Source organism: Klebsiella sp. SYXHC3 (assembly GCF_057196925.1).
Map to the genome: position 1 here is coordinate 115,344 of NZ_JBXUNG010000001.1, position 56,663 is coordinate 172,006.

The following is a 56,663-nucleotide window of genomic DNA, read 5'->3' on the forward strand; positions in this document are numbered from 1 at the left end:
CGCCAGCAGCCTGGTTAAGATGTTGGCGAAAACGATATATTATAATGGCAGTGATAAATAACACGGCCATCAGAATATTGCGGAACGAATAAAAGATCAGCGCGTCATTTTGTTTAACAATATATTCGCTGTTGCACAGTAGCCAGCCGGGATAGCTGCTCAGAGTGCCTAGCATCAACAGGGCAGAGCTGGCAAAAGCGAAGGCGATGGGCATCAGATACAGGCGGTTTTTATCACACCAATACTTCATGCTCATAAAACAGGAAATAGTAATGTGAAAAATCATTAATATTATTGTCAGTAAAGGGAAAAGTGGTGAAGAAGTCGTAGGGATACGATTAACAACTGAATTAGATAATAAATCGATCGTAATAATTGCCAGGCTGCAGGCAATAATATAAGCAAATAAGCGGTGTGATAACCGGTTTAGTTTCAGAGGCACAGGCAAACTCCCGCGATAAAAGGGCGGATAAAAACGACGTGCAGGTCGCTAAATGAGAAAGACCACTTCAGGCTAACGAATTAATCAACGGAAAATATTGCGCAAACGCAAGTTGTCGCGGAGAAATATCAATAAAATTGATATATGTATGATAAATTATTTGGAGCTAAATAATAATTATGAGGGATTAATGCGGCCAATAAAGGCCGCATTAGAGAGGCTTAACGCGGGGAAACCGTCACTTGACTGCCGCTGCCGGCAATGGCTACGCGCTGGCCGACGAAGAATGGGGTGTTACCCTGTTTCTGAACCACCATGATGGTGTTACCGTCATCTTTACGGATTTCCAGCTCAACGCCCTGCGTTTTGTTCATCGCGCCCTGTACGCCCTGACCGGCTACGCCACCGGCAACCGCGCCTGCAGCGGTTGCAAGAGAACGACCAGTACCGCCGCCGATGGTATTACCAAGGAAGCCACCGAGTACCGCGCCGCCAATCGCGCCGATGGCATTGCTGTCATCGCCGCTTTGGATCTGGACCGCACGGGTATGTACGATGGTACCGTAGGTCACGCTTTGCACCTGCTTGGCTTCTGAGGCTGTGTAAACATCGCCGGATAGGCCACTGCTGCTGACGCAACCCGCCAGGGTTAAGCCAATCATCGAGACAGCCAAAACACGTAAAATCATCTATGAATCTCCTGTGTACCAAAATGTTCCAGTGAACTTCCATGTGGTCAATTATATGGCATTTAAGCGTTCGCTGGCATAGCTTCCTTATGGACCGTTTAAAAATAATAAGGTTCGCTTTAACGACGGATAAACGTAAGTACTTTACCTAACAAATTCTTGCGGCAGAACTATTGTTAAAAAGTATTAGTGCGCCATAGCATTGAACGCTGCTTTATGATGCACTGATGGTACTGCAAAAGTCATGGAATGAGGGTAGGCGTATGAAATCAGGTCGTTTTATTGGCGTAATGTCTGGCACCAGCCTTGATGGCGTTGATGTTGTTCTGGCGGCAATAAATGAAAACATAGTGGCGCAGCAGGCGAGCCTCTCGTACCCCATCCCGGTCAATCTGAAAGAAGATATTTTAGCGATTTGCCAGGGGCAGCAGCTGACCTTGTCGCAACTGGGGCGACTCGATACCCGTTTGGGCCGGCTATTTTCTGACGCAGTATTAGCGCTGATGCGCCAACAGAACCTTCAACCTGAGGATATCGTCGCTATCGGTTGCCATGGCCAGACGGTGTGGCATGAGCCGACCGGCGATGCGCCGCACACGATGCAAATAGGCGATAACAATCAGATCGCAGCGCATACCGGCGTGACCGTGGTGGGGGATTTCCGCCGCCGCGATATGGCGCTTGGCGGCCAGGGCGCGCCGCTAGTCCCTGCCTTCCATCAGGCTCTGTTGGCGCACCCGGTTGAAAGGCGCATGGTGCTTAACATCGGCGGCATAGCCAATCTTTCCTTGCTGGTTCCGGGGCAGCCGGTACGCGGTTACGATACCGGGCCGGGGAATATGCTGATGGACGCCTGGATCTGGCGCCAATGTGGTAAACCCTACGATAAAGACGCGCAATGGGCCAGTGAAGGCAAAGTCTTGCTACCGCTGCTGCAGGATATGCTTAGCGATCCGTGGTTCGCGTTACCCGCGCCGAAGAGCACCGGTCGCGAGTATTTCAATTATGGTTGGCTGGAAAAACATCTGGTGCGCTACGCCAATCTGCGAGGGCAGGATGTTCAGGCTACGCTGACAGAACTGACCGCAGTGACCATCAGTGAGCAGGTTTTGTTAAGCGGCGGCTGCGAGCGTTTGTTAGTTTGCGGCGGCGGGGCGCGAAGTCCGCTGTTGATGGCGCGTCTGGCGGCGCTGCTGCCAGGTACTGAAGTCACGACCACCGATGACGCCGGCATCAGCGGCGACGATATGGAAGCGTTGGCCTTTGCGTGGCTGGCATGGCGTACGCTTGCCGGCCTGCCGGGTAATCTTCCTTCCGTTACCGGCGCCAGCGAAGCGACCATTCTTGGTGCCATCTATCCCGCGAATCGAGCGCAGAATCAGAGTTAACTGAAGTCGCTATTTTTTATTTACCGGTAAACTGGACGAAATTCCGGGAGGGCGGTTTGCTCTCCTGACCGGGAAAGTCGAAGGCATACTCATGAAAAAAATTCTTATTGCGGTAGTCCCTTTCATGCTGGCAGGGTGTAGCTATTACAACCAATTCGTTGAACGGATGCAGACCGACACCCTTGAATATCAGTGCGATCAAAAACCGTTGACCGTCCATCTGAACAACGCGCGTCAGCAGGTAAGCTTTATCTATGATAATCAGCAATTAAACCTGACCCAGGGGCTGTCGGCTTCCGGGGCTCGTTATACTGATGGCGTTTATGTCTTCTGGTCGAAGGGCGACAGCGCCACTGTTTATAAGCGCGACCGCGTCGTACTGGACAACTGCCAGTTGCAGACCGCGAAACGTTGAGATTTCCGTAGCGGGGGCGCACAATAACGCCACCCTATGACAACGATCTCAATGGTTATGTCTGATAACGACGAATTGCAGCAAATCGCGCATCTGCGCCGTGAATACACCCGTGGCGGCCTTCGTCGCCACGATCTTCCCGCTGAACCCCTGACGTTATTTGAACGTTGGTTGCGTCAGGCCTGCGACGCTAAGCTTGCCGACCCTACGGCAATGGTGGTCGCGACCGTTGATGAAAACGGCCAGCCCTATCAACGCATTGTATTGTTAAAGCACTATGACGAAAAAGGGCTGGTGTTTTATACCAACCTGGGTAGTCGCAAAGCACATCAAATCGAAAAAAATCCCCATATCAGCCTGCTGTTTCCCTGGCATATGCTGGAGCGGCAGGTGATGGTAATCGGTCAGGCAGAGCGTCTGTCGACGCTGGAAGTGGTTAAGTATTTCCACAGCCGGCCGCGCGATAGCCAGATCGGCGCCTGGGTCTCCCAACAGTCCAGCCGTATCTCCGCGCGTGGGATCCTGGAAAGTAAATTCCTTGAGCTGAAACAGAAATTCCAGCAAGGCGAAGTGCCGTTGCCGAGTTTCTGGGGTGGCTTCCGCGTCAGCATCGAACAGATGGAGTTCTGGCAGGGCGGCGAACATCGTCTACACGACCGCTTTTTATACCAGCGGCAAAATGATGGCTGGCAAATCGACCGTCTGGCGCCATAAAGGACGCAAAATGTTGTTTTAAGCGCTGGTGCTACGTGCTCCGGCGCTTTATTCTATGTACCTTTCGCGTCTGGCGAAAAGTCGTGTACCGGCAAAGGTGCAGTCGTTTATACATGGAGAATTTGATGGCAAGCAGTAACTTGATTAAACAATTGCAAGAGCGGGGGCTGGTAGCCCAGGTGACGGACGAAGAAGCGTTAGCAGAGCGACTGGCGCAAGGCCCGATCGCGCTCTATTGCGGCTTCGATCCTACCGCTGACAGCTTGCACTTGGGGCATCTTGTTCCATTGTTATGCCTGAAACGCTTCCAGCAGGCAGGCCACAAGCCTGTGGCGCTGGTGGGCGGCGCGACCGGTCTGATTGGCGACCCGAGCTTCAAAGCCGCTGAGCGTAAACTCAATACCGAAGATACCGTGCAGCAGTGGGTGGACAAAATCCGTAAACAGGTTGCGCCATTCCTCGATTTCAACTGCGGCGACAACTCGGCGATTGCCGCGAATAACTACGACTGGTTCGGCGGCATGAACGTGCTGACCTTCCTGCGTGACATCGGTAAGCACTTCTCTGTGAACCAGATGATCAACAAAGAAGCGGTGAAGCAGCGTCTGAACCGTGACGATCAGGGTATCTCTTTCACCGAGTTTTCCTATAACCTGCTGCAGGGTTATGACTTTGCCTGCCTGAATAAACTGCACGGCGTGGCGCTACAAATCGGCGGCTCCGACCAGTGGGGCAACATCACATCTGGTATCGACCTTACTCGTCGTTTGCACCAGAATCAGGTCTTCGGTTTGACCGTTCCGCTGATCACCAAGGCCGATGGCACCAAGTTCGGTAAAACCGAAGGCGGCGCGGTATGGCTGGATCCGAAGAAAACCAGCCCGTACAAATTCTACCAGTTCTGGATCAACACCGCGGATGCGGACGTTTATCGCTTCCTGAAGTTCTTCACCTTCATGGACATTGCAGAGATCAATGCGCTGGAAGAAGAAGATAAGAACAGCGGTAAGGCGCCGCGTGCGCAGTACGTGCTGGCAGAGCAGGTGACGCGTCTGGTCCACGGCGAAGAAGGCCTGGAAGCAGCGAAACGTATTACTGAAAGCCTGTTCAATGGCAATCTGAGCGACCTGAGCGAAGCGGATTTTGAACAGCTGGCGCAAGACGGCGTGCCGATGATCGAAATGGAAAAGGGCGCCGATCTTCTGCAAGCGCTGGTAGATTCCGAGCTGCAGCCGTCCCGCGGCCAGGCGCGTAAAACCGTAGCCTCCAACGCGGTGACCATTAACGGTGAAAAACAGTCCGATCCGGAATATGTATTCAGCGATAGCGACCGCCTGTTCGGCCGCTATACCTTACTGCGTCGCGGTAAGAAGAATTACTGCCTGATCTGCTGGAAATAAAAAATAAAACCAGGGCGTGGGAAACCACGCCCTTTTTCTTTTTAGGGTTGTGGTAAGAAAATGAAGAACATCCTCGCCATTCAGTCTCACGTTGTGTTTGGCCATGCGGGCAACAGCGCCGCTGAATTTCCGATGCGCCGTCTCGGCGCCAACGTCTGGCCCCTCAATACCGTACAGTTCTCCAACCATACGCAATACGGCAAATGGACCGGCTGCGTCATGCCGCCTTCGCATTTGACCGAAATCGTGCAGGGGATTGCCGACATCGATAAGCTGCAGAGCTGTGATGCGGTACTGAGCGGTTACCTTGGCTCCGCCGAGCAGGGCGAACATATTCTCGGCATCGTGCGTCAGGTTAAAGCGGCGAATCCGGCAGCGAAATATTTTTGCGATCCGGTGATGGGCCACCCGGAAAAAGGCTGTATCGTCGCCCCTGGGGTGGCTGAATTCCACGTACGCTATGCGCTGCCGGCCAGCGATATTATCGCGCCGAATCTTGTCGAGCTGGAGATCCTGTGCGGCCATCCGGTTGCTAACGTTGATGAAGCCGTTAGCGCAGCGCGTGAGCTGATAGCGCAAGGGCCGCAGGTCGTGCTGGTGAAGCATCTGGCGCGGGCGGGGATGAGTATGGATCGCTTTGAGATGTTGCTGGTGACAGCGGATGAAGCCTGGCATATCAGTCGCCCGCTGGTCGATTTTGGCAGCCGTCAGCCGGTCGGCGTGGGCGATGTGACCAGCGGCCTGCTGCTGGTTAAGCTACTGCAGGGCGCCAGCCTGCGCGATGCCCTTGAGCACGTCACTGCGGCAGTGTATGAAATCATGTTGGCAACCAAAAATATGCAGGAGTATGAACTGCAGGTGGTGGCGGCACAGGACCGCATCGCCAAACCGGAGCATTACTTCAGCGCTACGCAACTGTAAGCGCGATGGCATGCCCGCTTGCGGGCATGCCCATGGTTTACTTCAGACCTTCCGCCGACAGCGCCGCCGCAACGGACGGACGCGCCGCGACATGCGCCATCCAGGCGCCAATATTTGCGTAGGCTTCCATATTCAGTTTCACCGCATAGCCCCAGCGCAGTACCGTGAACAGATAGCCATCAGCTATGGTAAAGCGATGCCCATTCAGCCACTGTTTATCTTTCAGCGCATCATCGACATACTGCAGCTTTTTCTCCAGCAGGGCACGCACCGTTGGCTTGTAGTCATCCGGCGTATCCGGGCGGAACAGCGGGGTGAAGCCTTTATGTAATTCGGTGGCGATGTAATTCAGCCATTCCAGCGTCTGGTAGCGGGCAATGGTGCCCACTGGCGCCAGCAGCTGACGGTCAGGTACGCGGTCGGCAATGTACTGCATGATGGCCACGCCCTCGGTCAGCAGCACTTCGTCGTCAAGCAGCAGCGCGGGAACCTGACCCTTAGGGTTAATCAGCAGGTAGTCGTCGCCATTTTCGAGGCGTTTCTTCGCCAGGTCGACGCTATCGATGGTAAAGTCGAGGCCGCTTTCGCGCAGGGCGATATGAGAGGCAAGGGAACAGGCGCCGGGCTTGTAGAACAGTTTCATCAGTAACTCCTCGTGGCTGCAGTTTTCTGTATGTTAGTCCGCCCAGGGACAAAAAAAAAGCCGCTAACAAACGTTAGCGGCCTAAATTTATTGGTTTTCCCGGAGCATTTAAGCGGTTGCGGTTTCGCGCGCTTTGGCGACAGCGTCGTCGTCCAGCGTCATGCGGTTCAGCTTCGGCGCGGTCAGCAGCATCAGGAAGGCGATGACTGCGGTCGCGATACCAATCTGCAGGAACACGTGGCCGTAAACATCCAGAGAAACCAGCGGGTCGGTCACGTTTTCCGGTACTGCCATCAGGTTAGCGATTTTACCTGCAATGATGGCGGCGCCTGCGGTGGTCAGGAACCAGCTACCCATGATGAAGCCCATCAGACGTTGCGGTACCAGTTGAGCCACCATCGCCAGGCCGAGGCCGGAAATCATCAGTTCGCCGATACTCTGCAGCGCGTAGCTGAGGATCAACCAGTTGACGGAGACGATACCAGCATCGCTGGCGAATTTGGTACCCAGCGGCAGCACCAGGAAAGCGCCGGAGCACAGTACCATACCGATGGCGAATTTATGCGGCATCGGCAGGCGGTCACCCATCTTGTTATAAATCGCCGCCAGAATCGGGCTACCAATCATAATCCAGAACGGGTTCAACGCCTGATACTGCTCCGGTTCGAACGCGATACCCAGAATCGAGTGCTCAACGTTACGGATCGCGAAGAAGTTCAGCGAGGTTGGCATCTGGCTGTACAGTACGAAGAAGACAATCGCTTCAACCATCAGCAGGAAAGCAACGATCATTTTACGACGCGCCGCGCCCTGCAGCGCCATGGCTTCTTTAGCGAAGATGATAACAATACCCAGTGCGATGACGCCCAGCGCCATACGTGCGATGCCCTGGTTGTGCAGCAGCCAGGTGGCAATCGCGACCAGCACGACTACGCCGACGATAGTTGCCAGCAGTTTGCCGACATGCACCGGTGCGAAGTCAGGTTTGGAACCGTACTGTTTAACCCACTTCTGGCAGAAGGCAAAGTTAACCACGGTAATCAGCATGCCCACGACGCTCAGCGCGAACGCCACGCTCCAGCCGAACTTCGCTGCCAGCCACGGTGTAGCCAGCATAGAGAAGAAGGAACCGATATTGACGGACATGTAGTACATGGTGAATGCACCGTCCAGACGCGGGTCGTTCTTGTCGTAGCAGGTAGAGAGCAGGGAGGACGGGTTAGCTTTGAACAGGCCGTTACCGACGGCGATAGTCGCCATACCCATATAGACGATGGCGGCATCGTGACCGGACCAGGCAACCAGCGCATAGCCGATAGCCAGGACAATCGCGCCAAGCATGATGACGCGTTTGGTGCCAAGTACCTTGTCGCCGAGCCATCCGCCGATAGCGACCAGGCCATAAACCAGTGCACTAAAGGAAGAGAACAGGGTGATAGAATCCGCTTCCGACATACCCAGCTGTTTTACCAGGTAAACGGCCATGATCCCTTGCAGGCCGTAATAACCAAAACGCTCCCATAACTCAATGGAGAAGATGAGATAAAACGCTCTTGGTTGTTTGAAAGCGTTCAGACTCACGCTTTCTGCTGGTTTATTGTTTGCAGTTGACACATATACCTCTTTTTTTACATCCCATATTAACGGGGGCTGTTTGGGGCGCAATCGCGAAGGACCGCCGCCTTTATAGTTATTCTTGGAGGGAAAACGGCAAGTAATGTTCACTATCCTGCCCCATCAGGCAATAGCTTTGTAATACTCTGTTACACATAACTAAGCCACTATAATTAGCCAGTCATGCAAATGTTATACAGAGTTAAATTTCACCTATTCGTTAAACCTGATATTTTAATCTGTGGCGGGCGGCTACTGAGGGGATAAAGGCGATATATTCTGCTTTTTGACCTTGAAGGTAGTGGGATGACCTATATTCCGAAAAATAAGCAGGCTATTGTCCTGTTGTCTAAGGCTCTGATATTGAAATTGCTGGCTTTTTGCATCATTTTCGCAACAGTTATTTAACGATGAGTTGCATGGATGATCTTGATCACAAATACATAGAAAATTTTCGACGGTAAAAAACGAATGCGCTGATCGTTCGTTATATAACCGCATAATTATCCATCTAAATGGCAAAACTATGGAGTGATTATCGGTGTGGCTGGTAAAACATAGAGCCATAACCACAGGTTAGGTTATGGCTCCAGGCTGGCGACGATGAAAAAGGCGACTACGGGGGGGGAGCGGTCATATTCACAAGATATGCAGAAATCAGGACTCTACCTTCTCTTTATACTCGCACAAATCTTCAATCAGGCAGGAACCACAGCGCGGTTTTCGCGCGATGCAAGTGTAACGGCCGTGAAGAATAAGCCAGTGGTGGCAGTCAACTTTAAACTCCGCCGGCACCACCTTTAACAACTTTTCTTCGACTTGTTCAACGTTCTTGCCGGGAGCAAATTGTGTCCGATTGCAAACGCGGAAGATATGGGTGTCGACGGCGATAGTCGGCCAGCCAAAGGCGGTATTCAGCACGACATTAGCGGTTTTACGTCCGACTCCTGGTAGCGCTTCCAGCGCCGCCCGGTCCTCTGGCACCTCACCGTTATGTTTCTCCAGTAAGATGCGGCAGGTTTTGATGACGTTTTCGGCTTTACTGTTAAACAGACCAATGGTCTTGATATAGGACTTCACGCCGTCAACGCCAAGCTCCAGCATCGCCGCCGGCGTATTGGCGACCGGATAGAGCTTCGCCGTCGCTTTGTTGACGCTCACATCGGTGGCCTGCGCCGACAGCAGCACCGCTATAAGTAGCTCGAACGGTGAGGTGAAATTGAGTTCGGTCGTTGGGTGCGGGTCGTTGTCCCGCAGCCTGGTCAGGATCTCCAGGCGTTTGGCTTTATTCATCTTACGCTTTCCCTGTCACATCAGTTGGGGCGACGGAGACGGCCTGCGCCGCTTTCGCCTTACGCTGCTTAGTACGCTCATCAATGAGGTATTTTATCGCCAGCATCATACCGAGGCCAATGAAAGCGCCCGGCGGTAGCATCGCCAGCAGGAACGGCGTATCGGTATGGAAAACTTCGATGCGCAGGACTTTTGCCCAACTGCCTAATAAGCTATCGGCGCCATCAAACAGTGTGCCATTGCCGATTATTTCGCGCAGCGACCCCAGCACAAACATGGCGCAGGTCGCGCCCATACCAATGGAAAAACCATCGAGCGCCGACAGCGCCGGCCCTTTTTTGGCGGCGAAGGCTTCGGCGCGCCCCACCACGATACAGTTGGTGACGATAAGCGGAATGAAGATACCCAGCGATTGATACAGGCCGAAAGCGTAGGCATTGATAAGCATTTGTACCACGCTGACTACCGAGGCGATGATCATCACGTAGATCGGAATACGGATCTCCGCCGGCGTCCAGCGGCGCAGGCTGGAGATGGTGAGGTTGGTTAGCGTCAGTACCAGCGTGGTCGCCAGGCCGAGGCCCAGGGCATTGGTAGCCGTTGAGGTAACCGCAAGCAGGGGACACATACCCAACAGCTGAACCAGCGCCGAGTTATTCTTCCACAACCCTTGAACAATGACGTCTTTTACTTCGCTCATGGCTTAGTCTCCGCAGGCGGTGAATTCAGGGATCTGCGCGGGCAGCGTTTGCGCATACAGACCCGCGCGTTTAACGGCATTTACCACCGCGCGTGGGGTAATGGTCGCGCCGGTGAATTGGTCGAAATCGCCACCGTCTTTTTTCACCGCCCAGTGGCTATCATTTTGACCATGGATAACCTTGCCGCTGAAGTGGGTAATCCAGTCAGAAATACGCAGTTCGATCTTATCACCGAGCCCGGGTGTCTCATGATGCTCGGTGACACGTGAACCGAGAACGGTGCCTTTAAAGTCGGCTGCTACCAGCAGCTGAATCGCCCCGGAATAACCATCTGGTGCCGTGGCTTCCATCACCGCGCCGACCGGCGCATTGTTATTCTTTGCAATCCATACTTTATGCTGACCTTTGCCTAACTGCGGCGCGGTCACCAGATAACAGCTTTGCAGCAGGTCGTTATTATAACTCTCCGCTGGCAGGACCTGATCGAACAGGGCCTTTTGCTGCAGCGCGGCCTGCTGCTCGATGGTGTTTTTGGTTAACTCATTGATGGCGGCCGTTAGTCCGGTAGAGCCAGCGGCAAAGAGCGCCAGCGTGATGCCGTGTTTACGCATGCTTTTTAACATGACGACTCCTTAACGGTGGCCATACACGCGCGGACGCGTGTAGTAGTCAATCAATGGGACGGTTATATTCGCCAGCAGCACGGCAAAGGCGACGCCGTCCGGATAACCGCCGAAGCTGCGGATCAGCCACACCAGTAAACCTGCCAGCGCGCCGAAAATCAGGCGTCCGCGGTTGGTGGTGGATGCCGTCACCGGATCGGTAAGGATAAAGAACGCCCCGAGCATGGTGGCGCCGGAAAGCAGATGCATTTGCGGCGATGCCAGGCTTTCCGGCGAGAAAATCCACCCGAGAGTGGCGCAGACGGCAAGGCTTAGCAGGAAGCTCACCGGGATATGCCAGCGAATGGTTTTTTGCCAAAGCAGGAACAGACCGCCAGCCAGCCAGGCGAGGTTAACCCATTGCCAGCCAAGGCCAGCCAGTTGGCCGCCGTAAATTGGATACTGCAGGATCTCTTTTGCGCTGTACCCGGCATGAAGCGAAGTCTTAAATGTATCCAGCGGCGTGGCCTGGCTGATACCGTCGATTCCCATGCGCAGGCTGTTCATATCGCCGCCGCTAGCGGTATGGCCGCTGAAAATGACCTGCAGCGCATCCATAAAGCCAGGAATCTGAGCGGCAATTTCGTGCGGCGGTAACCAGGAGGTCATCTGCACCGGGAAAGAGATTAGCAGAACGACATAGCCGATCATTGCCGGGTTAAAGGGGTTATGTCCTAATCCGCCGTACAGTTGCTTGGCAATCACCACCGCAAAGGCGGTGCCCAACACCACCATCCACCACGGCGCCAGCGGCGGGATACTGACGGCCAACAACAGCCCGGTCAGCAGGGCAGAGTTATCCGCAAGGGTTGCCGCGATATTCTGTTTGCGCAACTTGAGAATAGCCGCTTCGGTTCCCCATGCGGTGAAGGCCGCGAGGATAATCTGCAACAGGGTACCCCAGCCGAAAAACCAGCTCTGGACGACAATACCAGGGATCGCCGCCAGCAGCACCAGGAGCATAATTCGCGAGGTCTGGCGCTGGTTGTGGGTATAAGGGGAGCTTGCGATTCTGAAAACCATTTATTCCTCGTTAACTGCCTGCTGTGTTGCTTTACGTGCCTGAACGCGAGCGATAGCTGCCGCGACGGCCGCTTTACGCGGGTCGTCATTGGCGGCGTCCGGCGCGGTTTGTTGTTCTGCTTGTTGGGCGGCTTTACGCGCCTTGGCGCGGGCGATAGCGGCCTCAACGGCGGCTTTACGCGGATCGACCGCGGGCGCTGTCTCAACCGTGGTTTCACTTTCGGCAGAGGGAGCGGCGTTTTCAACCTGCTGCGCGGCTTTACGCGCTTTGGCACGGGCGATAGCGGCCTCAACGGCGGCTTTACGCGGATCGACCGCTGGCGCAGCTTCAGCCGTGGTTTCACTTTCGGCAGAGGGAGCGGCGTTTTCACCCTGGTGCGCGGCTTTGCGCGCTTTGGCGCGAGCGATAGCGGCTTCAACGGCGGCTTTGCGCGGATCGACCGTGGGCGCAGCTTCAGCGTTAGTTTCACTTTCGGCAGAGGGAGCGGCGTTTTCAACCTGCTGCGCGGCTTTGCGCGCTTTGGCACGGGCGATAGCGGCCTCAACGGCGGCTTTACGCGGATCGGTCGCCTCGGTTGTCGATTCAACAGCGGCTTGCTGTTCAGCTTTGCGCGCCCGGGCCTCGGCTTTACGCGCTTCGCGGGCGGCAATCGCTTCGCTGTTATCTGGTTTGCTGCCGGATTGAATAACAATCGGCTGCGCCGCATCACGCTGCTTTTCACGCACGCGGGCCAATGCGGCGTTAATGGCATCCTGATCTTTCGCCGCCGGTTGTACGGCTGCTTTTTTGTGCCGCTCCTGGCGCGCGGCTTTTTCACGTTCAAGACGCGCCTGTCGCGCTTCAAACCGAGCTTTCGCCTCGGCGGCGCGCTGTTCTTCCTGACGGATGGCGGCAATTTCCGCTTTTTCCTGGCGGAAATATTGCACCAGCGGAATATTACTCGGACAGACCCAGGCGCAGGCGCCGCATTCGATGCAGTCGGCTAAGTTATGGGTAGTGGCTTTGTCGTGCTGCTGGCCTTTACTGAACCAATACAGCTGCTGGGGGAGGAGATCTGCCGGGCAGGCATCAGCGCAGGCGCTACAGCGGATACAGCCTTGCTCTTCCTGTGTTTCGCCCATCTCAGTTACCGACGGAGCCAGCAGACAGTTAGTGATTTTCACGACCGGAACGTCGAGCCAGGGCAGAGTGAAGCCCATCAACGGGCCGCCCATGATGACCATCGGCTCGGCGCTGGCGCAGAAACCGGCATCGCTCAGAAGATGGCGCACCGGCGTCCCCAGGCGCGCCCAAACGTTGCCCGGCCGGCTAATCGCTTCGCCAGTCAACGTGACGACGCGCTCGGTTAACGGCTCGCCGTCGATCACCGCGCGTTTAACAGCATAAGCGGTGCCAACGTTCTGCATCAGGACGCCAATATCGGAGGAGCGGCCGCCATGCGGCACCTGCTTACCGGTGAGAATTTGCGTAAGTTGCTTCGCGCCGCCGGAGGGATATTTGGTTGGAATCACCCGCAGCGCTATGCCGTGGGCGTCGGATAACACCGCGCGCAGCATGGAAATGGCCTGCGGTTTGTTATCTTCGATACCAATCAGCACCTGTTTGGGTTGCAGAATATGCGCAAGGATGCGGATCCCTTCAACAACCTGCGCCGCGCAATCCTGCATCAGGCGATCGTCTGCGGTGATATAGGGTTCGCATTCTGCAGCATTGATAATCAGGGTATCGATTTTATCGCCGCCGCCGCGCAGTTTTGTTCCCGTGGGGAAGCCGGCGCCGCCGAGTCCGGCGACGCCAAACTGGTGAATACGCTCGATCAGCTCTTCACGCGACTTGTTGTGGTAGTCGCTCCAGCCGTCGCGCTCGATCCAGCAGTCTTCGCCATCGGCGTCGATAATAACGCTGAGTTCCGCCAGCGCGGAAGGGTGGGCGGTGGAATGGGGGGCAATAGCCGTCACCGTTCCGGAAGTCGGGGCATGAACCGGCAGCATCCTGCCAAAGCCGCGGGTTAACGGCTGACCGCGCAAAACTTTGTCACCCGGTTTTACGCACAGTTCGCCTTCAGCACCGATATGCTGCTTCAGCGGAATGACAAAACGCTGCGGCAGAGGAACCTGACGCAGCGGCGTGCTGTTGGACTGAGTTTTCATTTCCGGCGGATGAATACCGCCGTTGAAGTCCCAGATCTTGTCTTTTCGGAAAGCGGAAAATAACTTAAACATGTTGTTCCACAGGAATATTGCGTACCGGGATGGCCTGCAGGTCCCATTTCCAGGTTTCGGTGGTCTGAGCGACTGGACGCAGGTCAATACACTGAGTCGGGCAGGGGGCAACGCAGAGATTACAGCCGGTGCACAGGTCGCTCATCACCGTATGCATGGCGCGGGTCGCGCCAACGATGGCATCAACCGGACAGGCCTGAATACATTTGGTGCAGCCAATGCAGTTGGCTTCATCAATCACCGCCAACATGCGAACCGGCTCTTGCTGCTGCTCATCGCCGTCAATAGGCTGCGGGTCGACGTTCAATAATGCGGCGATTTTTAACATGACCGCTTCACCGCCGGGGGCGCAGCGGTTGATTTTTTCACCCTGAGTGCCCACGGCTTCCGCGTAGGGACGGCAGCCAGGAAAGCCGCACTGGCCGCATTGACTTTGCGGCAGCAACTCATCAATTTTTTCTACCACCGGGTCGTCTTCCACCGCAAAACGGCGCGACGCGTACCCCAGTATTAAGCCGAAAATCAGCCCGAGCAGGCTGATGGCGATCACGGCTATCCAGACAGCGCTCATTACAACTTCACCAAACCACTAAAGCCCATAAATGCCAGCGACATTAATCCAGCGGTCACCAACGCAATCGCGTTACCGCGAAACGGCGCGGGAACATCGGCAACCACCAGACGTTCGCGAATCGCGGCGAATAACACCATTACCAGCGAGAAACCAACGGCGGCGGCGAAACCGTACAGCGCGGACTGCAGGAAATTATGCCCGAGGTTAATATTCAGCAATGCCACGCCCAGCACCGCGCAGTTGGTGGTGATTAACGGCAGGAAGATCCCCAGCAGGCGATACAGCGCCGGACTGGTTTTACGTACCACCATCTCGGTAAATTGCACCACCACCGCGATGACCAGGATAAAGGCCAGGGTGCGCAGATAAACAAGGTTCAGCGGGATAAGGATCCAGGTATCAATCAACCAGGCGCAAATTGAGGCCAGCGTCATCACAAAGGTGGTGGCCAGTCCCATCCCCATAGCGGTTTCCAGCTTTTTGGAAACCCCCATAAACGGGCACAATCCAAGAAACTTCACCAGCACGAAGTTATTAACAAGGACAGTACCGACAAAGAGCAGTAAATAATCAGCCATTATTGGACCTGAAACGAAAAAAAGCCGCCTATTATCGAATAAATCGATACCGGCGACAACAGGTGAACTGTGTGGTTATTACGGATTGACGAAGGTCCGCTTAACCCGCGCAGAGCGTCGAAAATAGGGCGCAAACAGTGCCGCAGCGAGCAACGGAAACAGCAGCTGGCGCATGGCCAGAAGATCCGAAATCGGCGAAAAAGCGAACGCCTTAATCGCCAGCAGCAGAGAAATAAGCAGCCAGATAATGTAGTGTTTGGGTACCACCGCGCGGCGTTTGAAAAACGCTATCGTCAGCCACAGGGTATAATACCACATCGCGACGGCGAACAGCAGCGAAGCCAGCCAGAGCGCCAGATGGCCAAAGCTCATGGCTTTCAGCAATGCCCAGGTCTGAGGCGCCATCAGCGCATTCGCGTACAGTATTAATGATAGGGAGGTGCTGAGCAACGCGAGCAGTAACCACGCCAGCGGCGCCAGTAGCCATCCGCCGATACGTTCTGCAGATTGAGAGGACATCCTAACCCCCGGATTCAACGCCAGTTAGTTAATTTCAGGGCGGGAAGTATAAGCAACTGGCGTGAATGATAACAGTCTTTATTGCACGTAACGCCACACCGACTTCGGCACCTGGCCTACATCGAACAGTTTTCCGCCAGAGACTAACTCGGCGCGGCGGTGATCGGCGGCGCGATACATGTTGACGATTTCATTGGTGTCAGAGAGAGAATAGTTAAGATGATCAAAAAGTTTTTCCAGGCTTTCCAGCGAACTAATTTTGCGGAATTTTAATAAATAATCCTGTACGGTCATTTGTGTATCCATTTAATAATCGGAATTAAGTCGAATATTACCAATTTTCTGTAAACCGTGTTTCAACTAACAGCGCCTTCTTGATGGGCCGGCGGAATTATTTCGGTTGCCAATACTAAAAACAAGAACTGATTAGGATCCTGGCATCGTAAAAAGAAATTTAAGAATATTCTACAACCAGATCAGGCGCCGGACGGCGCCTGGGAGGGAAGATTAACGCTGTTCGCCTCGGCTGGCAATAACGTTTTGATACCAGAAATAACTCTTTTTTCGTTTGCGAGCGCGGTTCTGCTGGTGATCGACGTAGACAAAGCCATACTGCTTCTGATAGCCGTTGAGCCAGCTTAGCAGGTCAATAAAGGACCATGGGTAAAAACCGCGGACATCCGCACCTAATGCTATTGCCTTTTCCAGCGCATTAATGTGGCTACTCAGATAGTCAATTCGCGGATCGTCGACTATTTCACCGTCAATAATCGGATCTTTCGCCCCCAAACCATTTTCGGTGATATAGATTGGGATATCGCCGTAACGCTCTTTTATCATCATGATGCCGTCGGTTAATCCCTGCGGCCAAATTTCCCAACCCCATTCGGTATAAGTACTTTGCGGATTGCGGACAAAATAAAATAATCCATCCACGCCGGACTCGCCAACGCCTGGACCATCCTGCGGCGTGGCGGAGACCGTCTCCCGACGATAATAATTCAGGCCGATAAAATCGCAGCGGTTTTCCCTGAGCAGCGCGTCGTCGCCCGGTGCGAAGCGTGGTACGTTCCACAGCGCCTGAGCCTGTTGAAGTAAAGCGTCTGGATAGGCGCCTTTGAGTACCGGATCGTATAGCCAGTGGGTATGGATAGCATCGGCCAACGCGGTGGCCTCAATGTCCTCGGCGCTTTGCGTCAACGGCGTATGGGGCTGCAGTACGTTAACGAAACCAATCTGGCCGTTAATGTTCATGTCACGGAAGGTCTTAACGGCCAGCGCGTGGGCGATAAAGACATGGTGACAAGCCTGGATGGCGCGAGCCGGGTCGCGTACCGCCGGCGGGTGGCAGCCATTAATATAACCGTGGCCAATAAATACAATGGTTTCGTTAAAGGTTGCCCACAGCTTGACCCTGGAACCGAAGCGCTGATAGCACAGTCGCGCGTATTCGGCGAAGGCTTCCGCTGTGCTCCGAGCCTCCCAACCCCCTTCGTCCTGCAATGCCTGGGGCAAATCCCAGTGATAAAGGGTGATCATCGGTTCAATATTGTGCGCCAGCAGTTCGTCGATCAGATCGCTGTAAAACTTCACGCCTGGTTCATTGACTTCACCACGGCCACGAGGCAATAACCGAGGCCAGGAGATAGAAAAGCGGTAGCTTTGTAGCCCCATTTCAGCCATCAGGGCGACATCTTCACGAAAGCGGTGATAGTGATCGACGGCGATATCGCCATTGGTGCCCTGAAAGGTGGTTCCCGGCTGGTGCGAGTAGATATCCCAAATAGAAGGGCCTTTGCCATCGGCATCGTGCCCGCCTTCAACCTGGTAGGCGGCCGTTGCGGCCCCCCAGAGAAAATCTTGCGGAAATGCGGCCATCAAAAAAACTCCTTATCAAGTGATAAAGAGAGTGTATTGAATGGCGCGACAAATCTGCAACCGGTTTCTGAAACCGGTTGCAGATTTGCGGCGAGTATCACTCTTTGCCGTTATTTCGCCTGTACGGTGTTGGCCGGAGGCGGGGACTGATAATCATCGATTTGATGCGCAACCACCAACAGCACAGCCGAAACGCCAAAAACAACCCAGCCAATAAGTTCTACAATGCGGGTAAAAACAGTCGTCATAATTCTAAAGCGGAAAGTTAAAATGGATTGAAATGTTACTAAACCGCGGAAACAACGCAAGTATTACTGCCCACGCATTGCGCAACTGGCGCAAAGATGAACAGCGTGCACGGATAATCGAAAGATTGCGGTTTATAGTTGAAGTCATGGTTGCGCACGAGGATGAGGTCATGAGTGATGCTATACGGGTAGGGCTGATAGGTTATGGTTATGCAAGCAAGACATTTCACGCGCCATTGATTTCCGGTACGCCGGGCATGGCCCTGTCGGCCGTGGTCAGTAGCGATGCGCAGAAAGTGCTGGCGGACTGGCCGGCGACCCAGGTGGTGGCTTCAGCGAATTCGCTAAATGCGGACCCTGATATCGATCTGATTGTTATTCCAACTCCCAACGATACTCATTTCCCGCTGGCGCGAGCGGCGCTGGAGGCGGGCAAACATGTCATTGTTGACAAACCTTTTACCGTGACACTGTCACAGGCGCGTGAGTTGGATGCTATCGCCAGAAGCCGCGGGCGGCTGTTATCGGTGTTCCATAATCGCCGTTGGGATAGCGATTTTCTCACGCTGAAGGCCTTGATTGCCGCAGGGGATTTGGGGGAGGTCAGTTATTTTGAATCACATTTCGATCGTTTTCGCCCGCAGGTTCGTGACCGCTGGCGTGAGCAGGGCGGCCCTGGCAGCGGTATCTGGTATGACTTAGGCCCCCATCTGCTGGATCAGGCGGTCAACCTGTTTGGCCTACCGGTAAGTATTGCCGTCGATCTGGCGCAGCAGCGCCCCGGTGCGCAGGCGACGGATTATTTCCACGCGGTGTTAGTTTATCCGCAACGGAGAGTGATTTTGCACAGTACGCTGCTGGCGGCGGCGGAAACGGCGCGTTATATCGTCCATGGTTCACGAGGAAGCTATGTAAAATATGGTCTCGATCCGCAGGAAGAGCGTTTGAAAAGCGGCGAGCGACTGCCGCAGGAGGATTGGGGCTACGATATGCGCGACGGCATATTGACCCGCGTTGAAGGCCAAGAGCGCGTCGAGGAAACCTGGCTGACGCTGCCCGGGAACTATCCCGCTTATTATGCGGCGATTCGCGATGCGCTCAACGGCAGCGGAGAAAACCCGGTACCCGCAAGCCAGGCGATTCAGATTATGGAGCTGATTGAACTGGGGATTGAATCGGCACGGCACCGGACGGCGCTGTGCCTGATTTAACAGCATGCTCCGCCTGCGCGGCGGAGCTTTGGCTTAATTAGCCTTTAGAACGCGTTGGATCAGCGCCTCTTTTTCCTGACGGCTGAGGAACGCCAGTTCCAGACCGTTAATTTGCGCCTGACGGATCTGCTCACGGCTGAGGCCCGCCGCCGGCGCGGCGACATTGTACTCGTGAATAATATCCACCCCCTGTACCGCCGGATCATCGGTGTTAATGCACGCCAAAACGCCGTGATCGAGGAAAGTCTTCAGCGGGTGCTGCGCCAGTGAAGCGACGGTGCTGGTCTGGATGTTTGACGTCAGGCAGGATTCAATGCCAATACGTTCAGCGGCGAGGAAGTCCATTAACTTCGGATCCTGCACGGCTTTCACCCCGTGACCGATGCGTTCGGCGCCCAGTTCACGAATGGCCTGCCAGATACTTTCCGGCCCGGCGGCTTCACCAGCGTGGACGGTGATACGCCAACCCGCGTCACGCGCGCGACGGAAATGATCCATAAACAGCGCGCCGGGGAATCCCAGCTCGTCGCCAGCCAGATCCAGCGCGGTGATCCCATCGCGATGGGCCAGCAGGGCGTCGAGTTCCTCTTCACAGGCCGCCTCGCCGAAGGTGCGGCTCATGATGCCAATCAGACGCGCTTCGACGCCGAAATCACGGCAGCCCTCGCGTACCCCGGCAATCACCGCTTCGACGACGCCAGCGACCGGTAATTGATGGGTCATCGCCATATAACGCGGAGAAAAACGCAGCTCAACGTAGTGCAGGCCGTTGCGCGCGGCGTCTTCAACGTTTTCCCAGGCAACACGGCGGCAGGCTTCCAGAGAAGCCAGCACCTTCACGCCCCAATCGAGTTTCGCCAGGAAGCTGACCAGATCGGGTTCATGGCTGGTGACCTGCACATGCGGACGCAGCGTTTCAAGGGTGTCTGCCGGGAGAGTAATATTGAACTGGCGGCCAAGATCGAGAATGGTTTGGGCACGGATGTTGCCGTCAAGATGGCGGTGAATGTCTGTTAAAGGCAAAGTTGAATCAATCATGGTCGCACTCATTTTTTAGTTGAAGTGCACGATATTATACATCAGCAGCGTAACCGTTTAAAAGTACGGAAAAAATCCTGTGGATACAGAGAGTTGACCAGTGAAAAGTTTGTACTTGCGCAATAAAAGAGCCAATTTTTCATTTTGTTGCGCAATTGCAGGCGATGAGCAGCCCGAAACAAAACCAACGGCGGGCCGCCTGAATATCTTGAACCGCGTGTAATAATTTCTGCAATCAAACGGGCAGAATCATATTTTCCATATGCAATAACGTATTGTCTTTTGACCAGTAGTGTCGCGTTTTTTCATTGAGATCAACCACCCACTTGAATACCCCGGCATTTGCCAGTTCGGCGCAATAGTTATCAAAAGTGGTAATACCGCTAAAGTGGCGCCGGGCGGCATCTCGGGTGAGCGCTCTGCAGGACTGGGAATTAACCCGCAACAACTTTCTGTTGCTTTTCAGGGAAACGAAAGTATCTGATGACATAACAAAATTTACATTCCCTGTAGCGACAAAATAGATGTAATAAGAGACATTGTTCTCCAGAAGTACTTCAGTAAATGAAATAAAATCCGCATCAGTGCGTACTCGCTCAAAAATGGTTCTGAGCAAATCCAGAAGCTCCATGGTTTTCCTTGTGGGTTGTGTGTGCGTGCGAAACGGCTTCCTATACAGCTGATGTATACGAAACGTTCACTTATCTATTTATTATAATGCTAATAATATAATCTTAATTTTAATGTGTGTAATGGTATTGGAACAGTGTTTCAAGTGTTACAAAGTATTGCTTTAGCGCAAGAAATCAGCAGTTCCACTGGCGGGTGAGTATAAGCAGCGTGGCGACTTATCAATAGCGTTTCGCTATTAGTCATAGTGAATCAGTATTTAATCTTAGAAAGATGCTTTTATATAGTGTCCCGGACTGACATTCCTGCCATCGTTAGCAGGCTATATTAAAAGGACGCCGGGAAAATGGCTTTTTCACTTAAAGGTTTAACTCATTCATTGGCCCTCGTTAGCGCGTTGCTGCTAGCGGGCTGTGGGCCAAAAGATCAGGATCCTAATCATATTAAGGTGGGGATTAGCGCGGGTATCGATCAGCAAGTCTGGGCGGTGGTGCAAAAAGTCGCTAAACAGAAATATAACCTTGATGTTGAAGTGGTGACTTTTAATGATTTCGTTCTGCCCAATGAGGCGCTGAATAATGGCGATCTCGATATCAATGCTTTCCAGCATAAACCCTATCTTGATAAACAGATCCAGGAGCGCGGCTATAAGCTGGTGGATGTTGGTACTACTTTTGTCTATCCGATTGCCGCTTATTCAAAGAAAATCACCGCCATTTCACAGCTTCCGGACGGCGCCCAGGTAGCGGTGCCTAATGACCCAACCAACCTTGGGCGTTCTCTGTTATTGCTGGAGCAGCAGGGGCTGATCACTCTGAAAGAGGGGGTTGGCCTGCTGCCAACCGTGCTGGATATCGTGAATAACCCGAAGAAGCTGAAAATCGTCGAGATTGAAGCACCGCAGCTGACCCGTGCACTGGATGATAAACAAGTGACCATGGCTATTATAAATACCACGTTCTCCAGCCAGATTGGCCTGTCGCCGACGCGCAATGGTCTGTTCATTGAGGATAAAAATTCGCCGTACGTCAATATTTTCGCCAGCCGCGAAGATAATAAAGACAGCGAAAAAGTGAAGAATTTGGTGAAAGCATACCAGACCGACGAAGTCGCCAACGCCGCCGCCGAATTGTATAAAGGCGATGCGGTGAAAGGCTGGTAGTTATTCTTCCTTCCCCGTCTGGTGCTGTACATCCAGCACCTCAGTTAATACGCGCCGCGCATTCGCGGCGCAGTCAATGTCATCCGGCTTCTGTTGTATCTCATGGATAACGTTGACCAGTTGCGCTTTACTGTGCGCGAGTTTCTGTTCCAGCTTTTCGATATCCGCCACTTTTTGTTGCAGGGTGGTGAGTAGCGTTTGTCGATCCCAGTGATTGAGGTCTGACGGCAATAGGGATGATATCTCTTCGAGGCTGAAACCCGCTGCCTGAGCGGTGGTAATTAGCCCCAGCACCACCAGCGTTTCTTCCGGATAGCTGCGATAGCCATTGGCTTTACGCTGCACGGTTTTGAGGATCCCCGCGCGCTCGTAATAACGGATCCGCGAAGGCGCCAGGCCGCTGCGTTTTGCCAGAGTTCCGATGTTCATTTTTATTCCTCATAAGCTGCTTGACCTTAAACTTAACTTTAAGGTTATGGTTTGTCCAGTTCACTGACTGGAGCCCTGACATGACCCTCTTTACCCCTCTGCGACTGGCCTCTGGCGTCGTCATTAACAACCGCATCGTTAAAGCGGCGATGGAAGAAAATATGGCCGATGCCGATCATGCGCCGTCAACGGAATTACTCACCCTTTATCAGGCCTGGGCGCAGGGCGGCGCCGGGGTGATTATTACCGGTAATGTGATGGTGGACGCCCGGGCGATGACCGGCCCGGCAGGCGTGGTGCTGGAAGATGAACGGCATCTGGATAAGTTCCGCGCCTGGTCGCAGGCGGCGCGCTCGAAGGGTGCACAGGTGTGGATGCAGATAAACCATCCTGGGCGGCAGATGCCCGGTGGCCTTGGGCAGGAGACGCTGGCCCCTTCGGCGCTGGCGCTGGATCTTGGCTCGCAGTCTTCACGCTTTCGCCTGCCGCGGGCGATGAATGATAAGGATATCGCCGACGTGACACGACGGTTCATCACCACCTCCCGGTTAGCGGAGCGCGCCGGATTTCACGGCGTCGAAATCCATGCCGCCCACGGCTATTTGCTGAGCCAGTTCCTCTCGCCGCTCAGTAACCAGCGCACCGATCGGTATGGCGGGAGCATTGAAAATCGCGCCCGTTTACTGCTGGATATTGTGCGCGGCGTTCGCGAGACGGTGGCGGCGGGTTTTACCGTGGTGGTTAAACTCAATTCAGCAGATTTCCAGCGCGGCGGCTTTTCGATTAACGATGCGAAGACGGTGGTGCAACTGCTGGCGGAAAGCGGCGTCGATCTGGTCGAACTTTCCGGCGGCAGCTACGAAGCGCCGGCGATGATGGGCGCCATGCGCGATGAACGGACGCTGGCGCGGGAAGCCTATTTCCTGCAGTTTGCCGAGCAAATTGCCGACGTCGCGACGATTCCTTTAATGGTTACCGGCGGCGTGCGGCGGCGTGAAGTGGCGGAGAGGGTAGTGAATAGCGGGATTGCGTTGGTGGGCATCGCTACGGCAATGGCGATAGTCCCCGGCTTGCCGCAGTACTGGCGTGAGGGGGAGTACGATGCGCCACTGCTGCGTCAGGGTAACTGGAAGAACAAGGCCATTGCCGCCACCGCGCATATGGCGGCGGTGAAATATCAGCTGCAGCGGCTAAGCCGCCACCGCGCGGTGCGGCCGCAGGTCTCACCGCTGTGGGCGCTGCTGACGGCGCAACTGACAGCAAAACGGCAGGCTAAACGTTATCGGCGCTGGATGGCGGGCAAGTAATGACAGCCGGTAGCGCGCTACCGGCCCTTCTCGTCACTTTTGAATCAGATAGCGGATCGTCGGCCCATCCTGCTGAATATCCAGCACGGTATAGCCGTGATTTTTAGCATCGTGCGGGATGTTGTTGATTGACTGCGGACAGTCGCTCACCACTTCAAGTATTTCCCCTTTTTTTAGTGCCGGCATCGCTTCAAGCGTGGCCACGGCCGGGTAGGGGCAAGGTTCACCAACCATATCGAGGCGGTAATCAGGAACGATCTCTTTCATGCGGTTTCCTTAATACGGGTCGCCGAAGTGTTTTTCTGGCGAAAGAAGTGTTTTTCCCAGGCGATGACCAACATCAGCGCGATAAATAGCAGCAGGTAGGTGATAAGCAGGCCGCCGAACGGACCAAAAGTCGTCAGCAGGTTAATCTTATCCCAGTGGGTGGCAAGCGCCGGCGATAAATCATCCCAGAAGTAAGCCAACAGGGTGGATCCGATAACGTTGCCTAACCCGACCCACCAATAATGAACCTGACCTTCAACGGCGCGATACATCCAGCCGGTTTCACAGCCACCGGCCAGCACGATGCCGAAACCGAACAGCAGGCCGCCAATTACCGCGTTCGGCCCGGCCCACATGATTTTGGGCTCCATGCCGAGCTGCACATAGCTAAAGATACCGATGGCGCTGGCCGCCATCCCGAAGATGATCGCTTTCGCCATATAGGTACGCCCGGTCACCCACATATCGCGAAAGGCGGAGGTGAAACAGATTTGTGCCCGTTCGATGAGCAGGCCAAAAGCAACGCCGAACAGCAGGGCCAGACCCAATTTAGGCTGATTGGCGGCGGTCAGTAGCCCCCAACCGATCATAGCGATAAATACCAGCATTCCCAGCCGAAAGCGGCGACGCGCCTGCGCGGGTTTTTGGGTTAACGGTGAGGCTGCGGAGACTTTCTCAATTTTAACCGGGATACGAAAAACAGGCAGCAGCGTGAAGCGCGCGCCAAACCAGGTCCCGATGGCGGTGGCGATGGCGAAGAACCATGCGTGCAGGGAAAACTGCGGGATCCCGGTAAAGAAGGCCGCCAGATTACAGCCCATTGCCAGCCGGGCGCCGAAGCCGGCAATAATCCCGCCGGCCAGGGCCTGGAAAATGCGGATGCGGCTACGCGGCATCCGCAGCTTGACGTTATTCGCCCACAGCGCGGCGGCCAGGCAGCCGCCAAACATGCCAAGGATCATCATACCGTCAATACGCGTTAACGGCGTGCCTTCGAGATGGATTAATTGATAGTAACCCCAGTTTTCGGCCGGGATGCCCATCAACTGCAGTAGTTGGCCGCCCCAGCGGGTAAATTCGCCGGTGACTGCCCAGAAAGTACCGGTAATGCCAAAATAGTAAGTAGAAAGAATACCGGCGGCGATCACCGCGGGCGCCGGTGCCCAAAATTTGATTAACCAGGCTTGTTTGAATTGTTGCCATGTCATAGAAATGCCTCTGAACTCAGAAGGTAATTCGCCCCGAAAGGGCGTGAAGAGCCGCGATAATACGCCGCTTAGCTTTCAGAATCACTCGACGAGATCAAAAGCGGGAAGAATGCCTCATGAAAAAGGCCGCCAGTCAGGGCGGCCTTAAATCAACAACGCCGGAATTAATTAAAGCCCAGGCGAATAAGATTCAATGGGCAATACAATTCATGGCTACCGTCTAATTCTACACAGTCACTGCGGCGCAGCTGTTCGCTGTTTTTATTGGCGCCATGAATAGCCTTAATCACTCCCGTCGCGCCGCTGTCGGCCACCATGACCCGGCTGCCGGCATCAATAGCATTACGGTTACGATCGTAGGTTTTCATCATTTCCTCCTCTGCATTGTCATTCGGACGTGATTGTTCAGCGTTGTTTTAATACTCCTCCGTGGTTAAAAAAGTTTTGAGATGTATCAAAATTATTTTAATTCCGGGCGCAATGACGACAGCGCGGCAATCAATCCTTGAATCCCTTTCTCAAGCTTCTCCCGCGGACAGCCGGCATTTAGCCTGATGAAACCATTACCCTCTTCGCCATAGGTATAACCCGGCATAATCGCGACTTTTTGCTCTTCAATTAGCGCGCGTTGCAGCGCACGGTCGTCGATTTCGAGCGGGCGCAGATCGATCCACGCCAGATAGGTGGCCTGCGGCGGCTGCCAGTTTAGCTGCGGGAAGGCCTGATTCAGCTGCTCGGCGATATAGCGCATGTTTTCCTGCAGGTAATCACGTAGCGCATCCAGCCAGGGCGCCCCCTGACGATATGCGGCGATATGCGCGACCAGCGCCGGAACCGACGGAGAAGAGAGACCATCGCGACCTTTCAGCGCTTGCAGATAGCCATTGCGCGAAGCAGTATCGGCGATGAGCCCATAGGCGCCGGTAAATGCCGGGATATTGAAGCTTTTTGAGCCCGACGTGAACAGCGCCCAGGGGCCCTGCGCAACGGCGCACCAGGGGGTATGACGGTGTTCGCCCCAGGTCATATCCATATGAATTTCATCGCTAATAACCCGGACGTTATGCTTCGCGCACAGCTGCGCCATGGTGGTCAGTTCGTCGCGGCTCCAGACTTTGCCCGTCGGGTTATGCGGGCTGCATAGCAGCAAAATGCGGTTGTCGGGACGGGCGAGCGCGGCTTCCAGTTCGTTCATGTCGCAGCGCCACTCACCCTCATCAAGCTTGAGCGCCACCGGGGCAATGCGGCGCTGGTTGCCGTCGATAGTTTTGTAAAACGCGTCGTAAGCCGGGGTATGGACCACGATACCGTCGCCCGGATTGGACCATTGCCTAATCATTTCGGCCACCATATAGATAACCGACGGGCCGTAAACGATGGCCTCGTGGTCAATGGGGCTATGAAAACGGCTGGCGAACCAGTGGCTGATGGCGCCGAGAAACTCGTCATTTTTCCAGCGGCTATAGCCAAAAACGCCGTGCGCCAGTCGCTGGCTGACGGCGTCGATAATGCAAGGGGCGGTAGCGAAATCCATATCGGAGATAGTGAACGGCAGCAGGTCAGCGGCGCCGAAACGGTCGGCAACATAATCCCATTGGGTGCACCAGGTCCCGTGGCGGTCAACTGGTGTGGCAAAATCAAACATCTGAACGTCCTTCGCGAGAGCCCCCTCCGGGTGAGAGGGGGCGTATGTTTAGGCCTGAACGGTATTCATCAGGGTGGCCATTTCATCTTTTACCGACTGAACCTGTGGGCCGATGACCACCTGCAGGTTGTGATCGTTAAGCTGGACCACGCCGATTGCGCGGTTGGCTTTTAACGCGGCGGTATCGACTTTGCTCATGTCGTTCACCGACAGGCGCAGGCGGGTAATACAGTTATCGAGCGTGACAATATTATCAGCACCGCCGAGCGCGGCCAGAATCGCCGGCACGTTATAACCTGATTTGCCAATCGTTCCGGCAACCGCTTTTTCGATGTTGGCCGCCGTTTCGATATCGCGGCCCGGCGTTTTCAGATTGAAGCGGGTGATGGCGAAACGGAAGATACCGTAGTACACCGCGAACCAGATGGCGGCGACAACCGGCACCATATACCACTTGGTCGCCAGACCGTGCAGGATGCCAAACACCACGAAGTCGATAATGTTGCCGTCGGTGTTGCCGATGGTGACGCCAAGTACCGCCATGATTGTGAAACCAAGGCCGGTCAGCAGGGCGTGGATGACGTACAGTACCGGCGCGACGAACAAGAACAGGAATTCCAATGGCTCAGTGGTACCGCCGACCACGCAGGCAATGACGCCGGAAATGAGCAGCCCTTTAATTTTATGACGGTTTTCCGGACGAGCGCAGTGGTACATCGCCAGCGCCGCGCCGGGCAGGCCGCCGAGGAAGGCGGGCATTTTACCCTGCGACAGGAAGCGGGTCGCACTTTCAGAGAAGCCGTGCGTCGTCGGGCAACTCAGCTGCGCCTGGAAGATGGTCAGCGCGCCGCTAACGCTGTGGCCGCAAACGTCCATGGTGCCGCCCGCTTCGGTAAAGCGGATCAGCGCCACCAGAATATGGTGTAGACCGAACGGCAGCAGCAGGCGTTCTCCGGTACCGAAGATCATCGGGCCAAAATCGCCGGCGCTATTGATAACGTGGCCCAGTCCGTTGATACCCATGGCGAACACCGGCCATACCAGCGGAATGACCAGCCCGACCAGGCCTAACACCACGGTGGTAACGATCGGCACAAAGCGCGTGCCGCCAAAGAAGGCCAGCGCATCCGGCAGACGGATGTTGTGGAAGCGTTCGTGCAGCATCCAGACGATAATCCCGGCGATCACCGCCCCGAGGATCCCGGTGTCGATCGACTGAATACCGATAATATTCTGGATGTTGTTGGCCTTGAGGATCGCCGCGTCGGTAGTCGGCAGGATGCCTTTCGCCGTCAGCCAGAAGTTGACCGCGAGGTTCATTACCGCGTAGCCGACAAAACCCGCGAAAGCGGCGACGCCTTTGTTTTCACGCGCCAGGCCGAGCGGAATTGCGATACAGAACATGACCGGCAGGAAGCTAAAAGCGAAGGAGCCGACTTTACTCATCCAGACAAAAATCGCCTGCAGCAGCGGCACGTTCAGCCACGGCAGCAGCGTAATCACATCGTGGCTGCTTAACGAGCTGCCGATCCCCAGCATGATCCCGCAAAACGAGAGCAACGCCACGGGCAACATAAAGGTTTTTCCTAACTGCTGGAAAAACTCCCATAAGGTAATTTTTGGTGCTGTTTTCGCCGTCATACACGAATCCTGGTTCTGAAAAGGGTCGATAGGATGTAACGTAGCGGCAAGATAAAACGTTTTACCATTTTTTAGTGCGATAAAAATCACATAATCAAGCGATAATAAGGTTTATAAAGATAACATACTGATAAAACGTTTTATCGAAAGGCAAAGGGAGTCAGCCAGTCGTTATGGCTATCGCAAAAAAGACAACCATCAATGATGTGGCGCTGGCGGCTGGCGTCTCGGTTAGTACGGTATCGCTGGTGCTCAGCGGTAAAGGGCGCATCTCTTCGGCCACCGGCGAGCGCGTCAATCAGGCCATTGAGCAGCTCGGGTTTGTGCGTAATCGCCAGGCGGCGTCGCTACGCGGCGGGCAAAGCGGGGTAATTGGCCTTATCGTTAGCGATCTGTCGAAGCCGTTTTATGCCGAGCTAACCGCCGGGTTGACCGATGCGCTGGAATCACAGGGTAAAATGGTATTTCTCACCCAGGGCGGGCATCGCGGCGAGAAAATGCTCCAGCGCTTCGAAACGCTGGTCTCACAGGGCGTGGACGGGGTGATTATCGCTGGCGCTATCGACAAGGGCGGCGAACTGCGCGATCGTGCCGCCGAAGTGGGGATGCCGCTGGTTTTTGCCTCCCGCGCCAGCTATCTGGACGATATCGACCTGATCCGCCCGGATAACATGCAGGCGGCGCAAATGGTAACGGAACATCTGATTCGCCGCGGTCATCAGCGCATCGCCTGGCTTGGCGGGCAAAGCGCGTCCCTGACCCGCGCCGAACGGGTGGGCGGCTATTGCGCCACATTATTGAAGTACGGCCTGCCGTTTCATAGCGAATGGGTTGTCGAGTGTGGCTCCAGTCAGCAGCAGGCGGCGGAAGCCATGATCGCGCTGCTGCGGCAAAACCCGACCATCAGCGCGGTGCTTTGCTATAACAGCGTCATCGCCACCGGGGCGTGGTTCGGTCTGCTGCGCGCCGGGCGGCAGAGCGGCGAGGGTAGCGTGGAAAGTTATTTTGAGCAACGCATCGCGCTGGCGGCCTTTGCCGAAGTGCCGGAAGCGGCGCTCGATGATGTCCCCTTGACCTGGGTGACCACCCCCGCGCGTGAGATGGGGAACAGCCTGGCGGAGTGTATTTTACGCCGCCTCGAGGAGGGGCAAGGCAGCGCGCGTAATCAGATTATGCCGCCGCGGCTGGTTATCAGAAAGTAGGGGCCGCCATCGATTAAGGTGATTCCCGGGCTACCTGACCGCAGCCCGGGACGTTTTTTACTGCTGCGGTTCGGCGGTGGGGAGCGTCAGGCCGAACATGGCGGCGAAATCAGCCAGCGGCATTTTCTGCCCGTTTAGTGTTACCTGGCCGTCGGCGTACTGCAGGCTGGAGGTAATCGCGTTATCTTCCATCGTGGTCAGACGGAACATTTGGCCCATCGCCGCCAGCCCTTTGACCTGCTGATCGGCAAGTTTCGCCGCATCTTCCGGCTGATAGCCTTCCAGCCCGGCAATCTGCGTCATCAGGGCGGTGGCCATATCCACCGGGATCACCAGCTTACCGTCCAGCGATTTAACGCTGCGGTCCAGTTCATCGGCGACGGTCTGCGGCGCGGCGGTCGTTTGCGCCGGGTCCTGCATCAGCACCGACAGATTCAGGGTGCTTTCGCCTTTAGCGTTTTGCCAGCTCAGCGGGGAAATCGTCAGCGACGGATTACCTTTCAACAGAATCGGCAGCGAGCTAAAGAAGATCTCGGTTAATGCTTGCTGATAGAGCTCCGGATTCTGCGCCAGCTCGGGCTTCGCCATCAGCGCCTGCGCCTGGGCGTTATACTGCTGACTGAATTGATGCCACGCCTGACCGTCGAGATTATCCAGCTTAACGGTGAGTTTGCCGCGGCCCATATCCTGGTTTTGCAGTTTCAGGCTGTTAAGGTTGTAATCAAGCTGGCTATTGATACGTTTGCCGTCATCGGAGAGCGTCGAGCGGCCGTCGATATTCATGCCTTCCAGCAGCGCCAGCTCTTTTCCTTCAACGCCGATAGCCAGTTTATCAAGGGCGATCTTCTGCTTGCCGATACGTTCTTCGAAGGCGGTCATTTCGGTGGCGCCGTCAGCCTTCAGGTTGCTGAAACTGAGCTGGACTTTCTGGTTGTATTCGTTGACCGCGTTGATCTGCCCGCTGGCCGCTTCGCCGCTCAGGCTAATAGTTTTGCCATCGCGATCGGCATTGAGCTGGAACTGACCGCCGCTAAAGATAACTTTTTCATTGTCTTTAGCGTAATCCAGCGGGTTAAGGAAGATGGCCGACTGGGTATCGCCGCTGTAGGCAATACGGGTGTCGATGTTAAACGGCGACTGCCCTTTGGCGATATCAAACAACGCTTTGCTGGCATCGTTATTCACCAGAGTGGTGTTGACCGAGGCCATTGCCGGTACCAGATTAAAAGATTTTAACGAGGCAAGCGGGAAGGGACCATGATCGACCTTTTCGTCAAAAATCAGGCTCTGACCGGCGGCCAACAAGCTGTGCTCTTTACCGGCCTGCGGCTTCACCACCAATTGCAGGTGGCTGCTGAATAACCCGCGCTGGTAGTCCTGATAGCTCAGCTCTACGCCAGCTTCCGGCGCGTTGCTCTGTAGTTGGGCATTCGCCTGCTGCACCATTTCGGCAATACGGTTTTCCAGTTGCTTACCGGTAAACCAGGCCCCGCCTGTCCAGACGACGCCGAGCGCGACGATAACTCCCGCAGCGACCAATGTTTTTTTCATAGCATTTGTCCATAAATGAAACCAGGCGGAACATGCCGCCTGGTGGTGTTGTCATGATGGGGGAAGTCTAGCAACTGCGGATTAAAAGTTCAGTAACTTACTTAAGCTTATTGAACACGCGCGCCAGACGACCCTGGCCACTGACCTGTACCGGTGATTCGTTGCAGGCGATAAACGCCGATTCACCCGGCTGCAGGGTCAGACGCTGTTCGCCTTTACGCAGCGTTGCTTCGCCTTCCACGCAGAACAGAATCGCGGCGCTCTCTTGCGCCAGAGAGGCTTCATTGCTGGTCAGATCGTGCAACGAGAAGGCGAAATCGTCGACCGGGATTGGGAAATCCAGCTCGCTGCCGTGTTGTTCCGGCTGGGTCAGCAGCTCAGAGGCCGGTTTGGCGACAAACTTCACGTTTGCCACCAGTTCCGGAATATCGATGTACTTCGGCGTCAGACCGGCGCGCAGTACGTTATCTGAGTTGGCCATCACTTCCAGCGCGACGCCCTGCAGGTAGGCGTGCGGGGTTTCGGCAAACAGGAACATCGCTTCGCCAGGATTCAGTTTCACCACGTTGAGCAGCAGCGGAGAGAAGAGGCCGCTGTCATCCGGGTAGAATTCAGCGATCAGACGAATGGTCTGCCACGGCTCGCCCTGTTCGCGGTCGAGGGCGCTTTGCAGCACGCTGAGCGCATGCGCTTTTTCTTCGCCTTTCATATTCAGCAGGCTGGCGAACAGCTGGCTTAAACGCCCGGCGTCCGGCTGTTGAATGAATTCGCCGATGGCAGGATGCGCCCCGGCAACCGGCTGCAGCAGCGCGACAATTTCATTAAATTCGCGGAACGCGTTCATGGCGAGGAACGGCGTCAGGGCGAAGACCAGCTCCGGCTTGTGATTGGGATCTTTATAGTTGCGCTCTGCGGCATCCAGCGGAATACCCGCGGCGTTCTCTTTGGCAAAGCCAATTTCCGACGCGCGTTTATTCGGGTGAACCTGGATGGAGAGCGGCTGGGTGGCACACAGGACTTTGAACAAGAACGGCAGCTCGCCGAAACGCTCGGCGACATTAGTGCCGAGAAGGGCGTTTTTATCGGCCTCAATCACGTCGCGCAGCGACTGCGGCTGGCCGTCGGCGTTAAGGATCCGCGAACTGCTTTTCGGGTGTGCGCCCATCCACAGTTCCGCCATCGGCAGATTGTCCGGATTGGCGATACCGTAAAGGTCGGTTAACGCGGTGTGACTTCCCCATGCATAGTTTTGCACTGAGTTAATGAGCTTCTGCATTCTCAATCCCTGTTTCCACATAAAAATGTTGGCTCTATTAAACCAACAAATCGTCGAGAAGCAACTGTTGAAAGAAAAAGTCGTCCTTGTCTCAGTTTTTGTTAAAAAATTGTGTAAAATTGATCGACTCGCTTTTCTACAGGCAAATGGAGTGTCTGCCTGAAACATAATCAGCCAAGCAGTAAGTGAGAGTACAATGTCGAACAAACCGTTTGTTTATCAGGATCCTTTTCCGCTTAAAAAGGATGACACCGAGTATTATCTCCTCAGCAGTGATTACGTCTCCGTCGCCGAATTCGCCGGCCAGGAGGTTCTGAAGGTTGAACCCCAGGCGCTAACCTTACTGGCCCAACACGCGTTCCACGACGCCTCCTTTATGCTCCGCCCGGCACATCAGCAGCAGGTTGCGGATATCCTCAACGACCCGGAAGCCAGCGAAAACGACAAATACGTCGCGCTGCAATTCCTGCGTAACTCCGATATCGCCGCTAAAGGCATTCTGCCGACCTGTCAGGATACCGGCACCGCGATCATCATGGGCAAAAAGGGACAGCGCGTATGGACCGGCGGCGGCGATGAAGCCGCGCTGGCGCAGGGCGTGTACAACACCTATATCCAGGACAATCTGCGTTACTCGCAGAACGCGCCGCTGGATATGTATAAAGAGGTTAACACCGGTACCAACCTGCCGGCGCAGATCGATCTTTATGCTACCGATGGCGATGAGTATAAATTCCTCTGTATCGCCAAGGGCGGCGGCTCCGCTAACAAAACGTATCTCTACCAGGAAACGAAAGCGTTAATCACCCCGGCGAAGCTGAAAAACTACCTCGTCGAGAAGATGCGCACCCTCGGCACCGCGGCCTGTCCGCCGTACCATATCGCCTTTGTGATTGGCGGCACCTCTGCGGAAGCGACGCTGAAGACGGTGAAACTGGCCTCGACCAAATACTACGATGGTCTGCCGACCGAAGGTAACGAACATGGCCAGGCGTTCCGCGATGTGCAGCTGGAGCAAGAGCTGCTGCTGGAAGCGCAGAACCTCGGCCTCGGCGCGCAGTTCGGCGGCAAGTACTTCGCCCACGATATCCGCGTAGTCCGCCTGCCGCGTCACGGCGCTTCCTGTCCGGTGGGGATGGGGGTCTCCTGTTCCGCCGACCGTAACATTAAAGCCAAAATTAACCGTCAGGGGATCTGGCTGGAAAAACTGGAGAGCAACCCAGGCAAATATATCCCTGAGCACCTGCGTCAGGCCGGTGAAGGCGAAGCGGTAAAGGTGAACCTCAATCAGCCGATGAGCGAGATTCTGGCGCTGCTGTCGCAGTATCCGGTGTCGACTCGTCTGTCGCTGAGCGGCACGATCATCGTGGCCCGCGATATTGCCCATGCCAAGCTGAAAGAGCTTATCGATAACGGCGAAGCGCTGCCGCAGTATGTCAAAGATCATCCGATTTACTACGCCGGCCCGGCGAAGACGCCGGATGGTTACGCCTCCGGTTCTCTGGGGCCGACGACCGCTGGCCGCATGGACTCGTATGTCGATCTGCTGCAATCGCACGGGGCGAGTAAAATCATGCTGGCTAAGGGTAACCGTAGCCAGCAGGTGACCGATGCCTGCCATAAACACGGCGGTTTCTATCTCGGTAGTATCGGCGGCCCGGCGGCGGTTCTCGCGCAACAGAGTATCCGCAGCCTTGAGTGCGTGGCTTATCCGGAGCTGGGAATGGAAGCTATCTGGAAAATCGAAGTGGAAGATTTCCCGGCCTTTATCCTCGTTGATGATAAAGGTAACGACTTCTTCCAGCAGATCCAGACGTCGCAGTGCTCGCGCTGCGTGAAGTAAACGAGACCGCCCTTCGGGGCGGTTTTTGTTTGGGCCGCTTAGCGGCACGAACGACCAAAACAACTAATAAATCTGGTTAATACTTAATCCTTTAAGCAGGTGAGCTTTGTCGCTATGACGCACTTTGAATCCAAGGAGAAAGTAATGACAACGCATCGCAGTGAAAAAGACTCGATGGGCGCAATCGACGTCCCGGCCGATAAACTTTGGGGCGCGCAGACCCAGCGCTCGCTTGAGCATTTCCGTATCTCAACGGAGAAAATGCCTGATGAATTGATCTATGCGCTGGCGCTGACCAAGCGAGCGGCGGCGAAGGTTAACCAGGACCTGGGCTTGCTGGCGGCGGACAAAGCGGACGCCATCATCGCTGCCGCAGATGAAGTCCTCGCCGGCAAGCATGCGCAGGAGTTTCCGTTAGCTATCTGGCAAACCGGCTCCGGTACCCAAAGCAACATGAATATGAACGAAGTGCTGGCAAACCGTGCGAGCGAGTTGCTTGGCGGCGAGCGCGGCATGGCGCGCAAAATTCATCCCAATGATGACGTCAATAAAAGCCAGAGCTCGAATGATGTTTTTCCAACAGCCATGCACGTCGCGGCGCTAATCGCGCTGCGCGAAAAGCTGATCCCGCAGCTACAGGCGCTGCGCGCCACGCTACAGGAAAAGTCGCTGGCCTTCGGTGACATCGTTAAAATTGGCCGCACGCACCTACAGGACGCTACGCCGCTGACGTTAGGGCAGGAGATCTCCGGTTGGGTCGCGATGCTGGAACATAATCTCCGCCATATTGAACACAGCCAGCCGCATCTCGCTGAGCTGGCGCTGGGCGGTACGGCGGTTGGCACCGGCTTGAATACGCACCCGGAATATGCGGTGCGGGTGGCGGCGGAACTGGCGTCGCTTAGCGGGCTGCCGTTCGTCACCGCGCCAAACAAATTTGAAGCGCTGGCCACCGTGGATGCGCTGGTTCATGCCCACGGCGCGCTGAAGGGGCTGGTGGCTTCGCTAATGAAAATCGCCAATGATGTGCGCTGGCTGGCCTCCGGGCCGCGCTGCGGCATCGGTGAGATCGCCATTCCGGAGAACGAACCAGGATCCTCCATTATGCCCGGCAAGGTCAACCCGACGCAGTGCGAAGCGTTGACCATGCTATGCTGCCAGGTGATGGGTAACGACGTGGCGGTGAATATCGGCGGTGCGTCAGGGAACTTTGAGCTCAACGTCTATCGGCCAATGGTCATCCACAACTTCCTGCAGTCGGTACGCCTGCTGGCGGATGGCATGGAGAGCTTTAATGAGCACTGCGCGGTGGGCATTGAGCCGAACCGCGAGCGGATCGGCCAGTTGCTTAATGAGTCGCTGATGCTGGTGACCGCGCTCAATACCCATATCGGCTACGATAAAGCGGCGGAGATCGCCAAAAAAGCGCACCATGAAGGGTTAACGCTGAAAGCCGCGGCGTTGTCGCTTGGTTACCTGACGGAAGCGGAATTCGATAGCTGGGTTCGCCCGCAGGATATGGTTGGCAGCCTCGCTACTCGCTAGCCAGCCATAAATGCAGACGCGGGATCAGTAATCGTAACGACTGCGCCTGCGGTTTGTGGCGATACTGCACGTTATCAGCATCGTAATTCAAGAGTTCGCCAAGATCCGGCACGCTTACCCCACGCGTGCCGGAGATAAGCGCAATCAGCGGGCCGGGACAGGCGTACTGCACCTGCTTCTGCTCGCCGGCATACCACACTCTGGCAATCGGCTGTACCTTGACCGGGCGTTTGATTTTCAATTTTGCCCGCTGCGGCAGGGCGGCGATATCCTGAAATTCCCGTTCCAGCTTGCTTTGCCACTGTTCGCGGGTCCAGGGCGGCACCGCGCGCGGCGATTGCAGGCTCTTCTCTAGCTGCATTAATACTTCATCGCGGGTCAGATTTTTAATCACATGCTTATTGGCCCAGCCGAAGCGGATGGTGCTGGGGTCGCACAGCGGCGTCAGCGTACGATAGGCGCTGAGGGTAATCAGGCCGGGCAGGTGGCGGTGAACCCATTCGAAACGCGCGGCGGCCGGCAATCCGGAATCGACGGTGACGATTCTCTCAAACGCCGCTTTCAGCGCGTTAATGGCGCTGATTTTCTCCAGCAGCTCTGCCTGCTGTTGCGTATCAACCGCCAGGCAAATCGCCCCGGGGAGGCGTACCGCCGCCTTGCTGCTGCGGTTTTCCGATTGCTGCTGAATAAACAGATGGCTGTAGTGCCTGAGCGCCATCTCCAGCGCGCTTTGGCCGACGTGCTGCGTGACCTGAATGGTATCCAGCGGCGCGTGCTCCGCCTCTTTGCTCACCGCCGGCAATTCGAAAACCCGCGCCGCCAGCAGGCGGCAGCGGCTCAGCGATGCTTTGAAGGTTTGTAGCTCGCGCTCAAGCTCACGAAAGGTGTCATTTAAGCGCGCAACGAGGTCGTAGCTTGCCATGTTTACCGCCTTAGTTACAACATACTATTTGAGTATAAACTATACGCAGGCCGTAACGCCTGCGCAAGTTCGGCTAAGCAGAAGTAAAAGCGGGAAGCTGGTGGTAAATAGGCCAGCTGAAAATGAACGCCGCGCCGCCGAGCGAGCTTTCGTCGCAGCGGACTTCACCGGCCATTGCCTGGGCAATACTGTGTACGATAGCCAGCCCCAGGCCGCAGCCGCCGGTGGCGCGATCGCGGCTGGGATCGAGACGGACAAACGGCTCGAATACCCGTTCGCGTTCCTCAAGGGCGATACCCGGGCCATCATCTTCCACGCGCAGCGTCGCCCGTGAACCGGCCAGCGACAGGCTGATATGAATATGTTGATGGCTGTAGCGCAGAGCATTATTGACCAGATTATCCAGCACGCGCTCCATTAAACGCATATCCAGCGCACCGTAGTCGCCCGCCGTAAGCTGGCGCAACGCGACTTCACGCTGCGGATTTACCAGCTGAATATCTTCGACGTGCGCGCGGATCCAGGCCGGGAAATCCGGGGTGGTCAGGTTGAGTTCGTTCTGCGGGCGATCGAGGCGCGCGTAGGTGAGCAGTTCTTCAATCAGCGCTTCCAGTTGCCCGATATCGCGATTGAGAGCCTGCGACTCCGCCTCGGTCAGATTTTCGCTCATCTCCAGGCGATAGCGCAGGCGCACCAGCGGCGTGCGCAATTCATGGGCGATACCGTCAATAAGCTGTTTTTTACTGGCTATCAGGGCGTTGATATTATCGGCCATCTGGTTAAAGGCTACGCCGAGTCGCTCGAAGCTCGACATGCTATCGAAATGAATGCGCTCGCTAAAATGGCCTTCGCCGAAGCGCTGTGCGGCGGTTTCGATTCGCAACATATCCTGCCAGTGCGGACGCATCCAGATAAACACCGGGAACGCCAGTGAAATAGCGATAAACGCCATCAGTGCGACGTCCAGCAGGCGCATCTCATGCAAAAAATAGAGATAGGGCACCGGGCCGACTGACAATACGTAATGGCTGCGCGGGATGCGTTGAATAAAGGTGTACTGATCGTCCAGCGCCACGATATCGCCCGCGCGCAGGTGCTGCATCGAGCTTTCCGAGAGCTTGAATTTGCTTAACGGTTCAATGTGCAGATCGAAAGAGAGGTTGAGGTCCAGCTCTTTCAGCGTGTTGCTCCAGTCGCGCGGGGGGATCTCGCGCAGTTCGCTGCGCATCAGATACAGCGAGCTTTTCATCAGATCGTCCAGCGACTGGCGTCCGGCGCGCTCGGCGGTGAATTTATACACCAGGCCGACCAGCATGGTCATGACGAGGAAGCAGACGAACAGCAAAAGGTAAAACTGCACAAACAGTTTTTTCATTAATCATCACCGGTCATTAACTGGGTTATCTCGCAACAAAAGATTCTACAGGAGAAGGATCCCGCTCGGCAAAGTTCTCACCGACGCGCCAGGCCGAATGACCGAGAGCCATTTTAAGCCGGCTGCCCGTCCTGTCACGTGCCAGCCTCTCTGTTAATTTAAGCGCCCCTTAAATGATGGAGAGCGCCAGATGACTAAGCCCGTGTATTTGCATACTGATAATGATGTTGAGATTTTAAAAACCTTCGATATGGTCCTTAGCCATATGCAGGCGATCGCCGACCCTTATCAGTGGAAGTGGGTGATTACCGGCTGGCACAGCATCCTGCAGAACGCGATGGTTTTGGCCTTGTGTCAGGGCAATGACTTTCTGGTCTATCTGTTCGACGGTAAAGCGTCGACTCGCGCGATCTACGAGCAAATTTATAACGACGATTTTTCCAACATCGACAAGCTGCAGCTACCGTCCTTTATGACGCTATACCGTGCGACAAGGGAGAACAGCGGATTCGCACCCAGCGAAGACTGTGCGGTGGCGGTGGACAAGCTTCACCAGCTGCGCAATGATTTCATTCACTATCATCCGCGAGGTTGGAGTCTACAGGTCGATGGTTTACCGCAATGGATTCTGGCGAGCGGCGAACTGCTGGATCATTTCCTCGCCAGCGGTGAGGTCGTACGCTGGTATGGCGAAAACGATGAAAAGGCATTCAGAGAGAAATACGCTGAATTTCAAGACCGACTACACGGCGTGATATCGGTCTATTCCTGACGCCGATTAATTATCCCAGGCGTGCGGGGCGAACAGATAACCTTTGTTGCGCACCGTCTTGATACGGTAGGGCTCGTTGGCGTTGTCGAGCAGCTTTTTACGCAGGCGTGAAATCGCGACATCGACGCTGCGATCCATGCCGTCGTAGCTGACGCCGCGGAGATTTTTCAACAGCGCATCGCGATCCATAATCTGCCCGGCATGGGTCGCCAGCTCCCACAGCAGGTCAAAATCGGCGGTGGACAAAGCAACGTTGTCGCCGCCGAGCAATACCTGACGGTTAACCGGGTCGATCGACAGCGAACCGAAAACAATGGCTTTATGCGGCGTCAGGGTTGCGGGAGCGGGCATCGACGGCGAAGCCACGTGTTGGCGCAGATGCAAACGTAAGCGGGCCAGCAGCACCGCAGGCGGGGTGGTTTTGAGGATATAATCACTGGCGCCCATCTCCAGCGACAGAATATGGTTCATATCGCTATCGAGCGAGGTCAGCAACACGATCGGACCCTGCCACTGGCTGCGCAGGTCGCGGCACAGCGTCATCCCGTCTTTGCCAGGCAGCATGATATCCAGCAGTACCAGATCGGGTTGTTCACGAGCAATAACCTCTTCGGCCCGGTCGCCGCGCGGCTCAACAACCACGTCCATATCATGCTTTCCCAGATAGGCGGCGATAAGCGCGCCAACTTCGGGCTCATCCTCAACAAAAACGATCTTATTCATATCTTACGCGTATAAATTAAAAAGCTAACATACACCGCCCGCAAATTGCCTGCCATTAATCTTTCATAAACAAATGTTCTTCCGTTATGCTGGTGGAAATTGTTGTTCAAATGTTAAGGCATAAAATGGGGCTGTTGATTAAAGCGCTGCTGGGAGCGCTGGTGGTGGTACTGATAGGCGTACTGTCAAAAACCAAAAATTACTATATTGCCGGTTTAATTCCGTTATTTCCGACCTTCGCGCTGATTGCCCATTATATCGTCGCCAGCGAGCGCGGCATTGAAGCGCTGCGCACGACTATTGTCTTCGGCATGTGGTCAATCATCCCGTATTTTATCTACTTACTTTCATTATGGTACTTCACTGGGGTAATGCGCCTGCCTTACGCGCTGGCAGGCGCGGTGATCTGCTGGAGTCTGGCGGCCTGGCTGCTCATCCTCGGCTGGAGCCGTTTCCACTAGCGCAGCGGTCGGCCGCCGTCGACAGCGAAAGAGCGGCCGGTCACGTAGCAACTGGTGAACAGATAATCGATGAGGTCGATAATCTCTTTCTCACCCGGCGCGATTTTCATCAGCGATTTATCCAACGCCTGTTTACGATATTCAGCGTCATCATGCTCGTTAAACATAATTAGCGATGGCGCGATGGCGTTGACCTTCACTTCCGGGGCCAGCTTACGGGCGAAAGAGCGGGTCATATTATCAAGCGCCGCTTTACTGGCGGCATAGGCGATATGCTTATCGCTGCCGCGTTCCACCACGTAGTCGGTAATGTGAATAATATCGCTGGCGGCGTGACCAAAACCGCGCAGCAGGCTCTCCAGCGCATGGTTAAGCAGATAGGGCGCGTGGACGTGAATCTGCATCATCCGCGATATCACCGTGGATAACGGCACACCGGGTTTTTCCGCCATCCAATCACTGGCGTTATGAATAATCGCACGCAGCCCGCTGGTCTGCGCCTTCACCGCTTCCGCGAAGGTAAGAATACCGTCGTCGCTGCTGAAATCGGCCTGCAGACACACCGCGCCGGCTTCGCGCAGGGTGTCAATCGAAGGATAATGCTGGCGATAGCTTACGATCACCGGTTGCTGCTGGTTTAAAAAATGGTGTGCCAGAGCGAGGCCGATACGGCGGCCTGCTCCTGTGATCAGGACCGGACGAGGCTGTGGTTCAGCCATGGGTATCTCCTTTCAAGTTCAGCGGTAGGGCAACCGCTTACCCCACCAGCATCCACGTTGCCGGAACGGCGGCAACCAGCAAAAAACCAATTAATGCCATTTCACGCCGTTTGAGCATGCGATCGTGCTGGTGCGTACGGCGGGCGTACAGGAAAACCAGAAGACCCGGAGCGTAAAGTACCACCGACAATAACAAATGCACAGGACCGGACGCATACAATAACCATAAGCCATAAACGCACGCGCCGACACCCACGGCTTTATGTAACGGACGTACGGCAATCTTAAGCAGGAAAGCGCCAACGAGGAAATAGGGCACCAGAATCATTTCTGAGGCGATGGTTAGCAGGGTACCGTAGTCGGATCCGGTAAGCCAAATCAGCACCAGACAAATCTGCACGCTGATGTTGGTCAACCACAGCGAGGAAGAGGGGGCGTTATTCTTATTGGTTTTGGCGAACAGGCGCGGGAACGCTTTATGCGTCGCCGCCAGATACGGCACTTCGGCGGCCATAATGGTCCAGCTTAAATAGGCGCCGCAGACGGAGATAATTAATCCCGCGGCGATTACTACTTCGCCCCATGACCCCATCATTTTGACCATCAGGCCTGCCATCGACGGGTTGCGCATTTCAGCCAGTTCCGGGCGGGCGACAACGCCCAGCGACAGCAGGGTGACCAGCAGATAAACCGCCAGCGCCGAGACCACCGCCAGCAGCGTTGCGCGGCCAACGTCGCGCTTGTGGCGCGCGCGAGCAGAGACTACTACTGCGCCCTCCACGCCGATAAATACCCACAGGGTGATCAGCATGGTGTTTTTCACCTGTTCCCATACCGGTACGCCGAGCGCGATACCGCTGAAGTCGAGGCGGAAAGTATCGAGCCGGAACGCGATAGCGGCCAGCGCCACAAATGCGCCGAGCGGCAACAGTTTAGCCAGCGTCGCCACCAGGTTAATGCCTGCCGCGGTCTGGACCCCACGCAGCACCAGAAAATGCACCACCCAGAGCAGCACTGACGCGCCGACGATCGCCTGCCAGGTGTTACCGTCGCCAAAAATACGCATCTCCGGCGTATCGGTGAAGAAACTCAGGGCGGAGAAGACGATAACCAGATAGGAGACGTTGGCAATCACCGCGCACAGCCAGTAGCCCCAGGCGGAACAGAAACCGATCAGTTCGCCAAAACCTTCACGGGCATAGGTAAAGATGCCGCCGTCCAGTTCCGGTCGGATTCGGGTCAGCAATAGCATGGCGAAAGCGAGGAATAAAATCCCGACGCCGGTGATAGCCCAGCCGATAAGCAGAGCGGATGGGCTGGCGACGGCAGCCATGTTTTGCGGCAAACTGAAAACGCCCGCGCCCAGCATGGAGCTGAGTACCAGTGCGGTCAGGGCGCTAAGGCCCAGTTTCTTTTCCATTGTATTCCCGAGGTGACAACAGTGAATCAAGAATATTTATTTGGCGAAATCGCATAAAAATGGAGGATTACGCTAAGGCGCGGGATTTTACGGAGTGTCTTGAACGCATGCAATGGCGGCGGGCGAAAAAATGTAAAAAGGCGACCCGATGTCGCCTTTTTGAGCAGCTGAAACCGATTACTTATACAGGTCGGCGCTAATGGTGATGTTACCGCCACGTTCCTGCCACTGGCGGGTGATGTGGTAGTATTTTGCCCCTTTCTTCGCCGCGCGTTTCGCGGTCTGATAGGAGATTTCCGTCATGTTGCCGTAGTTACCGGTGAATTTGATGCTATCAAACGGCACCATCTGCGCGGCGGTGATCTTGTTCACTTCTTCGACTTTAGTACCATTCGGCAGGGTGACAGTGTAACGTCCGCCTTTCGACGATTGGGTTTCGTAGAACAGGCCTACGCCGGTGCCGGCGCCGACGGCCGCAGAGGAGGCCACGCCTGGGATCTCGACATTTTTAGCCGCTTCGCCGCCTTTCGCCAGAGCGGCGCGACCGGCTTCGGAATCCGCTGGAATCGCATCAGGGCTCTGCAGTACGCGCTTCTGCGCATCCTTTTTATAGATATAAGCGGTGATGCGCTGGTTGCCGCCCTGGTTGGCGTCAACCTGACGGACGATGAAGAAGGCATACGCGCCTTTGGCTTTCGCCGCTTTGGCGATGGCGTCGTTGACTTCCGGCTGGCTGCGGTAGAAGCCCTGTACGGTCACGGTGTCATACGGCATCAGCGTGACGGCCTGGTCTTTCGGCAGTTCCATCACGCCGTTAATGATACGGTTTTTCGGGGTATCCGCCTGCGGGGCGTTTTCTTTATAGAAATCCGCCGTTACGCGCCAGTTGCCGCCGTTGCCGAAATCTGAGGTGTCGACAACATAAAAGGAAGCTGCGCCATCTTTATCCGCCTTGCGGGAAACCGCCTGTACGGCATCGCCAATCGCGTTAAAACGGCCAGTGACGACGACGCGGTCATAGGGCTTCAGCGCTGCCGCTTGCTCCGGAGTCAGCTCGGTCGCTGCATGGGCAGACAACGCGGTGGTAGCCAGAAGAGCAGACGCCAGGAGTGTGTTCTTAAGCTTCATAAAAATAATCCTTTGCCTTGCGCAAACCATGTACTGGTATTGTTGTTGACTGAAAACAGGTGATTATTGCATTTAAACAACGTAACTGTCTGCGTCATTTTTCACTTCCCGCCCGAATCGTTCGTTACAAAAATATAACAAATACTGATATGTTGAAAAAACAGCCCCTTGAACAGCAAAATCGATAATCAATATCACTTTTATAAGTTAACGTAATGTTAATGCAATGATACTGACGGTAATAAATGGCGAATTAATCCCTCAGGTAAGCGAATTATCAGGTTCTGGCATAAAATTAAGGCAAATATTGCTGCCTGACGCAGTCAGGACTAATTTTTCTCAATAAAATCAAAAATTCTGTTTTAACGATGTAGATCACAATCGGTATTTTCAGTAGGTTATAAAAAGTTTGTTACTGTTTCATTTTCCAGATGAATACCTGAGCGGCGTTTTTGCGCCGCCGCTGGCGCATTTGTGAAAAAAATAAACCATCATCAAAAACCGATGGAAGGGAAAACTATGCGAATTGGGATACCAAAAGAGAGCTTAGCTCAGGAAACCCGGGCCGCTGCGACGCCGAAGACGGTCGAGCAGCTGCTTAAGCTCGGGTTTAGCGTGGCGGTCGAGAGCGGGGCCGGGAAACTGGCGAGCTTCGACGATGAAGCCTTCGAACAGGCGGGCGCGGAAATCGTCAGCGCGGATAACGTCTGGCACTCCGACGTTATCCTCAAGGTTAACGCGCCGAACGATGCGGAGATTGCGAAGCTCAATCCGGGCACCACGCTGGTGAGTTTCATCTGGCCGGCGCAGAATCCGGATCTCATGGAAAAGCTGGCCGCTCGCGGTATCAACGTGATGGCGATGGACTCGGTACCGCGTATTTCCCGCGCCCAGTCGTTAGATGCCCTGAGTTCGATGGCCAACATCGCCGGTTATCGCGCGATTGTCGAAGCGGCGCATGAATTCGGCCGTTTCTTCACCGGCCAGATCACCGCGGCGGGTAAAGTGCCGCCAGCAAAGGTGATGGTAATCGGCGCAGGCGTCGCCGGCCTTGCGGCGATCGGCGCGGCGAACAGCCTCGGCGCCATCGTCCGCGCCTTCGATACCCGTCCGGAGGTGAAAGAGCAGGTGCAGAGTATGGGCGCCGAGTTCCTTGAACTGGATTTTAAAGAAGAAGCGGGCAGCGGCGACGGTTACGCCAAAGTCATGTCTGAAGCCTTTATCAAAGCCGAGATGGCGCTGTTCGCCGCGCAGGCGAAAGATGTCGATATCATTGTCACTACGGCTTTAATCCCGGGTAAACCGGCGCCGAAGCTGATTACCCGCGAAATGGTTGACGCCATGAAGCCAGGCAGCGTGGTGGTCGATCTGGCGTCGCAAAACGGCGGCAACTGTGAATACACCGTGCCGGGCGAAGTCGTGACCACCGCCAACGGCGTGAAAATTATCGGCTATACCGACCTGCCGGGTCGTCTGCCGACGCAATCTTCTCAGCTCTACGGCACCAACCTGGTAAACCTGCTGAAGCTGCTGTGCAAGGAAAAAGACGGCAATATCACCATCGATTTCGACGATGTAGTGGTGCGCGGCGTCACAGTGGTCCGCGAGGGCGAAATTACCTGGCCGGCGCCGCCGATTCAGGTATCCGCGCAGCCGCAGGCGGCGGCGAAAACCGTCGAAGCGCCAAAAGAAGAGGCTAAACCAGCTTCGCCGTGGCGTAAATACGCGCTGATGGCGCTGGCGATTATCCTCTTTGGCTGGCTGGCGAACGTCGCGCCGAAAGAGTTTCTGGGTCACTTTACCGTCTTCGCGCTCTCCTGCGTAGTCGGTTACTACGTGGTGTGGAACGTGTCGCACGCGCTGCACACGCCGCTCATGTCGGTAACCAACGCCATTTCAGGGATTATTGTCGTTGGGGCATTGCTGCAGATAGGGCACGGCGGCTGGGTCAGCTTCCTCAGCTTTATCGCGGTGTTGATCGCCAGCATTAATATTTTTGGTGGTTTCACCGTCACTCAGCGCATGCTGAAAATGTTCCGCAAAAACTAAGGGGTAGCACATGTCTGGAGGATTAGTTACAGCTGCATACATTGTTGCCGCTATTCTGTTTATCTTTAGCCTTGCGGGGCTGTCAAAGCACGAAACGTCGAAGCAGGGGAACCTGTACGGCATCGCCGGGATGGCGATTGCGCTGATTGCCACCATCTTCGGGCCGGACAGCGGTAACGTCGGTTGGATCATCGTGGCGATGGTTATCGGCGGCGCGATCGGTATTCGTCTGGCGAAGAAAGTCGAAATGACCGAGATGCCGGAGCTGGTGGCGGTGCTGCATAGCTTCGTTGGTCTGGCGGCGGTGCTGGTCGGCTTCAACAGTTATCTCGACCATGGCCCGGGCCTCGATCAGGTGCTGGCGAATATTCACCTGACTGAAGTGTTTCTCGGCATCTTTATCGGCGCCGTGACCTTCACCGGCTCGATCGTTGCTTTTGGTAAGCTGCGCGGCAAAATTTCGTCAAAACCGCTGATGTTGCCGAATCGCCACAAGCTGAACCTGGCGGCGTTAGTCATCTCTTTCCTGCTGCTGGTGGCCTTCGTGCGTACTGACAGCACCGGAACGCAGGTACTATGCCTGCTGGTGATGACCATTATCGCGCTGGCGTTCGGCTGGCACCTGGTGGCGTCTATCGGCGGCGCGGATATGCCGGTGGTGGTATCGATGCTGAACTCGTACTCCGGTTGGGCGGCGGCGGCGGCGGGCTTCATGCTCAGCAATGACCTTCTGATCGTGACCGGCGCGCTGGTCGGTTCTTCCGGTGCCATCCTCTCCTACATTATGTGTAAGGCGATGAACCGTTCGTTTATCAGCGTTATCGCCGGCGGTTTCGGCACCGATGGCGGCAGTTCCAGCGACGATGAAGAAGTTGGCGAGCATCGTGAAATCAGCGCCGAAGAGACGGCTGAAATGCTGAAAAACTCGCATTCCGTGATCATCACGCCGGGCTACGGGATGGCGGTGGCACAGGCGCAGTATCCGGTGGCGGAAATCACTGAGAAGCTGCGTGCGCGCGGTATCAAGGTGCGCTTCGGTATCCACCCGGTCGCCGGACGACTGCCGGGGCACATGAACGTGCTGCTGGCGGAAGCGAAGGTTCCGTACGATGTGGTGCTGGAAATGGATGAAATTAACGATGATTTCGCCGATACCGATACTGTACTGGTGATTGGCGCGAACGACACGGTGAACCCGGCGGCGCAGGACGATCCGAAGAGCCCGATCGCCGGTATGCCGGTGCTGGAAGTGTGGAAGGCGCAAAACGTGGTGGTCTTTAAACGGTCGATGAACACCGGCTATGCAGGCGTGCAGAACCCGCTGTTCTTCAAAGAGAACACCCACATGCTGTTTGGCGACGCTAAAGCCAGCGTGGATGCCATTCTGAAAGCGCTGTAATAGCGCAACGCTCTAAGCCGTCTCTGTTGAGACGGCTTTTTTATATAGACAGCGAAACCATGATTTGCTCATAAAGTGAACGGCGATGGGTGTTATACTATGCCTGTTTTTTCACCACACTGAGGATATTATGGATACCGAGTTAACCCCCACGCAGATGGCCATCGAGTACCTGCGCCGCGATACCGCTGTTATGACCCCCGCGCAGTACCTGAAGAAGCTCAAACTCCTCGAGCTCGAGTTTGCCGATCTGATGTCGCTTTCGTCGATGGAACTAAAAGAAGAGATCGACCTGGCCTGGCGTTTAGGTATCCACTAACGCATTCTCTAAGCTTGTTAAATTAGCGTTGATATCCGGGGCCGTATGGCCCTTTTTCTTCTTTAGCGGGCCGACAAAAAAATCCCCCGACGGGCGGGGGATGTTAGATATAATTTCAAACCTCATGAGACGCCGTTAGTCGTCGTCTTCATCGTCCAGTTCAACCGGGGTTTGATAAGCTTCCGGTTTCAGTACCAGCAGGTCGCAGCGCAGGTGGTCGATAACCTGTTCCGCGGTATTGCCGAGAAACGCGGCAGAAATACCGGTGCGGCCAACGGTGCCCAGCACCACAATCCCGGCCTGCAGATGTTCAGCTAAATCAGGGATAACCTCTTCCGGCAGCCCTTTCTCTACGTGGGTGCGGTTTTCATCGATGCTGAATTTCTGGCGCAGCGCTTTCATAGCCAGCAGATGCTGGCCGCGAATCGCATCGTTATAGATGCTCGGGTCAAAATCAGGTAATTCAATGGCGATGTTGATAGGCGTCACCGGATAGGCGCCAACCAGATGTACTTCGGTATGGTTAACCTGATCGGCGAGGGCGATGGTCTCCCGCACCAGTTTTTCATTGAGGGCGTTGTGATAGTTCTCTTCACTGGCCAGATTAACCGCCACCAGCGCTTTACCGCCTTCCGGCCACGGTTGATCTTTAACCATCCATACCGGGCATGGACATTTGCGCAGCAGGTGCCAGTCGGTCGGGGTGAAGATGACGGCTTCGAGTTTGTCGTGCTGATGGGCCATTTTCAGCAGCAGGTCGTGTTTATCGCTGATGATTTCCTGAATGATGGCTTCAAAGGGGCGGTTGTGCCACACCACTTTGATATCGATTGGCACCCCGGATTCAATGTAAAACTTGGCCTGTTCACGGATCCAGGCGCTGCGTTGGCTAATCACGCCCTGGCGCATCGCCGTCCGCTCGTCGGGCGACAGCAGGGTGGTCATTTCATAGGAAAAATCATAGATCGGCAAAAAGGCTTTGATGCGTCCACCAATCCGTTGGTGCAGATACACCGCGCGCCGTAATGCAGGCTGGTCGTCCTGGTTAGGGTCGATTACTACCAGCATGTTCTGATACTTCGCCATACAGGGTCTCCTTACAGCTGTAGCTACAGTCAGTCATTAAAAAGATAACCTATATGGATGAATTGAAACAGGGGATGACCCTGGCCAGATCAACAAATTAGAAAAAAATGTCGATCCGGCACAAGGTAGAAGAAAGTATAGCGGAGATAAATCAGGCGACGTTGCGCGCCTGGCCTGCCAGTTGCGCCAGCAGATCGCTGTTTTCGATGGTGATATATTTCCCTTTCACCGCCAGCATACCGCTTTTCTGGAAACGACCGAGCAGGCGGCTAATGGTTTCTACCGTCAGGCCCAGATAGTTGCCGATGTCGCCACGCGTCATGGTCAGGCGGAACTCACGCGGTGAGAAGCCGCGCTGCGCGAAACGGCGGGATAGGTTGTAGATAAAGGCCGCCAGCCGTTCTTCTGCGTTCTTTTTGGAAAGCAGCAGGATCATGTCCTGATCGCCTTTGATCTCGCCGCTCATCAGGCGCATCATCTGCTGACGCAGGTTCGGCATTTTACCGGAAAGATCATCCAGCGTTTCGAACGGAATTTCGCAAACCATTGAGGTTTCCAGCGCCTGCGCAAAGCTTGGGTGCAGGGCGGTGCCAATGGCGTCAAAACCGACCAAATCACCCGCCAGGTGGAAGCCGGTAATCTGCTCATCGCCTTGTTCGGTGATGGTGTAGCTTTTGATGGTCCCTGAACGGATAGCGTACAGCGACTTCAGCTCATCACCCGCTTTGAACAGGGTTTGCCCTTTCTGAATAGGCTTCTTACGCTCGATGATATTATCAAGCTGATCCAGCTCATGTTCGTTCAAAGTAAAGGGGATGCAGAGCTGGCTAATGCTGCAATCCTGACAATGGATTGCACAACCACCAGACTGAATGCGTCGTATAATTCGCTTTTCCGGGATCATATGTCTGCTCAAGCTTTAATTGATATTGGTCAATTTTAACATCTTTTTGAGGAGCAAGTAAGTCTCGAAACCCGGAAAGACGCAATATTAGAAGGGGAAATATACCTTTCACCCTATCTCTTTGATAACAAGCAATTTATTAAGCGATCAATTATTGTAAAGTTACCTGTAATTTCCAAAAAAGGCATTATCTGTTAAAGCAGCAAATAGCCTTCATGGCGCAATAACCACTCTTTGCGCTGTACGCCCCCGGCGTAGCCGGTCATGGTGCCGTTACGGCCAATCACCCGATGGCAGGGAACCACAATGCTGACCGGATTGGAACCGTTTGCCGCGCCGACCGCACGGGCCGCGCCTGGGCGGCCGAGAGCCTCGGCTAACTGACCGTAGTGCATGACTTGCCCGCAGGGAATCGTGCGCAGCGCTTGCCAGACCTGACGTTGAAACGGCGTCCCGCCGGTGGCGGTCGGCAGGGTATCGATAATCGCGAGATCGCCGTCGAAGTATTGCCGCAGCTTCGCGCTCAGCCCGCCCGGATCGCGCGCATCAAGACGTTCATAACCCTCATGGCGGTAGTGGATGTCGAGCAGTTGCTCCATACGGTCACGGTGCTGATCCCACTCCACGGCGCGCAGGTTAAATTGTTCATCGCAAATGACCCACAACGGCCCCAGCGGGGTATCGATTTTATCTTGCAGTAGCGTCAGCATCGGTCTTCCTTCTACGAGGTTATTTCGGCAAGGGCACACCATATCATGACGTGCGCTCTGCCAACTATACCTCCGAAAGGTCAGCAAATAATGAAAGGCTGTACTATTAATTTATAAATACGAATCGCAGTCATTTAAATTCCGTCATTCGATTGCCCAATCGCAAATTGCCGGAATAAAGGGACGGGGAGCAATGTTTATTTTTGCATTAACTAGCAGGCGCGGCAGAAAGAGCATTTTGCTACCTTTGTCTGGCGGCGAATTCCCCTGTGCGGAGGAGCGTTCAGTTCAAATCTCTATGCAGTTTGTCATACGCACGCGAATTAGCGTGAACTGGCTAATTCACCGGGAGGCACCCGGCGTCGCAGATAAATATACAGGCATTCCTTGAGTCAATTATTTTTCCAGCGCTTTGGCGCTGGTTTTTTTTAACCAACAGAAAGGTGGCGATATGCAATACATATTAACGGGAGTTGTTGTGTTGATTATCAGTGGGTTAGCTATCAATTTGCTGTCGTTGGCCATCGAAAGTCTGTGTAAAACGCTCCTGAACCGCACCACAATTCGTTAACTCACGCAGGCCCTCCCTGGCCTGTCGCTGCGTTAGGGCAAACGCGGATAGATGCCGGGACCTATCGGCAGCCCGACAAGATACCAACCCACCAGCAGCAGTAGCCAGACGGCTAAGAAAATGAGTGGGTAGGGTAATACCAGCGAATAGTAGGTGCCCAGTTTGGCATCGGGCCGGTAGCGCTGTAAAAAGCCGAGAAACAGCGGCACAAACGGCGATACCGGCGCGAGCGGCAGCACGGAAGAGTCAGCGATTCGGAACAGGATCTGCGCAAACGCCGGGTGAAAGCCCAGCAGCATAAACATTGGCACAAAAATGGGCGCCAGAATCGACCAGATAGCCGAACCGCTGGCGATAAACATACACAAAAACGCCGACAGTAGCGCCAGGCCGACAAACGCCGGCACCCCATTCATCCCGGCGCTCTCCAGCACATCGGTCAGACCAACGGCCATGAATTTCCCCATGTTGCTCCAGTTAAACATGGCGACAAACTGGGCCAGCGGGAAGACCATCACGATAAATCCGGCCATCTCCTTCATCGGCTCGATCATTAACTGCGGCAGGTCAGCCTGACGGCGAATTTTGCCGGTGGCGATGCCGTAAGCTAAAGATACGACAAAGAAAAAAAAGATAATCAGCGGCACAATGCCTTTAATAAAGGGCGAGGGCATCACGGTATGCTTGATGGGATCGCGCAGAATGCCGTTGTCCGGCACCACCATCAGCGCGATAACCGCCACAAACAACAGCGCCGCAATACCGGCAATGCGCAGCCCGAAGCGCTGTTCCGCCGTCAGCGTCTGCAGCGTTTCATCACTCTTACCCTGCCACTTTCCTAACCGCGGCTCGACCAGTTTATCGGTAATCAATCCGCCGACCAGAGTAAGTACGATGACTGAGGTAGCCATGAAGTACCAGTTGTCGATGACGCTAACATGCAGCGAGGCATCGAGCGTTTTCGCCGCTTCGGTACTGATACCGGAGAGCAATACGTCGGTGGTGACAATGAGTAAATTTGCCGTGAATCCGCAGCCAACGCCGGCGATCGCCGCCAGCAACCCCGCCACTGGATGACGACCGACGGCGAGAAACATCAACGCCCCTAGCGGCGGCATAATGACCAGCGCCGCGTCGGAAGAGATGTGGCTGAAGAAGGCGATAAATAACACCATGTAACTGGCGTAACGCGCGCTAACGTGCGATGACATTTTGACCATCAGCGACGGCAGCAGGCCGACGCGTTCGGCGAAACCGGCGCCGAGCACCAGCGCCAGAATCGCCCCCAGCGGCGCGAAGCCGCTAAAGTTTTTAATCACGTTCGGCAGAAACCAGTGCAGCCCTTCCACGCTGAGCAGATTCTTTACCACCACTCGCGAACCGTCGGTGGGGTTCTGTACGCCGACGTTTAGCGCCGACAAGATGGCGGTAGCGGCCATCAGCGCCACTATCAGATAGATAAACAGCAAAAATGGATGCGGAACCTTATTACCTATTTTCTCAACCCAGCCATACAGCTTACCGGTGGGGGAATGCGACGGTATGGATGACATACTCATGGGCGTTCCTCAGTTGTCGTTGTTGTGTTGGTTGCGGCATGCCTCAGGGGTTGTCAGCTGTTATTTTTATTGGCGATTGCCATCACGCTGTACGTTATCCCAGAGGCTAATTTTTCTTATTTTAAAATTGATGGTACGACGTCACGCGGGATCGGGCACTGGTATGGGCTTACCGCCAGTACCTGAGCCAGTTCCTGCTGGCTTGCTTCGAGCAACGGCCTGTCGCTGAACAAACGAATTGCCGTTGCTCCCAGTATCTTACCCGCCAGCAGCATCCCTTTATGGGCGATGGAGGTTTTTCCCTGGCTTACCAGTTGCCAGCTGTGCAGCGGCGTACCGATGGCGAAGCAGGGGCTAAAACACTGGGCCACCGGCGCTTTCCAGCTCACGTCGCCGACGTCGGTAGAGCCGGCCAGCACGTTTTCCGTCGCCGCCCACGGCGCGACTTCATCGATCAGTACCGTGTCGTGATGGCGGCGGGAAAACGCTTTTCCTTCTTCACCGCTGGTGCCGGCAATATTCTTCAGGCTGTTCTGTATATCGTTCACGCCGAGCGTGGAGCGAATATCCGCTGCGAAAGCGCGCTCTTCGTTACTCCATTGCGGCGTACCGTAATGACATACGGCCTGATACATTGCCGCTTCCAGCGTGCGATTGGGGAGATAGCTGGAACAGGCTTTTTCAAAACGACAGCTGACGCTGGTTTCGGTCATCAGCGCGGCGCCCTGAGCAATTTTCTCAATACGGGCAAAGATTTGCTGCACGTCGGCCATTTCCGGAGCGCGAATCAAATACAGCACTTCAGCCTGCGCCTGCACCACGTTGGGCGACACACCGCCGGTATCAGTAATGGCATAGTGCACACGCGCTTTCTCGATAATATGCTCATTGAGGAAGTTACTGCCGGTGGTCATCAGCGTGACGGCGTCCAACGCGCTACGCCCAAGATGCGGTGAGTTTGCGGCGTGGGCAGCGGTTCCGGTAAAGCGCCACGCCGCCTGAATATTGGCCAGCGTGCTGGTGCTGAACATCCCGGCCCAGGCTTCCGGATGCCAGGTGAGGGCGGCGTCGATATCATCGAATAGTCCCTCGCGCACCATAAAGGTTTTACCCGAGCCGCCTTCTTCACCCGGGCAGCCATAAAAGCGCAGGGTGCCCGAGCCGCCATGCTGCTGCAGCCACTGTTTCGCGGCGACCGCAGCGGCGAACGCCGCGGTGCCAAGTAGATTATGCCCACAGCCGTGGCCATTTTCCCCCGGCGTCGCGGATGTTGGTTCAGCACTGTGCGCCTGTTGGCTGAGTCCTGCCAGCGCATCAAACTCGCCGAGCAGGGCGATGACTGGTTTACCCTCGCCAAAGCTGGCGATAAACGCATTGGGGATTCCACCAGCGTGACGGCTTAGTTGAAAACCTTCCGCTTCCAGCGCGTCGGCCAACCGCGCGGCGGACCAGAATTCCTGGAATCGGGTTTCCGGATGATCCCAGATATCATCGGCAATAGCGCAAAAATCGTCGCGTCGCGATTCAATGATGTCATCAACAAATTGATAGATCTTTTCCATCACACACCTCGCTGCCAGGGAAAGTTGAGCGCGATGTGCGCCAGCGTCTCGACCGCGATGGTCATGACCCCTTCGTCGAAATCAAATTTCTCATTGTGATGTCCGGCGCTCAGTTCAGTACCGAAAATCATGTATGAAGCCAGTCCACCGCGCTCCTGTACCCGCGCCATCATCAAAGTGGCATCTTCGGATCCCGCCGGCGCAGCAATATGATCCACCGCCTCTATCACACCTGGCACCTGTGCTGCCTGTTCACGCAGGTATTGCACCCACGCCGGAGAGGGGACACTGGAAGTTGCCGCGCCCATGAGCCGTAGTTCATAGCGGGCTTCATACATCGCTGCGGCGCCGGCAATCACGTTTTGCGCCCGCTCAAACACATACTGGTTGATAGCTTCTGTCTCGCCACGGGTTTCGACTTTTATCAGCGCGGAAGAAGGGACCACGTTGCGCCCGGTACCGGCCTGCATAACACCGACGTTAACCCGCGAGGCGCCGGCGCTGTGCGGCGCGATGGCGTGCAGGGCGAGGGAGGCCTGCGCGGCGGCCAGTAGCGCGTTGCGCCCATCTTCCGGTTTGCCGCCGGCGTGAGCGGCGACGCCCTCGAATTGCACATCGAATTTGGTGGTCGCCATAAAGTTGTCACCGCCGCAGACCACGGTGCCGCTGGGGACGCCGGTGCCGATATGAATGGCGGTGAAGTAGTCCACGTTATCGAGCACGCCTGCCGCCACCATCGCGCGCGCGCCGCGGGTACCTTCTTCGGCAGGCTGGAAAATCAGCTTGATGATCCCGTTGAGCCGATCGGCATACTGCTGTAGCACATGCGCTAAACCCAGCCCAATGGCGGTATGGCCGTCATGGCCGCAGGCGTGCATCATCCCGGCGTTGCAGGAGGCGAAACCCGCGCGATGCGGGCGATGGCAATCGTCGTGTTGTTCGTTAAGATCGAGCGCGTCCATATCGACGCGAAACGCCAGCGTCGGGCCGGGGCGGCCGGTGTCCAGGGTGGCGACGACGCCGGCGAATCCGCCTTCAAAAGCCGTTAGCCAACGTTCCGGCGCTCCCTGTTCGCGGGCGCGCTGGAATGCCTGTGCCAGGGTGGCGTCGTCGGGCAGCCCCATTCGGCTGTCGGCATCGATAACGTCGCGCCCGAGCGCCAGTTGATAACCGAGTCCGTCTAAGATCTCGGCAACCTTGCTGGCGGTACGAAATTCCAGCCATCCGGACTCCGCGTGCAGGTGAAAATCACGACGCCATTGCGTCATTTCCGGCGCCAGTTGGCTGATGAATTCATGAAGTTGCGGCATAACCCTTCCTGTCATATTAAAAAAGTGTGACGGCGTTCACGAAGTGATAGCTTTTGCTTATCACATACGCCTTTCATGCAATCTCACCCTTAACCTGCCACAGCATGTTCGATTACAGTAGATGTCATTTTCTTCTGTCTGATAAACAATGGTTATCATCTAAAGCATGTCATTTCAGATTAAATTTCATCAAATTCGCGCTTTCGTTGAGGTTGCCCGCGAGGGGAGTATTCGCGGCGCCAGCCGGGCGCTGGCGATCTCGCAGCCTGCGTTGACCAAGGCGATTAAAGAGCTGGAAGAGGGGCTTTCCGCCCAACTGTTTGTCCGCCGCAGCCAGGGGGTGGCGCTGACGGAAAACGGCGAAAGTTTTTACCAACATGCGAGCCTGATCCTTGAAGAGCTGCGGGCGGCTCAGGATGAACTGCTGCAGCGTCAGGGCGAGCAGGCCGGGCAGATTAATATTGGTCTCGGCGCCAGCGTCGCCCGTTCGCTGATGCCATCGGTGATCTGCCGCTTTCATCAGCAGCATCCGTTGGTGAAGGTGCGGATCATGGAAGGGCAACTTCTGGCGATGATTAATGAACTGCGTCAGGGTGAGCTTGATTTCACTATCAACACCTACTATCCCGGCCCGTACGATCATGAATTCAGCTTTGAAAAACTGTTTGAGAAACCATTCGCGGTATTCGCCCGCGCCGGACATCCGGCGGCGCGCGCCACTTCCCTGACTGAATTGCTCGATCACCACTGGACGATGCCAACGCCGCGCGGTAGCTACTTTAAACAACTGCAGGAGATGTTTAACCAGGCCGGGCTGGCGCCCAAGGTCGATATCGTGTGTGAAACCTTCTCTTCGTGCATCAGTCTGGTGGTGAAGAGCGATTTCCTCAGCATTCTGCCGGTAGAGCTCGGAAACGATCCGATGATGGCGGATAAACTGGTGATGATCCCGATACGTGAAACGTTGCCCAGGGCAACCTACTACCTGATTCAGCGGCGCGATACGCGACCAACGCCGTTAACGGCTTCGTTAATCACCTTGTTTCGTCGTCAAAGCCGTCAATTGTTTCCTTAAAAATCCTGCGTGGGGCTATTTGCCGGCAGTGGCGGCTAAACGCGTTGAGGGGGAGGCGCGAGGCGGCTATAGTAGCAGGCGATAGCCGCTGGAGGAGAGACCATGAACCTTGACGACAAATCCCTGTTTCTTGACGCCATGGAGGATGTCCAGCCTCTGAAACGCAATAATGACGTACACTGGCACCGTGAGCGCAACGTGCGCGCCCCGCAGCGTATCGATACCCTGCAGCTCGATAATTATCTGACCACCGGCTACCTCGATATCGTACCGCTCGCCGTGCCGCTGGAGTTCAAACGGGAAGGGCTGCAAAGCGGAGTGCTGGAAAAACTGCGGCGCGGAAAATACAGCCAGCAGGCAAGCCTGTCGCTCCTGCGCCAGCCGGTCGAACAGTGTCGGCAAATGCTGTTCGCCTTCGTGATACAGGCGCAAAAAGAGGGGCTGCGTAATTTACTTATCATCCACGGCAAAGGCCGTGATGACCAGGCCCACGCCAATATTATTCGCAGCTACCTGGCGCGCTGGCTGCCAGAGTTGCCCGAGGTACAGGCGTTTTGCGCCGCGCTACCGCACCACGGCGGCAGCGGCGCTTGTTACGTGGCGCTGCGTAAATCCGAACAGGCTAAGCAGGAGAACTGGGAGCTGCACGCTAAACGCAGCCGCTAGCGCAGCAGCAGCGTTAGCTCGCGGGCGGCTTTTTGTAATTCCGGCAGCACTCT

General features: G+C 55.2%; 56 protein-coding genes (2 of these 56 cut by a window edge). 18 read left to right on the plus strand and 38 right to left on the minus strand.

Features of this window, described 5'->3' with window-relative positions; genetic code table 11:
• Both AC2CGP_RS00550 and slyB read right to left on the minus strand, forming a co-directional pair.
• Positions 1-442, minus strand: the beginning of a protein-coding gene (locus AC2CGP_RS00550) for a sensor domain-containing diguanylate cyclase (RefSeq protein WP_032707903.1). It extends 917 nt beyond the left edge of the window; the window shows 442 of its 1,359 coding nt (coding positions 1-442); its start codon is at positions 440-442; its stop codon lies beyond the left edge, outside the window.
• A gap of 221 nt (positions 443-663) precedes the next feature.
• Positions 664-1,131, minus strand: a complete 468-nt coding sequence (gene slyB / locus AC2CGP_RS00555; RefSeq protein ID WP_484502225.1) for an outer membrane lipoprotein SlyB — start codon at positions 1,129-1,131, stop codon at positions 664-666.
• Between the two features lie 263 nt (positions 1,132-1,394).
• Here slyB and anmK point away from each other — a divergent pair, with 263 nt between their 5' ends.
• From anmK to pdxY, 5 genes are all read left to right on the plus strand, one after another.
• Positions 1,395-2,519, plus strand: coding sequence for an anhydro-N-acetylmuramic acid kinase (anmK, locus tag AC2CGP_RS00560; RefSeq protein ID WP_213759223.1), 1,125 nt, complete (start codon positions 1,395-1,397; stop codon positions 2,517-2,519).
• Positions 2,520-2,604: 85 nt separating this feature from the next.
• Positions 2,605-2,934 carry a C-type lysozyme inhibitor gene (mliC, locus tag AC2CGP_RS00565; RefSeq protein ID WP_161798796.1) on the plus strand — a complete coding sequence of 110 codons (330 nt, stop codon included), beginning with the start codon at positions 2,605-2,607 and terminating at the stop codon, positions 2,932-2,934.
• Between the two features lie 57 nt (positions 2,935-2,991).
• The gene (pdxH, locus tag AC2CGP_RS00570) at positions 2,992-3,648 is read left to right on the plus strand and encodes a pyridoxamine 5'-phosphate oxidase (protein WP_032706215.1); all 657 of its coding nucleotides are present in this window, start codon (positions 2,992-2,994) and stop codon (positions 3,646-3,648) included.
• Positions 3,649-3,773: 125 nt separating this feature from the next.
• Positions 3,774-5,048 (plus strand): tyrosine--tRNA ligase, encoded by a 1,275-nt coding sequence (gene tyrS / locus AC2CGP_RS00575; protein WP_015366861.1) that lies wholly within the window; start codon positions 3,774-3,776, stop codon positions 5,046-5,048.
• Positions 5,049-5,108: 60 nt separating this feature from the next.
• Positions 5,109-5,969, plus strand: coding sequence for a pyridoxal kinase PdxY (pdxY, locus tag AC2CGP_RS00580; RefSeq protein ID WP_015366860.1), 861 nt, complete (start codon positions 5,109-5,111; stop codon positions 5,967-5,969).
• Between the two features lie 37 nt (positions 5,970-6,006).
• Here pdxY and gstA read toward each other — a convergent pair whose 3' ends face one another.
• The 13 genes from gstA to blr form a co-directional block, all read right to left on the minus strand.
• Positions 6,007-6,612, minus strand: coding sequence for a glutathione transferase GstA (gene gstA, locus AC2CGP_RS00585; protein WP_180244271.1), 606 nt, complete (start codon positions 6,610-6,612; stop codon positions 6,007-6,009).
• 108 nt (positions 6,613-6,720) lie between these two features.
• A complete protein-coding gene (dtpA, locus tag AC2CGP_RS00590; RefSeq protein WP_015366858.1) occupies positions 6,721-8,226 on the minus strand; it encodes a dipeptide/tripeptide permease DtpA in 1,506 nt (501 codons plus the stop codon).
• A 657-nt stretch (positions 8,227-8,883) separates the two neighbouring features.
• The gene (gene nth, locus AC2CGP_RS00595; protein WP_015705230.1) at positions 8,884-9,519 is read right to left on the minus strand and encodes an endonuclease III; all 636 of its coding nucleotides are present in this window, start codon (positions 9,517-9,519) and stop codon (positions 8,884-8,886) included.
• A 1-nt stretch (position 9,520) separates the two neighbouring features.
• On the minus strand, positions 9,521-10,219 hold the full coding sequence (locus tag AC2CGP_RS00600; protein WP_032707907.1) for an electron transport complex subunit E: 699 nt from the start codon (positions 10,217-10,219) through the stop codon (positions 9,521-9,523).
• A 3-nt stretch (positions 10,220-10,222) separates the two neighbouring features.
• Positions 10,223-10,843 (minus strand): electron transport complex subunit RsxG, encoded by a 621-nt coding sequence (gene rsxG, locus AC2CGP_RS00605; protein WP_032714373.1) that lies wholly within the window; start codon positions 10,841-10,843, stop codon positions 10,223-10,225.
• 9 nt (positions 10,844-10,852) lie between these two features.
• Positions 10,853-11,905: an electron transport complex subunit RsxD gene (gene rsxD / locus AC2CGP_RS00610; RefSeq protein ID WP_213759224.1), complete on the minus strand. Its 1,053-nt coding sequence runs from the start codon at positions 11,903-11,905 to the stop codon at positions 10,853-10,855.
• Entirely contained in the window at positions 11,906-14,128 is a 2,223-nt protein-coding gene (rsxC, locus tag AC2CGP_RS00615; protein WP_046884245.1) for an electron transport complex subunit RsxC, read from the minus strand.
• Positions 14,121-14,699: an electron transport complex subunit RsxB gene (gene rsxB, locus AC2CGP_RS00620; protein ID WP_020078990.1), complete on the minus strand. Its 579-nt coding sequence runs from the start codon at positions 14,697-14,699 to the stop codon at positions 14,121-14,123. Before rsxB ends, rsxC begins: the two co-directional genes overlap by 8 nt.
• Complete coding sequence (gene rsxA, locus AC2CGP_RS00625) at positions 14,699-15,280, minus strand: electron transport complex subunit RsxA (RefSeq protein ID WP_015366851.1); 582 nt, start codon at positions 15,278-15,280, stop codon at positions 14,699-14,701. Before rsxA ends, rsxB begins: the two co-directional genes overlap by 1 nt.
• A gap of 78 nt (positions 15,281-15,358) precedes the next feature.
• A complete protein-coding gene (locus AC2CGP_RS00630) occupies positions 15,359-15,799 on the minus strand; it encodes a DUF2569 domain-containing protein (RefSeq protein WP_015366850.1) in 441 nt (146 codons plus the stop codon).
• Positions 15,800-15,877: 78 nt separating this feature from the next.
• Positions 15,878-16,093: a transcription modulator YdgT gene (ydgT, locus tag AC2CGP_RS00635; protein WP_015366849.1), complete on the minus strand. Its 216-nt coding sequence runs from the start codon at positions 16,091-16,093 to the stop codon at positions 15,878-15,880.
• 213 nt (positions 16,094-16,306) lie between these two features.
• Positions 16,307-17,677 carry a GH1 family beta-glucosidase gene (locus tag AC2CGP_RS00640; RefSeq protein ID WP_020078989.1) on the minus strand — a complete coding sequence of 457 codons (1,371 nt, stop codon included), beginning with the start codon at positions 17,675-17,677 and terminating at the stop codon, positions 16,307-16,309.
• Positions 17,678-17,787: 110 nt separating this feature from the next.
• On the minus strand, positions 17,788-17,925 hold the full coding sequence (gene blr, locus AC2CGP_RS00645) for a division septum protein Blr (RefSeq protein ID WP_020078988.1): 138 nt from the start codon (positions 17,923-17,925) through the stop codon (positions 17,788-17,790).
• 170 nt (positions 17,926-18,095) lie between these two features.
• Here blr and AC2CGP_RS00650 point away from each other — a divergent pair, with 170 nt between their 5' ends.
• Positions 18,096-19,136 (plus strand): oxidoreductase, encoded by a 1,041-nt coding sequence (locus AC2CGP_RS00650; RefSeq protein WP_020078987.1) that lies wholly within the window; start codon positions 18,096-18,098, stop codon positions 19,134-19,136.
• A 33-nt stretch (positions 19,137-19,169) separates the two neighbouring features.
• Here the strand turns inward: AC2CGP_RS00650 and add are convergent, their stop codons facing one another.
• Together add and AC2CGP_RS00660 are read right to left on the minus strand one after the other, a co-directional pair.
• Positions 19,170-20,174 (minus strand): adenosine deaminase, encoded by a 1,005-nt coding sequence (gene add / locus AC2CGP_RS00655; RefSeq protein WP_020078986.1) that lies wholly within the window; start codon positions 20,172-20,174, stop codon positions 19,170-19,172.
• A 235-nt stretch (positions 20,175-20,409) separates the two neighbouring features.
• The gene (locus AC2CGP_RS00660) at positions 20,410-20,805 is read right to left on the minus strand and encodes a DUF1398 domain-containing protein (protein WP_020078985.1); all 396 of its coding nucleotides are present in this window, start codon (positions 20,803-20,805) and stop codon (positions 20,410-20,412) included.
• A 345-nt stretch (positions 20,806-21,150) separates the two neighbouring features.
• Between AC2CGP_RS00660 and metQ the strand changes: the two genes are divergently transcribed.
• Entirely contained in the window at positions 21,151-21,966 is an 816-nt protein-coding gene (gene metQ, locus AC2CGP_RS00665; protein WP_020078984.1) for a methionine ABC transporter substrate-binding lipoprotein MetQ, read from the plus strand.
• Here metQ and AC2CGP_RS00670 read toward each other — a convergent pair whose 3' ends face one another.
• Entirely contained in the window at positions 21,967-22,395 is a 429-nt protein-coding gene (locus AC2CGP_RS00670; protein ID WP_015366842.1) for a MerR family transcriptional regulator, read from the minus strand. It abuts the gene before it with no gap.
• Between the two features lie 80 nt (positions 22,396-22,475).
• Here AC2CGP_RS00670 and AC2CGP_RS00675 point away from each other — a divergent pair, with 80 nt between their 5' ends.
• The gene (locus tag AC2CGP_RS00675; RefSeq protein WP_020078983.1) at positions 22,476-23,702 is read left to right on the plus strand and encodes an NADH:flavin oxidoreductase/NADH oxidase family protein; all 1,227 of its coding nucleotides are present in this window, start codon (positions 22,476-22,478) and stop codon (positions 23,700-23,702) included.
• Positions 23,703-23,735: 33 nt separating this feature from the next.
• Here AC2CGP_RS00675 and yedF read toward each other — a convergent pair whose 3' ends face one another.
• The 5 genes from yedF to malX all read right to left on the minus strand — a co-directional run bounded on the left by yedF (position 23,736) and on the right by malX (position 28,463).
• Positions 23,736-23,969, minus strand: coding sequence for a sulfurtransferase-like selenium metabolism protein YedF (gene yedF, locus AC2CGP_RS00680; RefSeq protein WP_015366840.1), 234 nt, complete (start codon positions 23,967-23,969; stop codon positions 23,736-23,738).
• Positions 23,966-25,177: a selenium metabolism membrane protein YedE/FdhT gene (gene yedE, locus AC2CGP_RS00685; protein ID WP_020078982.1), complete on the minus strand. Its 1,212-nt coding sequence runs from the start codon at positions 25,175-25,177 to the stop codon at positions 23,966-23,968. The genes yedF and yedE overlap by 4 nt, the downstream gene beginning before the upstream one ends.
• A gap of 164 nt (positions 25,178-25,341) precedes the next feature.
• Entirely contained in the window at positions 25,342-25,545 is a 204-nt protein-coding gene (ydfZ, locus tag AC2CGP_RS00690; protein ID WP_015705242.1) for a putative selenium delivery protein YdfZ, read from the minus strand.
• A 92-nt stretch (positions 25,546-25,637) separates the two neighbouring features.
• Positions 25,638-26,822, minus strand: a complete 1,185-nt coding sequence (locus tag AC2CGP_RS00695; protein WP_020078981.1) for a MalY/PatB family protein — start codon at positions 26,820-26,822, stop codon at positions 25,638-25,640.
• A gap of 48 nt (positions 26,823-26,870) precedes the next feature.
• Positions 26,871-28,463 (minus strand): maltose/glucose-specific PTS transporter subunit IIBC, encoded by a 1,593-nt coding sequence (gene malX / locus AC2CGP_RS00700; protein WP_015705244.1) that lies wholly within the window; start codon positions 28,461-28,463, stop codon positions 26,871-26,873.
• Between the two features lie 173 nt (positions 28,464-28,636).
• Here malX and AC2CGP_RS00705 point away from each other — a divergent pair, with 173 nt between their 5' ends.
• Positions 28,637-29,665, plus strand: a complete 1,029-nt coding sequence (locus AC2CGP_RS00705) for a Mal regulon transcriptional regulator MalI (protein WP_015705245.1) — start codon at positions 28,637-28,639, stop codon at positions 29,663-29,665.
• 57 nt (positions 29,666-29,722) lie between these two features.
• Here the strand turns inward: AC2CGP_RS00705 and AC2CGP_RS00710 are convergent, their stop codons facing one another.
• On the minus strand, positions 29,723-31,216 hold the full coding sequence (locus tag AC2CGP_RS00710; RefSeq protein WP_020078980.1) for a YdgA family protein: 1,494 nt from the start codon (positions 31,214-31,216) through the stop codon (positions 29,723-29,725).
• A 97-nt stretch (positions 31,217-31,313) separates the two neighbouring features.
• Complete coding sequence (gene manA / locus AC2CGP_RS00715; RefSeq protein ID WP_020078979.1) at positions 31,314-32,492, minus strand: mannose-6-phosphate isomerase; 1,179 nt, start codon at positions 32,490-32,492, stop codon at positions 31,314-31,316.
• Positions 32,493-32,688: 196 nt separating this feature from the next.
• On the opposite strand from manA, the gene fumA reads away from it, so the two are divergent.
• Complete coding sequence (gene fumA / locus AC2CGP_RS00720; protein WP_015366832.1) at positions 32,689-34,335, plus strand: class I fumarate hydratase FumA; 1,647 nt, start codon at positions 32,689-32,691, stop codon at positions 34,333-34,335.
• A gap of 144 nt (positions 34,336-34,479) precedes the next feature.
• Entirely contained in the window at positions 34,480-35,880 is a 1,401-nt protein-coding gene (gene fumC, locus AC2CGP_RS00725; protein ID WP_484502226.1) for a class II fumarate hydratase, read from the plus strand.
• On the opposite strand, the gene tus is transcribed toward fumC, so the two are convergent.
• Together tus and rstB are read right to left on the minus strand one after the other, a co-directional pair.
• A complete protein-coding gene (gene tus, locus AC2CGP_RS00730) occupies positions 35,870-36,802 on the minus strand; it encodes a DNA replication terminus site-binding protein (protein ID WP_015366830.1) in 933 nt (310 codons plus the stop codon). The two genes, fumC and tus, sit on opposite strands and share 11 nt — an antisense overlap.
• Positions 36,803-36,875: 73 nt before the next feature.
• Positions 36,876-38,177: a two-component system sensor histidine kinase RstB gene (gene rstB, locus AC2CGP_RS00735; RefSeq protein WP_015705253.1), complete on the minus strand. Its 1,302-nt coding sequence runs from the start codon at positions 38,175-38,177 to the stop codon at positions 36,876-36,878.
• Positions 38,178-38,367: 190 nt separating this feature from the next.
• Here rstB and AC2CGP_RS00740 point away from each other — a divergent pair, with 190 nt between their 5' ends.
• Positions 38,368-38,949 carry a hypothetical protein gene (locus AC2CGP_RS00740; protein WP_411303047.1) on the plus strand — a complete coding sequence of 194 codons (582 nt, stop codon included), beginning with the start codon at positions 38,368-38,370 and terminating at the stop codon, positions 38,947-38,949.
• Positions 38,950-38,955: 6 nt separating this feature from the next.
• Here the strand turns inward: AC2CGP_RS00740 and rstA are convergent, their stop codons facing one another.
• The gene (gene rstA / locus AC2CGP_RS00745; protein ID WP_015366827.1) at positions 38,956-39,672 is read right to left on the minus strand and encodes a two-component system response regulator RstA; all 717 of its coding nucleotides are present in this window, start codon (positions 39,670-39,672) and stop codon (positions 38,956-38,958) included.
• A gap of 125 nt (positions 39,673-39,797) precedes the next feature.
• On the opposite strand from rstA, the gene AC2CGP_RS00750 reads away from it, so the two are divergent.
• Entirely contained in the window at positions 39,798-40,133 is a 336-nt protein-coding gene (locus AC2CGP_RS00750) for a GlpM family protein (RefSeq protein WP_015366825.1), read from the plus strand.
• On the opposite strand, the gene folM is transcribed toward AC2CGP_RS00750, so the two are convergent.
• The 3 genes from folM to ydgH form a co-directional block, all read right to left on the minus strand.
• On the minus strand, positions 40,130-40,852 hold the full coding sequence (gene folM / locus AC2CGP_RS00755) for a dihydromonapterin reductase (RefSeq protein ID WP_015366824.1): 723 nt from the start codon (positions 40,850-40,852) through the stop codon (positions 40,130-40,132). The genes AC2CGP_RS00750 and folM overlap by 4 nt on opposite strands.
• 37 nt (positions 40,853-40,889) lie before the next feature.
• The gene (locus AC2CGP_RS00760; protein WP_015366823.1) at positions 40,890-42,272 is read right to left on the minus strand and encodes an amino acid permease; all 1,383 of its coding nucleotides are present in this window, start codon (positions 42,270-42,272) and stop codon (positions 40,890-40,892) included.
• Positions 42,273-42,449: 177 nt separating this feature from the next.
• Positions 42,450-43,400, minus strand: a complete 951-nt coding sequence (ydgH, locus tag AC2CGP_RS00765) for a DUF1471 family protein YdgH (protein WP_015366822.1) — start codon at positions 43,398-43,400, stop codon at positions 42,450-42,452.
• A 519-nt stretch (positions 43,401-43,919) separates the two neighbouring features.
• On the opposite strand from ydgH, the gene pntA reads away from it, so the two are divergent.
• The 3 genes from pntA to AC2CGP_RS00780 all read left to right on the plus strand — a co-directional run bounded on the left by pntA (position 43,920) and on the right by AC2CGP_RS00780 (position 47,167).
• Complete coding sequence (gene pntA, locus AC2CGP_RS00770) at positions 43,920-45,449, plus strand: Re/Si-specific NAD(P)(+) transhydrogenase subunit alpha (RefSeq protein ID WP_032705737.1); 1,530 nt, start codon at positions 43,920-43,922, stop codon at positions 45,447-45,449.
• Between the two features lie 10 nt (positions 45,450-45,459).
• Positions 45,460-46,848: a Re/Si-specific NAD(P)(+) transhydrogenase subunit beta gene (pntB, locus tag AC2CGP_RS00775; RefSeq protein ID WP_047036426.1), complete on the plus strand. Its 1,389-nt coding sequence runs from the start codon at positions 45,460-45,462 to the stop codon at positions 46,846-46,848.
• A 130-nt stretch (positions 46,849-46,978) separates the two neighbouring features.
• Positions 46,979-47,167: a YdiH family protein gene (locus AC2CGP_RS00780; protein ID WP_015366818.1), complete on the plus strand. Its 189-nt coding sequence runs from the start codon at positions 46,979-46,981 to the stop codon at positions 47,165-47,167.
• A gap of 135 nt (positions 47,168-47,302) precedes the next feature.
• On the opposite strand, the gene uspE is transcribed toward AC2CGP_RS00780, so the two are convergent.
• The 6 genes from uspE to AC2CGP_RS00810 all read right to left on the minus strand — a co-directional run bounded on the left by uspE (position 47,303) and on the right by AC2CGP_RS00810 (position 54,869).
• Positions 47,303-48,253: a universal stress protein UspE gene (gene uspE / locus AC2CGP_RS00785; RefSeq protein WP_015366817.1), complete on the minus strand. Its 951-nt coding sequence runs from the start codon at positions 48,251-48,253 to the stop codon at positions 47,303-47,305.
• 151 nt (positions 48,254-48,404) lie between these two features.
• Positions 48,405-49,157: a fumarate/nitrate reduction transcriptional regulator Fnr gene (gene fnr / locus AC2CGP_RS00790; protein ID WP_004862555.1), complete on the minus strand. Its 753-nt coding sequence runs from the start codon at positions 49,155-49,157 to the stop codon at positions 48,405-48,407.
• 194 nt (positions 49,158-49,351) lie between these two features.
• Complete coding sequence (ogt, locus tag AC2CGP_RS00795; protein WP_015366816.1) at positions 49,352-49,867, minus strand: methylated-DNA--[protein]-cysteine S-methyltransferase; 516 nt, start codon at positions 49,865-49,867, stop codon at positions 49,352-49,354.
• Between the two features lie 603 nt (positions 49,868-50,470).
• The gene (abgT, locus tag AC2CGP_RS00800; protein ID WP_020078968.1) at positions 50,471-51,997 is read right to left on the minus strand and encodes a p-aminobenzoyl-glutamate transporter; all 1,527 of its coding nucleotides are present in this window, start codon (positions 51,995-51,997) and stop codon (positions 50,471-50,473) included.
• 116 nt (positions 51,998-52,113) lie between these two features.
• Positions 52,114-53,559: a M20 family metallopeptidase gene (locus AC2CGP_RS00805; RefSeq protein WP_045388318.1), complete on the minus strand. Its 1,446-nt coding sequence runs from the start codon at positions 53,557-53,559 to the stop codon at positions 52,114-52,116.
• Positions 53,559-54,869: a M20 family metallo-hydrolase gene (locus tag AC2CGP_RS00810; RefSeq protein ID WP_101743581.1), complete on the minus strand. Its 1,311-nt coding sequence runs from the start codon at positions 54,867-54,869 to the stop codon at positions 53,559-53,561. The genes AC2CGP_RS00805 and AC2CGP_RS00810 overlap by 1 nt, the downstream gene beginning before the upstream one ends.
• 166 nt (positions 54,870-55,035) lie before the next feature.
• Between AC2CGP_RS00810 and AC2CGP_RS00815 the strand changes: the two genes are divergently transcribed.
• Positions 55,036-55,944 carry a LysR family transcriptional regulator gene (locus AC2CGP_RS00815; RefSeq protein WP_015366811.1) on the plus strand — a complete coding sequence of 303 codons (909 nt, stop codon included), beginning with the start codon at positions 55,036-55,038 and terminating at the stop codon, positions 55,942-55,944.
• Between the two features lie 102 nt (positions 55,945-56,046).
• Positions 56,047-56,610, plus strand: a complete 564-nt coding sequence (gene smrA, locus AC2CGP_RS00820; RefSeq protein WP_015366810.1) for a DNA endonuclease SmrA — start codon at positions 56,047-56,049, stop codon at positions 56,608-56,610.
• Here the strand turns inward: smrA and AC2CGP_RS00825 are convergent.
• Positions 56,607-56,663, minus strand: partial view of an IclR family transcriptional regulator domain-containing protein gene (locus AC2CGP_RS00825; protein WP_484502227.1) — the end only. It continues 750 nt past the right edge of the window; the window shows 57 of its 807 coding nt (coding positions 751-807); its start codon lies beyond the right edge, outside the window; its stop codon occupies positions 56,607-56,609. The genes smrA and AC2CGP_RS00825 overlap by 4 nt on opposite strands.

Excerpts from the sequence above, each read along its gene's own strand:
- slyB (WP_484502225.1), bottom strand. The coding sequence starts at position 1,131 with ATGATTTTACGTGTTTTGGCTGTCTCGATGATTGGCTTAACCCTGGCG.
- anmK (WP_213759223.1), top strand. The coding sequence starts at position 1,395 with ATGAAATCAGGTCGTTTTATTGGCGTAATGTCTGGCACCAGCCTTGAT.
- pdxH (WP_032706215.1), top strand. The coding sequence starts at position 2,992 with ATGTCTGATAACGACGAATTGCAGCAAATCGCGCATCTGCGCCGTGAA.
- tyrS (WP_015366861.1), top strand. The coding sequence starts at position 3,774 with ATGGCAAGCAGTAACTTGATTAAACAATTGCAAGAGCGGGGGCTGGTA.
- pdxY (WP_015366860.1), top strand. The coding sequence starts at position 5,109 with ATGAAGAACATCCTCGCCATTCAGTCTCACGTTGTGTTTGGCCATGCG.
- gstA (WP_180244271.1), bottom strand. The coding sequence starts at position 6,612 with ATGAAACTGTTCTACAAGCCCGGCGCCTGTTCCCTTGCCTCTCATATC.
- nth (WP_015705230.1), bottom strand. The coding sequence starts at position 9,519 with ATGAATAAAGCCAAACGCCTGGAGATCCTGACCAGGCTGCGGGACAAC.
- AC2CGP_RS00600 (WP_032707907.1), bottom strand. The coding sequence starts at position 10,219 with ATGAGCGAAGTAAAAGACGTCATTGTTCAAGGGTTGTGGAAGAATAAC.
- rsxG (WP_032714373.1), bottom strand. The coding sequence starts at position 10,843 with ATGTTAAAAAGCATGCGTAAACACGGCATCACGCTGGCGCTCTTTGCC.
- rsxD (WP_213759224.1), bottom strand. The coding sequence starts at position 11,905 with ATGGTTTTCAGAATCGCAAGCTCCCCTTATACCCACAACCAGCGCCAG.
- rsxC (WP_046884245.1), bottom strand. The coding sequence starts at position 14,128 with ATGTTTAAGTTATTTTCCGCTTTCCGAAAAGACAAGATCTGGGACTTC.
- rsxB (WP_020078990.1), bottom strand. The coding sequence starts at position 14,699 with ATGAGCGCTGTCTGGATAGCCGTGATCGCCATCAGCCTGCTCGGGCTG.
- rsxA (WP_015366851.1), bottom strand. The coding sequence starts at position 15,280 with ATGGCTGATTATTTACTGCTCTTTGTCGGTACTGTCCTTGTTAATAAC.
- AC2CGP_RS00630 (WP_015366850.1), bottom strand. The coding sequence starts at position 15,799 with ATGTCCTCTCAATCTGCAGAACGTATCGGCGGATGGCTACTGGCGCCG.
- ydgT (WP_015366849.1), bottom strand. The coding sequence starts at position 16,093 with ATGACCGTACAGGATTATTTATTAAAATTCCGCAAAATTAGTTCGCTG.
- AC2CGP_RS00640 (WP_020078989.1), bottom strand. The coding sequence starts at position 17,677 with ATGGCCGCATTTCCGCAAGATTTTCTCTGGGGGGCCGCAACGGCCGCC.
- blr (WP_020078988.1), bottom strand. The coding sequence starts at position 17,925 with ATGACGACTGTTTTTACCCGCATTGTAGAACTTATTGGCTGGGTTGTT.
- AC2CGP_RS00650 (WP_020078987.1), top strand. The coding sequence starts at position 18,096 with ATGAGTGATGCTATACGGGTAGGGCTGATAGGTTATGGTTATGCAAGC.
- add (WP_020078986.1), bottom strand. The coding sequence starts at position 20,174 with ATGATTGATTCAACTTTGCCTTTAACAGACATTCACCGCCATCTTGAC.
- AC2CGP_RS00660 (WP_020078985.1), bottom strand. The coding sequence starts at position 20,805 with ATGGAGCTTCTGGATTTGCTCAGAACCATTTTTGAGCGAGTACGCACT.
- metQ (WP_020078984.1), top strand. The coding sequence starts at position 21,151 with ATGGCTTTTTCACTTAAAGGTTTAACTCATTCATTGGCCCTCGTTAGC.
- AC2CGP_RS00670 (WP_015366842.1), bottom strand. The coding sequence starts at position 22,395 with ATGAACATCGGAACTCTGGCAAAACGCAGCGGCCTGGCGCCTTCGCGG.
- AC2CGP_RS00675 (WP_020078983.1), top strand. The coding sequence starts at position 22,476 with ATGACCCTCTTTACCCCTCTGCGACTGGCCTCTGGCGTCGTCATTAAC.
- yedF (WP_015366840.1), bottom strand. The coding sequence starts at position 23,969 with ATGAAAGAGATCGTTCCTGATTACCGCCTCGATATGGTTGGTGAACCT.
- yedE (WP_020078982.1), bottom strand. The coding sequence starts at position 25,177 with ATGACATGGCAACAATTCAAACAAGCCTGGTTAATCAAATTTTGGGCA.
- ydfZ (WP_015705242.1), bottom strand. The coding sequence starts at position 25,545 with ATGAAAACCTACGATCGTAACCGTAATGCTATTGATGCCGGCAGCCGG.
- AC2CGP_RS00695 (WP_020078981.1), bottom strand. The coding sequence starts at position 26,822 with ATGTTTGATTTTGCCACACCAGTTGACCGCCACGGGACCTGGTGCACC.
- malX (WP_015705244.1), bottom strand. The coding sequence starts at position 28,463 with ATGACGGCGAAAACAGCACCAAAAATTACCTTATGGGAGTTTTTCCAG.
- AC2CGP_RS00705 (WP_015705245.1), top strand. The coding sequence starts at position 28,637 with ATGGCTATCGCAAAAAAGACAACCATCAATGATGTGGCGCTGGCGGCT.
- AC2CGP_RS00710 (WP_020078980.1), bottom strand. The coding sequence starts at position 31,216 with ATGAAAAAAACATTGGTCGCTGCGGGAGTTATCGTCGCGCTCGGCGTC.
- manA (WP_020078979.1), bottom strand. The coding sequence starts at position 32,492 with ATGCAGAAGCTCATTAACTCAGTGCAAAACTATGCATGGGGAAGTCAC.
- fumA (WP_015366832.1), top strand. The coding sequence starts at position 32,689 with ATGTCGAACAAACCGTTTGTTTATCAGGATCCTTTTCCGCTTAAAAAG.
- fumC (WP_484502226.1), top strand. The coding sequence starts at position 34,480 with ATGACAACGCATCGCAGTGAAAAAGACTCGATGGGCGCAATCGACGTC.
- tus (WP_015366830.1), bottom strand. The coding sequence starts at position 36,802 with ATGGCAAGCTACGACCTCGTTGCGCGCTTAAATGACACCTTTCGTGAG.
- rstB (WP_015705253.1), bottom strand. The coding sequence starts at position 38,177 with ATGAAAAAACTGTTTGTGCAGTTTTACCTTTTGCTGTTCGTCTGCTTC.
- AC2CGP_RS00740 (WP_411303047.1), top strand. The coding sequence starts at position 38,368 with ATGACTAAGCCCGTGTATTTGCATACTGATAATGATGTTGAGATTTTA.
- rstA (WP_015366827.1), bottom strand. The coding sequence starts at position 39,672 with ATGAATAAGATCGTTTTTGTTGAGGATGAGCCCGAAGTTGGCGCGCTT.
- AC2CGP_RS00750 (WP_015366825.1), top strand. The coding sequence starts at position 39,798 with ATGGGGCTGTTGATTAAAGCGCTGCTGGGAGCGCTGGTGGTGGTACTG.
- folM (WP_015366824.1), bottom strand. The coding sequence starts at position 40,852 with ATGGCTGAACCACAGCCTCGTCCGGTCCTGATCACAGGAGCAGGCCGC.
- AC2CGP_RS00760 (WP_015366823.1), bottom strand. The coding sequence starts at position 42,272 with ATGGAAAAGAAACTGGGCCTTAGCGCCCTGACCGCACTGGTACTCAGC.
- ydgH (WP_015366822.1), bottom strand. The coding sequence starts at position 43,400 with ATGAAGCTTAAGAACACACTCCTGGCGTCTGCTCTTCTGGCTACCACC.
- pntA (WP_032705737.1), top strand. The coding sequence starts at position 43,920 with ATGCGAATTGGGATACCAAAAGAGAGCTTAGCTCAGGAAACCCGGGCC.
- pntB (WP_047036426.1), top strand. The coding sequence starts at position 45,460 with ATGTCTGGAGGATTAGTTACAGCTGCATACATTGTTGCCGCTATTCTG.
- AC2CGP_RS00780 (WP_015366818.1), top strand. The coding sequence starts at position 46,979 with ATGGATACCGAGTTAACCCCCACGCAGATGGCCATCGAGTACCTGCGC.
- uspE (WP_015366817.1), bottom strand. The coding sequence starts at position 48,253 with ATGGCGAAGTATCAGAACATGCTGGTAGTAATCGACCCTAACCAGGAC.
- fnr (WP_004862555.1), bottom strand. The coding sequence starts at position 49,157 with ATGATCCCGGAAAAGCGAATTATACGACGCATTCAGTCTGGTGGTTGT.
- ogt (WP_015366816.1), bottom strand. The coding sequence starts at position 49,867 with ATGCTGACGCTACTGCAAGATAAAATCGATACCCCGCTGGGGCCGTTG.
- abgT (WP_020078968.1), bottom strand. The coding sequence starts at position 51,997 with ATGAGTATGTCATCCATACCGTCGCATTCCCCCACCGGTAAGCTGTAT.
- AC2CGP_RS00805 (WP_045388318.1), bottom strand. The coding sequence starts at position 53,559 with ATGGAAAAGATCTATCAATTTGTTGATGACATCATTGAATCGCGACGC.
- AC2CGP_RS00810 (WP_101743581.1), bottom strand. The coding sequence starts at position 54,869 with ATGCCGCAACTTCATGAATTCATCAGCCAACTGGCGCCGGAAATGACG.
- AC2CGP_RS00815 (WP_015366811.1), top strand. The coding sequence starts at position 55,036 with ATGTCATTTCAGATTAAATTTCATCAAATTCGCGCTTTCGTTGAGGTT.
- smrA (WP_015366810.1), top strand. The coding sequence starts at position 56,047 with ATGAACCTTGACGACAAATCCCTGTTTCTTGACGCCATGGAGGATGTC.